Raw genomic sequence first — 56,883 nt, 5'->3', positions numbered from 1 at the left:
CCCGTCCATCCGGTTCCTGACGACCCTGCCGGCAAAGACCGATCCGTGGGAAATCGTGGGGATCGTGACGCTTGCCCTGGTCCTCAGCTTCCTCGCGACGCTCTATCCCGCGCTCAAGGCGTCCTCGACCGATCCCGTGCAGGTGCTGCGCTATGAATAAGCCTTTCCAGCGAACCGGCCCGGTGGTCGAATTGCGGGGCCTGACCCGCAGTTTCGAACAGGGCGGCGTCAGGATCGATGTCCTGCGCGGCGTCGAAATGGCCATCCGTCCGGGCGAGATCGTGGCGCTGCTGGGCCCCTCGGGCTCCGGCAAATCGACGCTGTTGCAGGCAGTCGGCTTGCTCGAAGGCGGCTTTGGCGGCGAAATCATGATTGCTGGCCAGGCGGCGGAGAAATCGGACAGCGCGGCGCGCACCGAACTGCGGCGCAATCATCTGGGCTTCGTCTACCAGTTCCACCACCTGCTGCCCGATTTCAACGCGCTGGAAAACGTGGTGTTGCCGCAGCTGGTGGCGGGCGTCGACAAGCCGGTCGCACAGGCGCGGGCCGAGGAATTGCTGACCGCTCTCGGCCTTGCGGAGCGTCTGGACCACCGGCCCAGCCAGCTTTCCGGCGGGGAGCAGCAGCGTGTTGCCGTGGCACGCGGTCTGGCGAACCGGCCCGAACTGGTGCTGGCGGACGAGCCGACGGGCAATCTGGACGAACACACCTCGGACAGGGTGCTCGACCAGTTCCTGTCGCTGGTCCGGGGCGAGGGCAGCGCAGCCCTGATTGCGACGCATAACGAACGGCTGGCGGCCAAGATGGACCGGGTGGTGCGGCTGCACGAGGGCTTGCTCGAATAAACGGGGCTGCGTCCGGAAACCCCGGCGGCTAACCTGCGTTGCACGACCAAAGGAGATTTCAAGAATGAGCGACCATCCCAGTACGTATGAAGGCTTTCCGACCGGTACCGGTTCGATCAACTGGGAAGATCGCGCCGCCCTGCATCGCAAGAACGACGGCGACGGCCTTCTCGACGGCTCGAAATCGCTACGCAATGGGACGTTTGCCGACATGATCCGTCACATGATGCTCCTTCCCGAAGAGGAACGGCGCGACTACGTGATCGAGAAATCCGGCGACCGCGAATTCACCGCCGAAGAGGCAACGGCTCTCGCCCGGCATCCGGATTTTCCGCGCGCAGACTGACGCCCGTGAGCGGACCGGAAAGTCCGTGCCGGTTCCCCGGATCTCGGGCAGTTTCGCTGCCCGCAAAATTGGACCAGATATGAAGACGATCGCAGATTTTACCGTTCGCACGAACAAGGGCGAAGAACTCGATCTCGCCTCCAGGAAAGGCAAGGTCCTGCTGTTCGTGAACACCGCCAGCAAATGCGGATTCACGCCGCAATATGAAGGGCTCGAGAAGCTCCAGGAAACCTTTGGCGACCAGGGGTTCGAGGTGCTTGCCTTCCCTTGCAACCAGTTCGGCGCACAGGAACCGGGCGATGCCGAGGAAATCGCCAATTTCTGCCAGTTGAATTACGACACCAGCTTCCCGCTGATGGCGAAGGTCGATGTCAACGGGCCCGATGCCTCTCCGCTGTTCGACTGGATGAAGGGGGAGGCGAAGGGCCTGATGGGTTCGACCGCGGTCAAATGGAACTTCACGAAGTTCCTCGTCGACCGTGGTGGCAATGTCGTGCGCCGTTTCGCGCCGCAGGATGCACCCAAATCGCTCGCCAGCCATATCGAGAAACTGCTGTAACCGCAGCAGCGCCGGCGGCGAAAGGGCAGGCATCATGCTTGAAACGATCAATCAGTGGTTCCTGTCGCTCGGCGCGGAATACGGGGTGAACCCCTACATCTTCGGCGCCATCTATGTCGGCGCGATACCGTTTTTCCTGCTCAGCATCGGCTGGCTCGTCCGGCGCGCAAAGGCTGGCCGGTCGACGGTCCTGCCCACACTCAGCGCGGGGTTCTTCTTCGTCTCCGCCTATCTTTACCTCGCCATTGCCGGGCGCAATATCCCGGTGTGGGTGTGGATCTTCCTCGCCGCGCTGATCGTCTACGGCGCGTGGTCGAGCATCCGCGACACGCGCAAGAAGATCGCCGCGGCGAAGGCGCAGGGCGACGGGCCAGCGCCCTCGTAAATTTTCGCTTCGCCGCGAAGCTGTCGACAGGTCTGGTGACAGGCGAGCAAGTTCGCTTGCGGGCAGCGCGCGAAGGCCTACCTTGGCACCATGGCCTATGCCCCCTTCGTCCCCTTGCGCGTCCTGTCCAGCTATTCGATGCTGGAGGGGGCGATCGATCCCAAGCGTATCGCGCAACTGGCGAAAGAGCGCGGTTTTCCGGGCATCGCCATATGTGATCGCAACGGACTTTACGGCAGCGTCGCCTTTGCAAAGGCCTGTTTCGACGAAGGCATCCAGCCCATTGTCGGCACGCTACTGGGCGTTGCGCGGGGCGAGGCGTTCGGGCCGGACCATGCCATCGACCACCTGCCGCTCTATGCGCAGGATGAAACGGGGTGGGGCAATCTGTGCCACCTCGTCAGCCGGGCCCATCTGGAACGGCCGCTTGAGCTGGAGCCACATGTCTCGATTGCGGACCTTGAAGGCCATACGGGCGGCCTGATCGCACTGACCGGGGCGAGCGAAGGCGGGCTGACGCGGCTATTGGCCGCAGGGCAGGACGCCCATGGGGAAGCCTATGCCCGCAAGCTGGAGGAGCTCTTTCCGCAGCGCCTCTATGTCGAGATTGCGCGGCGGAACAACGCGATCGAAACGGCAGCGGAGGAGGCGTTGATTGCGCTCGCATACGAGCGGGACCTGCCGCTGGTCGCGAGCAATCCGGCCAATTTCGCCGACCCCGATTTCCACCAGGCGCACGATGCGATGCTGTGCATCGCCAGCAGCCACAAGATGTTCGAGGAAGAACGCCCGCGCACCGACCGGCAGGCCTTCGTCAAGTCGGCGCCGATGATGCACGAGAATTTCGAGGACCTGCCCGAAGCGCTGGACAACACCCTGACCATCGCGCGCAGATGCGCCTTTGCGCCGCCCAGCCGAGCGCCAATCCTGCCCAGCCTCGCCGGCGATCTGGAAGGCGAGGAGCGGATGCTGGCCGAGGAATCGCGCAAGGGTCTGGATGCGCGGCTGGCGTCCTATGGCGAGATGTCGGCGGACGAGCGGCGCATCTATGACGACCGGCTCGATTACGAGATCGGCATCATCAACAGGATGGGCTTTCCCGGCTACTTCCTGATCGTTGCCGATTTCATCCAGTGGGCAAAGGACAACGGCATCCCTGTCGGGCCGGGGCGCGGTTCGGGTGCCGGCAGCATCGTCGCCTGGGCGCTGACCATTACCGATCTCGATCCCATCCGGCTCGGCCTGCTGTTCGAGCGTTTCCTGAACCCGGAACGCGTGTCGATGCCCGACTTCGACATCGATTTCTGCGAAACGCGGCGCGGCGAGGTCATCCGCTACGTGCAGGCGAAATATGGCAGCGACCGCGTCGCGCAGATCATCACTTTCGGAAAGATGAAGGCGCGCGCCGTGCTGCGCGATGTCGGGCGTATCCTCGACTTCGGCTACGGCCGTACCGACCGCCTTTGCAAGATGGTGCCCAACCATCCGACCGATCCGTGGACGCTTGAGCGCGCTATCAACGGCAGTTCGGAGTTTCGTGCCGAGTACCATAACGACAACGATACCAAGGCGCTGATCGATCTCGCCCGGCAGCTGGAAGGCCTGCCGCGCAACAGTTCGACCCACGCCGCCGGTGTCGTCATCGGGGACCGCCCGCTGGACCAGCTGGTGCCGCTCTACCGCGATCCGCGGTCGGACATGCCGGTCACGCAGTTCGACATGAAGCACGTGGAATCGAGCGGACTGGTCAAGTTCGACTTCCTCGGCCTCAAGACCCTGTCCGTGCTGCAGAAGGCTGTCGACCTGCTGGCGAAGCGCGGGATCGATGTCGATCTGGGCGCGCTGAAATGGGACGACCCGGCCGTCTTCCAGCTGCTGAAACAGGGCAACACCGTCGGCGTGTTCCAGCTGGAATCGGAAGGGATGCGCCGCACGCTGACGGCGGTAAAGCCGACCAAGTTCGAAGACATCATCGCGCTCGTCTCGCTCTACCGCCCGGGCCCGATGGACAACATTCCGCTGTTCGGAAAACGCAAGGCGGGCGAGGTGGAGATCGAGTATCCCCATGCAAAGCTGGAGGGTATTCTCGAGGAAACCTACGGCATCTTCGTCTATCAGGAACAGGTGATGCAGGCCGCGCAGATCCTTGCCGGATATTCGCTCGGCGATGCCGACCTGCTGCGCCGCGCGATGGGCAAGAAAGTTCAGGCCGAAATGGACGCGCAGCGCCAGCGCTTCGTCGATGGCTGCCGCGAGACATCCGGGATCGAGGCAGGCAAGGCGAACGAGCTGTTCGACTTGATCGACAAGTTCGCAGGCTACGGCTTCAACAAGTCGCACGCTGCCGCCTACGCATTGCTCGCCTACCAGACGGCGTGGCTGAAGGCGCATTATCCGGAGGAATTCTACGCCGCGTCGATGTGCTTCGACATGCACCAGTCGGAAAAGCTTGCGCTCTTCGTCGACGATGCACGGCGCTACCCGGGCAAGGATGGCGGCGTCACGGTAGCCCCGCCGGACATCAACGCTTCTGAAGCGCAGTTCACGGTCGAGCGCACGGACGAAGGCTATGCCGTGCGCTATGCCCTCGCAGGCATACGCAATGTCGGCGAAAAGGCGATGAAGGCGATCGTGGCAGAGCGCGAGGCGAACGGTACGTTCGAAAGCCTGGCCGACCTGTTCGACCGCCTGCCGCAAGGTTCGATGAATTCGCGCCAGCTCGAAGGGCTAATCGCTGCGGGCGCGCTCGATACGCTAGAGCCGAACAGGGCGAAGCTGGCGGCCAATGCCGACCTGCTGCTGGCCACTGCCGATGCCGCAATGCGTGAACGCGACAGCGGGCAGGAAGCGCTGTTCGGCGGCGACATGGCGCAGACCGATACGCTGCGATTGAAGGACGCCGAGCCATGGTCCCGTGCCGACCAAATGGCGAAGGAACGCGAGAATTTCGGCTTCTATTTCGCCGAGCACCCCGTCAGCGCCTATCGCGAAGTAGCCAGCGCCAACGGCGCGCGGACCTACGCATCGCTGATGGAGGGCGGGGCGCCCGAAGGCGGCCGGGCCAAGGCGGTGATGGCCGCGATGGTGGAGGCGGTGAATGTCGGCAAGACCCGCCGCGGGGCCGATTTCATCCGGGCCGATTTCTCCGACACGACCGGCCAGTTCAGCGCGGCCTGTTTCGAGGAAGGGCTGGTCGAGAGCTTCCGCCAGTGGGCGAAGGACGGCACCTGCATCCTGCTGACCGTCGAACTCGACAGTCCGTCGCCCGACGAACCGCCCCGCGTGACCGTGCGCGGAGCGCGTCCGCTGGACGGCGTGGTCAATACACAGCGCATGCTGCTCACCCTGGAAGTCGCGACGGAGGCGGCCCTGGTGGAACTGGCTGCCTGTCTCGTCCCCGGGCAGCCGGGGCATGGCGAAGTGCAGGTGCGGCTGGAGGCGGGCAATGCCCGTCCGCTCCTAACCCTCGGCAACGATTTCAAGCTGGGCGGCGAACTGGCCGACCGGCTGGGGCAGGTAGAGGGTCTTTCCGCAATCAAGCTGGTGCCCAAATCAGGCCCCCGCCTGCACCGCGCCGCGTAACAAAAGCGCCGCTTTAGCCTGCAGGCGGCGATTTTTCCTTGCGACCGCGCGCCCCTTTGCGCACTCCTGTTGCAAACAGAAACCCTTGGAGAGGAGAGCCGCCGATGTTGGGAGCGATGCAGGACTGGACCATGCGCGTGACGCATGTGATCGACCATGCCGCAAGGGAGAGCGGGACGCGCGAGATCGTCACGCGCTGGGCTGATGGCAGCGAGACACGGACCGATTGGGCGGGCATCCGCACCGACGCGCTGAAGATGGCGCAGGCGCTGGAAGCCTTGGGCCTGAAGCCGGGTGACAAGGTCGCCAGCCTCGCCATGAACCACTCGCGCCATCTCGTCAGCTGGTACGGCGTTGCCGGGATGGGCGGGGTCCTGCACACCGTGAACCCGCGCCTGTTCGAGGACCAGCTGGAATACATCGTCAATCACGCCGAGGACAGGGTGATGCTCTACGATGCGGCCTTCCAGCCCATCGTCGACATGATGCGGGACAAATGGACGACCGTTGAGCATTACATCTGCTTCGACAGCGGCGACCACTCGCAGAGCTTCGAGGACTGGATCGGCGCGCAGGACGGCAATTATGAGTGGGCCGGGGGCGGTGAAACCGACCCTTGCATGATCTGCTACACCAGCGGGACGACCGGCAATCCCAAGGGCGTGCAATACGAACACCGCAGCACGGTGCTACACGCAATGGCCGGCCTGCAACCGGCGGCCTTCAATTTCAGCGCGTCCAGCGTGATGCTGCCCGTCGTGCCGATGTTCCACGCGGCAAGCTGGGGCCTGCCCTATGCCGGCGCGATGGCGGGCATCAAGTTCGTGTTCTCCGCCGTGAACGATCCGGCGGTGCTGGACGAATTGATGAAGCGCGAAGGCGTGACCGACAGTGCGGGCGTGCCGACGGTCTGGCTCGCGCACTTCCAGTATTGCGACAAGGAAGGCGTGGACCTGCCGAAACTGAAGGCGGCGACCATCGGCGGTTCGGCCGCGCCCAAGTTCATGATCGAGCGGCTGATGAAGAACGGCACCCGCGTCCAGCACGCCTGGGGTATGACGGAGACCAGCCCCATCGGCACGGTCGGCGGCCCGACGCATGACTGGGACCAGCTCAGTTTCGAACAGCAGGTGGAGAAAACCGCGATGCAGGGCCGCCCCGTCTTCGGCGTGGAACTACGCACCGTCGATCTCGACGATTTCACGAAGGTCCTGCCGCGCGACGGCGAGACCAGCGGCGCCCTGCAGATCCGCGGGCCGTGGGTGGTGAAGCGCTATTTCAAGGCGGACGAGGACGCGGTGACGGCAGATGGCTGGTTCGACACCGGCGATGTCGGCATCCTCCACCCCGACGGCACGCTGCAGCTGACCGACCGGACAAAGGACGTCATCAAGTCGGGCGGCGAATGGATCAGCTCGGTCGAACTGGAAAACGCAGCCGTGGGCCATCCCGCGGTGGCAGAGGCGGCCTGTATCGGCATGGCGCATCCCAAGTGGGACGAGCGCCCCGTGCTGTTCGTGGTCAGGAAGGAAGGCGAGGATTGCACGGCGGAAAGCGTCGTCAATTTCCTGTCCGACAAGATTGCCAAGTGGTGGCTGCCCGACGCGGTCGAATTCGTCGACGACATCCCCCACACCGCGACGGGCAAGATCAGCAAGAAGGACCTGCGCGACCGGTTCGCCGATTACACTTTGGAGGCGTGACCATGGCCGAGCGTTACATCGATCCCTCGCCGGCGAACTTCCAGGCGTTCAAGGACCTGCCGCGCGACGAGCCGATCCACATGCTCAACCTACTGCGGTATCGTGAGCACGCGGAATATCCGGAAGGGCACGAGAACCACGGCAATGGCTGGACGGGCCGCCGCGCCTACGAGGAATATGGCAAGACCAGCGGCACGATCTTCCGCCGCGTCGGCGGGACGATCGTGTGGCGCGGCGCGTTCCAGACGGTGGTGACCGGGCCGGACACGATGCACTGGCACGACGGCTTCGTGGCCGAGTATCCGAATGCGGGCGCGTTCTTCGAGATGATCAAGGATGCGGACTACCAGCTGGCGGTGGTGAACCGGACCGCGGCGCTGGAGGACAGCCGGTTAGTGCGGTTCAAGCCGGGTGAGGGCGGGGACGGGTTTTCGTGATTCGCCTCGGAATATTTGGATTAGTGTTGCTTGCCGCTTGCTCTTTTCAAAGTGACGAGGAACGTGCAGCAAGATCGACGAATGATCAGACGTTCGAGGGGATCGCGATACTGGGTGCCTTCGAAGGTCAAGAATTCTTAATCTGCGAGCGTGGCGTATATGAAGATTGCCACGAATCTGCCGAAACGCGGTGCGACTTGAGAACGACCGGCAAGGCGTCTTCGGTCTTTAGCGATTTTCTCGAAAAGCGTAATTTGCAAGCGGAAGGGAGGGCCTCAATCCGTATGCGAGGGAAAGGGACCTATCAGACTGGAGGCATTTTTGGTCATTTGGGGGTCAATAACTGCCGCGTCGATTTTTTTGAGATAACGGCGATCGAAATGACCCGTGACCCCTTTGGCCCTCCTCCGCCTCCCTAAAACAACCGCATCTGCCCACCGACCTCCGGCCGGCGAAACTGCGTGCAGTCCAGCTCGAACTTCGACTTGCCGATCCCGGTGCGCTTGCAGGCCAGGCGGAATCTCGCGCGGAAAAGGTCGGCCCATACGCCGGTGGGTTTGAGGCGGCTGAAGAAACTGGGGTCGTTGTCCTTTCCGTCCCGGATAGAGCGGACGATGCTCATCACCTTGTCGCCGCGTTCGGGGTAGTGGACGCTGAGCCATTCGCGGAACAGCGGGGCGACTTCGTGGGGCAGGCGCAGGGGTATCCAGCCGACGCTGTCGACGCCCAGCGCGGCGACTCTCGCGACGAATTCCTCCATGAACTCGTCGGTTATGGCGGGAATGACCGGGGCGACCGAGCAATGGGTCGGCACGCCTGCCTCGGCCAGTTTCCCCAGCGCCGCCAGTCGCTTGGCCGGCGAGGCTGCGCGCGGTTCGAGCTTGCCCGACAGCTTCGGATCGAGGCTCGTCACGGAAATCGCCACTGCCACCAGCCGCCGCTCTGCCATGGCGCGTAGCAGGTCGAGATCGTCCAGCACGCGGTCGGACTTGGTGGTGATCGTCACCGGGTGGCGCGCATCGAGGCACACCTCCAGCACGGCGCGGGTGATGCGGTAATCGCGCTCGATCGGCTGGTAGGGATCGGTGTTCGTCCCCATGGCGATCGGGCGCGGGCGGTATTTCGGGCGGCTGAGCGTTTCGCGCAGCAACTTCGCCGCATCCGGCTTGGCGAACAGCTGCGTCTCGAAATCCAAGCCGGGCGAGAGGTCGTGATAGGCATGGGTCGGCCTGGCAAAGCAATAGACGCAGCCATGCTCGCACCCGCGATAGGCGTTGATCGAGCGGTCGAAGAAGATGTCAGGCGACTGGTTGAACGACAGGATCGACTTGGGCCGCTCCTGTGTCACACGCGTGCGGATTTTCGGCGGCGTCCCGTCGAGCAGCCCGACATGGTCGCGCCAGTCGCCGTCCGCTTCGCGAGTCGCTAGCCCGAACCGCGTCGGAACCGCAGAAGACTGAGCTCCTCGGCCGTGACGGACTGGTTCCTTCCTTTGCTCCATAAGCGGAACATAGAAAGAACATCGCTTGTAGGAAAGGGCCTAGCGTTCTCGCAGGCGCGGCATCAGGTCGACGAAATTGCAGGGCCGGTTGCGACTGTCGAGCTGTTCGGCGAGGATCATGTCCCAGCCATCCTTCACCGCGCCGTTCGATCCCGGCAGCGCGAAGATGTAGGTTCCCCGCGCCACGACAGCGCAGGCGCGGCTCTGGATCGTGCTGGTGCCGATCTTTTCATAGCTGAGCCAGCGGAACAGTTCGCCGAAGCCCGGAATATCGCGTGTCTTCACCTGCGCGAGCGCTTCGGGCGTGACATCCCTTCCGGTGAGGCCGGTTCCGCCGGTGGTGATGACCGCATCGATCTGTTCGCTGTCGATCCAGCGGTGGAGATGGGCGGTAATTTCCTCCGCATTGTCCCGGCTGATCTCGCGCGTGACGAGTTCATGGCCCGCTGCCTCTATCCGGTCTGCCAGGATGTCTCCCGAACTGTCGTCGGCCGCCGTGCGCGTGTCGGACACGGTCAGCAGGGCGATCCTTACCGGTTTGAACTTCTGGGCCGGATCGATGGCCATCAGTTGCGCCGCTCGCTCGCCTCGCCGAGCGCGAAGCTTGTGGAGGTCGCCGGGAAGGCAGGCCACTGGCCCTGCGCCAGCGCCGTGCGGGTCGGCGAGCGCGTGCCGGCCTGTCGTTCGTACATCCAGTAATTTCGCATCACGATGGAGACGTATCCGCGCGTTTCCCAATAGGGAATCGATTCCATGTAGAGCAGGGGGTCGTCCTGGTCGCGAACTTCGCTGTTCCAGCGCCCGATGGGGGAAAGCCCGGCATTGTAGGCAGCCATGATCTTGGGCAGCTTGCCCTGCGTGGCGCCGCTGTCGCGCAGCATTTCCAAGTGGCTCTGCCCGAAGGCGAGGTTGATTTCCGGGTTCGACAAATCACGCGCATCGCCGCGTACGCCGATCTTCCCCGCATGGTCCCGTGCTGCCGCAGGCATGATCTGCATTAGCCCGCGCGCCCCGGCGGGGCTGACGACCGCCGCACGGAAGTTCGATTCCTGCAAGGTGTGGGCATAGGCGAGGGCCGGGTCGACCTTCCATCCGTCGACCGGCTGCCAGCGCGGCGTAGGGAATCGAAGGGCAGGTTCGCGCTGTGCTCCCGAGGGGGCGTTGTGCGCCATCCAGAGCTGCGTCGCTGGCAGTCCCATTTCCCGCGCGAGGCGCGACAGGGACTGATATTGCGCAGGATCGCCGATACGGGCCTGGTGGCGCAGTACCTCGTCGGCGAGGTCTTCGCGGCCGATTTCTGCCAGGGCAACCGCGGTCCGGACATTGGAGACGGAGCGCAGGGACTGCCAATCGTCGCTGCCAAGGTCCGGCGTCGATCCGGCATCGGGCAGGGCCTGTCCCAGCGCTTCGCGCGCAAGCATGCCGTAAAGCGTTTCGTCCATCAGCGCCGCGCCGCGCAGCTGCTCGGCAGCCGCTTCGGGCTGGCGGCAGCGGACGAGCGCGCGCGAGGCCCAGTAATGGGCGGCGGCGGCCAGTTCGACATTGACTGCGCCGGCAGCGGAGCTGCGGAACGCATTGGCCGCGCTCTGGCAATCGCCCAAGCGCCATGCGGCAAGCCCTTGCACCCAGTCACCTTCTGCGACCCATGCGCCCGTCCCCTCGGCGACGGTCCGGGCCATCGCCATGGCGGCGGGATCGTTGTTCTCGATATAGTAGCTCCACGCGACACGCTGGCGCCATTCTGCGCGCGCGGCAGTGGAAAGCGATGCGTCGATACCGTCCAGGATCTGGCGCGCACCGTCGGGATCGTCGTTCTTGATCCGGTCCAGGATTGCGGAGCGGACGCTGCCGGGCATGGAGCCGTCCTCGACCGAACGGGGGCGCAGACGCTTGGACGCGTAGGGCTGACTGACGAAACCCTGCTCGCGAGGGAGATAGGGCGCGGACATCATGCCGCGTTTCAGGCCGAGGGCGCCGATGCGTTCAGCGTGGGGCAGGTTGGTGCCCGTTGCCAGCCATGATTGCAGCGCGGGCAGTTCGATACGCGGGCTGTTCGCGTGAAGGTAATATTCGGCCCTTGCGACATCGTGCAGCGGGCCATCGCCGCGCTGGGCCAGCAGGTTTTCCACCTCGCCCCAGCTTTCGCGGTCGATCGCCTGGAAGACGGAGCGGTAATATTGCTGTTCCGCATCGCTCAGCAATTGGGGCAGGTTGTTCGACACGCTCTTGGCGCGGAAATATTCGGCGCTCGTATTGGCCGCGGCGGGCATCGCGGTCGTGGCAGCGCAGGCGGCTGCAAGGCCTAGGGCGAGGGAGTGGATTGGGTTGCGGCGAGCAGTCATCGATTGTCTGTCCATTCGAGCCATTGTTGCCAGAACCGCTTCCGCTGTCCGGCACTTCTCAGGAGGGAGCCGAGTTCGGGAGCAGCCATTAACGGCACGCTGGTCCCTTCATGGTTAAAAATACGTAAATCGGCAGGGTCTTGCGCCGATTCGTGCGCGATGAGCGGCAGGATGCGGCGACCGAAGACCAGGATGCGCTCCGGCGCGGCCAGTGCGAGGTGGTGGCGGGCGATCTCGCCATGGCCCGCGGCGCGCAGATCGTCCCAGTCCGGCTGGATGACAGGGGCGGGGAGGACGGAGGCGATGTAGCAATCGCGGTCCTCAAGGCCCATGGCCCGCAGGATGGCGGATAGCAGCACACCGCGCTGCCCCTGGAGCAGTGTATCCGTGTCGCCTTGCTCCGGCTGCGGCACCAGCACGCACAGCCTTGCTCCGGCATCGCCGCGCGGCATGACCGGGGCCAGCACCGCGCCGGACAAGGATTTCTTTTCCTGCCCCCACCATTCGCGGAAATCGGCAAGACCGGTCGGCAATCCGCCATCTGGCCGGGCAACCGGGGCAGCCTGTGCAACCGTGATCCGGTCCCCGCCGACGAGCTTCCGGGGCGGCGGCGGCTTTTTACGGACCACCCGCTTTTCCGTTACGTCAGGAGCGGGTTTTGCCATGTCCGCGTCGAGCCAGCCGCGGCTTTCGTCCAGCGTATCGACAGTGACGCCGGCCAGCTTCCACCAGTCCAGCACGGCCTGTGCCTGGGCAAGCGCGTCGAGGCGTTCCTTGGGGGTGGAGGATGTTACCATGGCCGTTCGCAGGTCTTGACCTCAAGCAGTCCGGCAATCAAGGGTTTGTGCCAGAAAGCGCGCATGGGGAACACGGCTGTGCAGCGCACGCAGAGAAGGAAGATTTGAGCGATGAGCGGCGAGACTATCGAACGGGAATCCATGCCTTGCGACGTCGTGATCGTCGGCGGGGGCGTTGCCGGCCTCGCAGCGGCGATCCGGCTGAAGCAGATCGATGAGGAACTGGAAGTCGTCGTCCTTGAAAAAGGGTCGGAAATCGGCGCGCACATCCTGTCGGGCGCGGTCGTCGATCCCAAGGCGCTGGACGAGCTGCTGCCGGAATGGCGCGACATGGATTGCCCCCTGGCCGAAACGCCGGTGACCGAGAACTTGCACTGGGTCCTGCGCAAGAACGGCAAGTGGGACATGCCGCACATGATGCTGCCGCCCTTCATGTCGAACGACGGCAATTACACCTGTTCGCTGGGCAACCTGTCGCGCTGGATGGGCGAGCAGGCAGAGGCGCTGGGCGTCATGGTCTTCCCCGGCTTCCCCGCCAGCGAACCGATCTATGACGAGAACGGCGCGGTCACCGGCGTCCTGACGCAGGACATGGGCATTGCCGAAGACGGATCGCACAAGGGCGATTTCCAGCCGGGCATGGAAATCCTCGCGAAATACACGCTTTTCGCAGAAGGCGTGCGCGGCAACCTGACCAAGAAGCTGAAAAAGAAGTACGATCTCGAAGCCGATTGCCAGCCGCAGGTCTACGGCCTCGGCATCAAGGAATTGTGGGACATCGACCCGGCCAAGCACGAGCCAGGCAAGGTCATCCACACGCAGGGCTGGCCGCTGACCGAAAGCGACAGCTGGGGCGGCGGGTTCCTGTACCACCAGGCGAACGGGCAGGTTGCGCTCGGCTTCGTGACGGCGCTCGATTATTCGAACCCCTACGTATCGCCCTACCAGGAATTCCAGCGCTGGAAGACGCATCCCGACATTCGCGCCTTCCTCGAAGGCGGCAAGCGCGTGGCCTACGGCGCGCGTGCCATCAACGAGGGCGGCTGGCAGAGCGTGCCCAAGCTGGCCTTCCCCGGCGGCGCGCTGATCGGCTGTGCGGCAGGCTTCGTCAACGTGCCCCGGATCAAGGGCAGCCACACCGCCATGAAGAGCGGTATGCTGGCGGCGGAAAGCATCGCAGCGGCGATTGCGGCCGGCCATGAGCATACCGAGCTGATGGAATACGACGCCGCGGTCCGCGAAAGCTGGATCGCCAAGGAACTGAAGCTGGTCCAGAACGCGCAGCCCGCCGTCAGCAAGTTCGGCGGCGACATCGGCACGGTCATTGCCGGGGCCGACATGTGGATGCGCTATCTCAAGATCGGCCTGCCGATCGCGATGAAGCACAAGCCCGATCACGAGCACCTGCACCGCGCCGACCTGCACCAGCCCATCATCTATCCCAAGCCCGATGGCGAGCTGACCTTCGACCGTCTCACCTCGGTCAGCTTCAGCTACACCAATCATGCGGAGGACCAGCCGGTCCACCTGAAGGTATGCGACCGCGAATTGCAGCGGGAAAGCGAGCTGGGCGTCTATGCCGGCCCTTCCACGCGCTATTGCCCGGCGGGAGTGTACGAGTGGCTGATCGAGGAGGGGCAGGAGCCCAAGTTCCAGATCAATTCGCAGAACTGCGTCCACTGCAAGACTTGCGATATCAAGGACCCGAACCAGAACATCGAATGGACGACGCCGGAAGGCGGGGGCGGTCCGAACTATCCCAACATGTGATCGGCTGCGAACCCGGGGGTCTTCGGTGTCCGTGACCGAGACAGCCTATGCCAAGATCAACCTGGCGCTGCATGTGCGGCGGCGGCGTGATGACGGCTATCACAAGCTGGAGACCCTGTTCGCCTTCGTCGATGCGGGCGACGTGCTGACCGCCCGTCCGGCAGGGCAGGACACGCTGACCCAGCACGGCGAATTCGGCGACGCGATGGGCGCGTCTTTCGGAAACCTGGCGATGAAGGCGCTGTCGTCGCTTCCGCGGCCTGGCGGGATCGCGATCGGGCTGGAGAAGAACCTGCCGGTCGCTGCCGGGCTGGGTGGGGGCAGCGCCGATGCTGGCGCGGTGTTTCGCATCGTGCGCGAGATGCACGGACTGCCCGGCGACTGGGAACAGAGAGCCGCGAAACTCGGCGCGGACGTGCCCGCCTGCGTTCTGAGTCGGACGTGCATCGGGCGCGGTACCGGCACCGATCTCGAACAGGTGGACAGCGACCTCACCGGATGCGCGGCGCTGCTCGTCAATCCGCGCATCGAACTGGCCACCGGTCCCGTCTTCGCCGCATGGGACGGAAAGGATCGCGGAGCCATGCCGGAAGGGTCCGTCAGGCAGATCGCACTTGCAGGGCGCAACGACCTCGAAGCTCCGGCGATAGATCTTTGCCCGGCCATTTCGGACGTGCTGTCTGCCTTGCAGAAAACCGATCCGATGCTTGCCAGGATGTCGGGTTCGGGTGCGACGTGTTTTGCGCTATACGGCTCGGCCGAAGCGCGCGACATGGCGCAAGAGGACATAGCCAATCGCCATCCCGGATGGTGGACACTGTCAGGAAATCTCAGATGATCGACGATCTTCCCTATCGCCAGGTCGGCGAACCGGTTCCCGGGCGCATCGTGTGCGTGGCCGACCATTCGTCGAACTTCGTCCCGGCCGACGTGCCGCTGGGCATCCCGGTGGAACTGCTGGACACGCATATTGCGGTCGATCTGGGCGTGGAAGGCGTAGCCGACCGGCTGGCGCGCCGCCATGCCATCCCAGCGCATATCGCCACGGTCAGCCGTCTCGTTTGCGACTTGCACCGGCGCGAGGACGAGGAAGCGGTGGTTCCCTTCAGCAGCGACGGGCACACCATTCCCGGCAATATCGGTGCCGATATAGAAAAGCGTCTGGAACGGTTTCACCGGCCCTATCACGATGCGATGGCGAAGTGGCTCGATGCGGCGCGCCCCGAACTGATCGTCGCACTGCACAGCTTCACTCCCGCGCTCGAAACCAGCGACGAGGAGCGGCCATGGGAAGTGGCCTTGCTCTACAACCAGGACGATACCGCGGCCCTTCAGGCCATCCGCCTGTTCGAGGAGGAAGGGCTGGCGGTAGGCAACAACCAGCCCTATTCCGGCAAGCAGCTGAACGCCACGATGGACCGCCATGCAGAGGCGCATGGCAGGCCCTATCTTACCATCGAGATCCGGCAGGACCTTCTCGCAACAGAGGCGGGGCAGGCACGCTGGGCGGCGCTGGTCGCGGATATCGCCAACCGGACGGCGCTGGCGCTGAAGGGCGGGTAGGGTCGCGTTTGCTTTGCCCCAAGCTTTCCTGCGCTTGACCGCCTGCGCCAGCCGCGCAAGGACGGGCGCGACACAAGGAAAGCGCGATGACTGCCAAATTCGATAAAGCCAACCTGCCCAGCCGCCATGTCTCCGTGGGGCCGGAGCGTGCGCCCCACCGGTCCTATTACTACGCCATGGGCCTCACCGAGGAAGAGATCGCGCGTCCCTTCGTGGGCGTGGCGAGTGCGGGGAACGACAGCGCGCCGTGCAACACGACGCTGGATGCGCAGGCCGATGTCTGCCGCACCGGCGTGGAACAGGGCGGCGGGATGCCTCGGCGTTTCAACACGATCACCGTGACGGACGGTATCGCGATGGGTCACCAGGGCATGAAAAGCTCGCTGGTCAGCCGCGAGGTCATCGCCGACTCGGTCGAGCTTTCGGTGCGCGGACATTGCTACGATGCGCTGGTCGGCTTTGCCGGATGCGACAAGAGCCTGCCCGGCATGATGATGTCCATGCTGCGCCTGAACGTGCCCAGCATCTTCGTCTATGGCGGTTCGATCCTGCCCGGAACCTATCGCGGGGAAGACGTGACGGTGGTGGACGTGTTCGAAGCGGTCGGCCAGCACGCCGCGGGCAATTGTCCGCTCAAGGACCTGACGGCGCTGGAGAAAGTCGCCTGCCCCGGCCACGGTGCCTGCGGCGGCCAGTTCACGGCCAACACCATGGCCTGCGTGGGCGAGGCGATCGGCCTGTCGCTCCCGAACAGCAACATGGCCCCGGCGCCCAACCGCTCGCGCGAAGAGGTCGCCATCGCGGCGGGACGTCAGGTCATGACCCTGCTGGAGAAAAACCTGCGCCCGCGTGACATCTGCACCCGTGCTGCATTCGAAAATGCCGCCCGCGTCGTGGCGGCCACGGGCGGATCGACCAATGCCGCGCTCCACCTGCCGGCCATGGCGAACGAGGCAGGGATCGATTTCGACCTGTTCGACGTCGCGGAAATGTTCAAGTCGACGCCCTATATCGCCGACCTGAAGCCGGGCGGGAAATACGTCGCCAAGGACATGCACGAGGCGGGCGGTGTCTACATGGCGATGAAGACCCTGCTCGATGGCGGCTTCCTCGATCCCGAACCGATGACGGTGACGGGCAAGACGCTGGGCGAGAATATCGACGAGATCACGTGGAACCCCGATCAGAAGGTGTTCTACGACGTAAAGAACCCGATTACGCCCACGGGCGGCGTCGTCGGCCTCAAGGGTTCGCTCGCCCCCGAAGGCGCCATCGTGAAAGTGGCGGGTATGGAACGGCTGGAGTTTACCGGCCCCGCACAGGTTTTCGAATGCGAGGAAGACGCGTTCGCTGCGGTCGAGGCGCGCCAGATCAACGAAGGCAGCGTGGTCGTCATCCGCAATGAGGGGCCTAAGGGCGGTCCGGGAATGCGCGAAATGCTGTCTACCACCGCCGCGCTGTACGGACAAGGCATGGGCGAGAAGGTCGCGCTCATCACCGATGGCCGTTTCTCGGGCGCGACCCGTGGTTTCTGTATCGGTCATGTCGGTCCCGAAGCGGCCGAGGGCGGCCCTATCGGGCTGGTCCGCGACGGCGACATGATAGCCATCGATGCGGTGAAAGGCACGATCGATCTGCTGGTCGACGATGCGGACCTTGCCGACCGGCGCAAGGACTGGAAGCCGCATGGCAATGATTACGGGTCCGGCGCACTCTGGCGGTTCGCACAGAATGTCGGCCCCGCCTACAAGGGCGCGGTGACCCATCCGGGCGGAGCGGCCGAAAGCCACGTTTATGCGGACATCTAGCGCGGCGGCACCTCTTTCCTTTGCTGCCCTGCTGGCGGCATGCGGAGGTGATGCGCCTGCGCCTGCGCCGGCGCCCGATCCGGCCGCGCGGGAAGATGCAGAGGTCGTGCCATGCGCAATTGGCGCGGGCAGTGAATTCGCCGCCGATTGCCCGGTCGAGCGGATTGCGATCGATGGCGAGGATGTCCTCGTCGTCCACCACCCGGGCGGAGGATTTCGCCGCTTCGCACTGGCATCCGACGGGAGCGGAATGACAGCTTACGACGGTGCCGACGAAGCGCGCCGCTCGCTCGACGGCGATTATCTCCTCGTCGAGATCGGCTTGGAAAAATACCGCTTCCCGGCGCGTCCCCTTGGCGGGGTGCAGGAAAATGCCGATGGCGGCTCCTGACCGAATCCTGAGCATTTCTGCCGTGAAAGCGGCGGAGCAAGCGCTCTTCGAAGCAGGGCTTCCCGAATACGAGTTGATGGTCCGGGCGGGAGAGGCCGCCGCGCAGTGGGTCTGGCGGGTTTCTGCCGGTGGCCGTGTCACGATCCTGTGCGGACCCGGAAACAATGGCGGCGACGGTTATGTCATCGCGCGCTGGCTGCATGCACGCGGGGCGGACGTGGCGGTCGTCGCCGCGATGGAGCCGAAGACGGCGAGTGCCCGCGAGGCACGTGCGGATTACAAGGGCGAAGTCCTGCCGACGGACACCGGAAGGGCGGGTGGCACCTTCGTCGATTGCCTGTTCGGTTACGGCCAGGATCGTCCCTTGTCCGGCGATCTTTTCGCGGTCTTGGAAGGACTGCGTGAACGCCATGACCGGTCGATCGCGGTAGACCTTCCCTCCGGCGTGTCCAGCGACCGTGCCAAGCTGTTGAATGACATAAGGCCCCATGACGTCACACTGGCGCTCGGCGCGTGGAAATGGGCGCACTGGGCGATGCCGGCCTCTGCGGTGATGGGGCAGCGCAGGCTCGTCGATATCGGCCTTTCCGCAGGCGACAATACAGCGACGCTGATCACGAAGCCCGTTCTCGGCCCGCCGCCGCCCGATGCACACAAATATTCACGCGGCCTCGTCGCCGTCGTCGCAGGCGAAATGCCGGGCGCCTGCGCGCTGACTGCCAGAGCGGCCCAGCATGGCGGGGCGGGCTATGTGAAAGTCTTGAGCGAGAAGCCCATGCCGCCTCTGCCCGACAACATCGTGATCGATGCAAGCCCGCTGGCCGAAGCTCTGGCGGACGAGAGGATCGACGCCGTCGTGGTCGGCCCCGGTTTCGGGCGAAGCCGGGACGCGGCGGAGCGGCTGGGCACGGTCTTGAACGCTCGCTCTGATGCCGCGCTGGTGATCGATGCCGATGCGCTGCACCTGCTGTCCCCGGAACCCTCGGATTTCGGAGATCGCCCGGTAGTCCTGACGCCCCACGAGGGGGAATTGTCTGCGCTGGAGAAGGCTTTTGGAGAGGCTCAAGAGCAAGGCCCGGCACCCGCGAAGTTGGACAAGGCACGGAACATCGCGGCGAAAACAGGTGCGATCGTCGCCGCGAAGGGAGCGGACACGATCGTTGCAGGCACCGATAGCGCGATGATTGCCCCGCCAGCGCCCAGCTGGCTTTCCACCGCCGGGACGGGCGACGTGCTGGCGGGCCTCGTCGGCAGCCGCCTTGCGACCGGGCGCGCGCCGATGGACGCGGCTGCCGAAGCGATCTGGCTTCATTCGGAGGCGGCGAGACGGGCGGGACCGGTATTCTCCGCAGACGGGCTGGTCGAATGCCTGCCGGACGCCTACGCGAGCGCGCGATGAACGAAGAGAACCCGATAATCCGGATCGCCGCACGCGGCGACGGCGTGACTGCGGACGGGAAGCACGTGCCCGGCGGCGTGACGGGCGACAGCCTTGCAGCCGACGGCTCGCTGGTGAAGGGGCCCTATCATGTGGAGCCGCCATGCCGCCACTTCCCGAAATGCGGTGCGTGCCAGTTGCAGCACGTGGGCGAAGACGCGCTGGCCGCCTTCGTGCGCGACCGCGTCGTGCTGGCGGCAGAGGGGCAGGGCCTGACGCCCAAAACCATCGCGCCGACGCATCTTTCTCTTCCGCGCACCCGCAGGCGCGCCACGCTGCATTTCCAGCGCGTGGGGAAGCGGATCGTCATCGGCTTCCGCGAGGAACGCTCGCACCGCATCGTCGACATGACCGAATGCCACGTCCTGCTGCCGGAACTTTTCGCCCAGGTCTCGGCAGCGCGGAAACTGCTTGCCAGCTGGCCTCAGGCGAAGGCCGGGGAACTCGGCCTGACGCAGGTCGACCAAGGCGTCGACATGAGCATCGGCGGGGCGGCGCCCGAAGGGCTGGAACAGACCGAAGGCCTGCTCGACTTCGCGCGGGCCCAGGGTCTAGCCCGGCTCAGTGTCGATCACGGCTTCGGCGCGGAACCGGTCTGGGAACCGGAGCCGGTGACCGTCCGCCTCGGCGGCGTTCCAGTGCCGTACCCCGCCGGCGCGTTCCTGCAGGCGACGCAGGACGGGGAGGCGGCGCTCGTCGCGGCAGCGCGGGAATGGACCGAAGGCTGTGACCGGGTTGCGGACCTGTTTGCCGGGCTGGGAACGTTCGGCTTTGCTCTGGCCGGACGCAGCCACGTGACGGCGGTCGAGGCCGCGCGGTCCGCGATCCTCGCCGCGACCGGACCTGCAAGGCGTGTCTCCGGCTCGCTGGACTTTTCGCACCGTGACCTGTTCCGCAATCCACTGGATGCTCGCGAATGCGGAGCCTTCGATGCCATCCTCTTGGACCCGCCGCGCGCCGGTGCGAAGGAGCAGATGGCGCGCATCGCCGAAAGCGTGGCCACGCGTGTGGTCTATGTCAGCTGCAATCCTGCCAGCTGGGCGAAGGACGCACGCTCTCTGGTAGAAGCGGGTTTCGCCTTGCAGGAAGTGCGCCCGGTCGGCCAGTTCCGGTGGAGCACCCATGTCGAACTGGCTAGCCTGTTCGTGCGCCAGGCCAGGGCAGGGCGCTCAAGCAGCGCGCAAGGCCTCCAGCACCTGTGCGCGGTACCATTCGCTTGCATCTGCCCCGGCAAAGGCGTGGGAGGCACTTTCGCAAGTGTGGATGCGCTGGTCGTCCTGCGGCCAGGTGGCGGCGAATATTTGCGCCGTGCGGTCGGTGCCTGCCAGCAGGAAACGAACCTGCCCGTCATAGCCTTCGATGCCAGCCCGCATCCGCTCGGCAAGCCCGGTCGGCGCAGGTGCCTTGCCCATCGATTTGCGGAGTCCGCCAACCAGCTTGCGCAGGTTCACGCCGCCACTGACCAGCCGCACGACTTCTCGCGGGTTCTTCAGCTTCGCGATGTAGCGCGCGCGGATCGCATCGGGCGGCGGCGCTGCGGCGTCCTGCCCGTCGCCATCCTCTATCGTCCAGGGGTTGGACAGGACCAGTCCGTCGCACCCGGCACCGCCTGCCAGCATCAGCGCGCTCGCAGCATCGCAATTGCCGAGGCCCACCACCTTTTCCATGGTCGGGACGATGGCGCGAAAGGCTTCGAGGGCAGCGCTAATGTCCTTTGCGCTTTTCTCGAACCCGCGATTTTTCCCTTCGCTGTCCCCGATGCCGCGACGGTCGAAACGGAACACTGGGAAACCGGCCGCAGAAATATCTGCAGCAAGCCCGGCCTGGCCCGAAAATGCACCGGAGCGGATCTCGTTACCGCCGCTCACCAGAAGAAGCCCGGTCTTGGCCGGCGCCGTGTCCAGCGTCGCGCCGAGCCGGGATTTGCCGCAGGCAAAGGTCAGGTGAAGCCGGTTCACGCCGTTCGCCCTGCAATGCCGAGCGATGTCGATAGTTGGCCTGCCAGCGCGTCCGCCTGTTCGGCATCCCTGTCCGGCTCGGCTCTAAGCCAGAGCGGCGTCCCGCCAAGGGCGGCATGTTCGATTAGGGACAGGGTTTCTGGCGCCGGTTTCTGGGATTCCTCGAGGTCTCGGACCATCTGCGGCCCCAGCGACCAGCCTGCCAGTTCGAGGCCTTGGGTACGCCCGGTGCCGAGAAGCGCTTCGCTGCTTTCTTCGCGTCCTTGCTCGCGTGCTGCAATCATGCGGGCCCGGATCATGGAGCGGAGCAATTGCTTGCCTGCGACCGCGCCATAAAGCCATCCGGGATAACCGCCGGGGGCAAGCAGGCCGCCTCCGCGCACCGCCAGCACGTGGGTCGCGCGCCAGTGCTTCGCCGCCGCCTCGATGGCCGTGCGCCAGCTACCCAGCGACTGGTCCTGCAGGGGTTCGAGGCTTTCATTGCCGCCGGGCAAGTCGGGCAGGATGCTGTCGAGACCGGCCTGATCGAGCCTCTGCATCACCTCGACCAGCTGATGGCGCATCTTGTTATGTTCATCGAACAGCGGCGCCAGCACGAGGATGCGCCGCTTCCGGTCCTGATCGAAAACGCGAGCATTTTCCTGCGCCGTCTTGCCGCCCGGCAGCGGGCAGGGCCATGACGCGAACATGGCGTAGACCTAGCTTTCGGCCACTTTTGCTTCGGTGAATGCGAGCAGCCCGCCATAGGTTTCGAGCATCTCACCATCGACGTCGTCATCCTCGATTACGATGTCCAGCCGGTCTTCCATTTCGGTGAGAAGACCTGCGACCGCCATGGAATCCAATTCGGGAAGGTGTCCGAACAGGCCGGTATCGGCGTCGAAATCGTCGACTTCGTCCGTGTCGAGGCCGAGCACGTCGCACAGGATCTGTCGCAGATCGCGGTCGATGGATGCACGGCTGCGCAACGAATTGTCGGTCGCGGGGACCCCCTGTCCGGTCATGATAGGTGCTTCATCCACTGCTGAAAGTGCCGCGCTCCCTAGCTTTCCGCGGGCCTCGGTGCAAGCCGCCGGGCCGCGGAGCGCAGGTGACGTTTCCCGATCGGGCCCCACGCGCGTGGCTGGCGCGGGTCGAGACAATCGATGCGGTAACGGGGGCGCACCTCTTCCATCCAGTCCGCCTTGTAGCCATCATTGCCGGTTCCGAAATCGACCAGCGCGACGCCGTCGACGTCGATTACGTGCCTGAACAAGGCTGCGCTGAGCGTGGTGCCGGCACTCAGATGCCGGTGCGATTCCAGGTGCGCCAGCTTGTGTATGTAGGCCGTGCCCCGCTCGACCGTCCAGAACTGCGCTGCGACGGCCAGGCCGTCTGCATGGGCAACAGCCATCCTGATGCGCCCTGCGTCGCCCTCTTCCTCGGCGAAGCGGCGGAGGAGGGCGGGCGTCTCTTCGGCAGGCTTCCAGCTGGCGGCGTAAATGGCCTCGTAGGCGTCCCACGCCGCCTCGTCGAAACTTGTGTGCAGAACGACGTCGACCTTCTTGGCCTTGCGCTTGAGCGTGGTCCTCATGCGGCCCGGGCGAAAGGCCCAGTACTGGTCGAATGTGCGGCCAGCGACAGGCAGGACGTGATTGGAGTCGCACTCCTCGCGCTGCACCAGCCAGCCTGCGCTCCGGAATGCGGTTTCCAGCCGCGTGGCCGACCCGTCTTCGTCGGGCACCGGCCACAGGGTCACGCGGGGGGCGCGCGATCGCAAGCCGGCAGCGATGGATTCTAGCAGCCGGTCGCCGTCGGTCCCGCCCGATGCCAATTGCCTCCAGGTGAAGCTGTACCAGTTGCGCAGCGGCTCTATTCGTCCGCCGGTTTGCGTAAGAGCGAGCGCAGCCAGGTTCTCGCCCTCGCTGGCGAAGGCGACCAGGGGCGGCGTGTCGCGCGCCAGCAAGGCGAACCATTCCGGCCTGTCGAAAGGAGAGCAAGCAAGGTCACGCGTCTCTTGCAAGACGTTAACCCTGTCGTGATAGCTGGCCGCAATCGCATTCACGAGGACAATTCTCCGTTTCCATGCAGCCCCGGCCCGACACGACCCGCGAAGACCAGCCCGGCGAGACGCCGAAACCGCTCGATCACCTGGTCCTGCGCGGTGCGGACGATGCGCCCGCGCTGGTGCTGCGCGAACGCACCCTTAGTTACGAGGACTTAAGAAGCCGTGTCGCCCTGCTGGCGTCATGGCTGAAGGACGTCGTGCCGGAAGAAGGTGCGCGGGTCGCGAGCTGGGCTGCGAAGGGCGAGATGACCTGCCTGCTTCCGCTTGCCTGCGCGAGAGCCGGTCTAGTCCACGTGCCGGTAAACCCCCTCCTGAAGCGGGCGCAGGCGTCGCATATCCTGTCCGACTGCACGCCGAAGCTGCTGATCGGCACGGCCTCTCGGTTGAAAGCGCTGGCAGACGAGCAATTGCCGGACGGGCTGCGCCTGGTCGAAGAGGGCGAGGCATGGACGCTGGCGGAGGACCATGGCAGGACGCTTGGCCCGTCCGATGCCGATCCCGGTGCACTGGCAGCCATCCTCTACACCAGCGGATCGACCGGCAGGCCCAAGGGCGTGATGCTGAGCCATGCCAATATGTGGCTGGGCGCGGCCAGCGTTGCCGACTATCTGAGAATGGAAGCAGACGATGTCGTGCTCGGCGTCCTGCCGCTCAGCTTCGATTATGGCCAGAACCAGCTGCTCAATGCCTGGTATGCCGGTGCCAGCGTGGTGCCCTTCGATTACCTCTTCGCTCGCGACGTTGTGAAAGCATGCGCGAAGCACCGTGTCACGACGCTGGCTGCGGTTCCGCCACTCTGGGTGCAGTTGACCGAGGTGGAGTGGAGCGAGGAGGCCTCTGCATCAATGCGCCGCCTGACCAATTCGGGCGGGGCGCTGACGGTCCAGCTGGTGGAAGATTTGCGCGCCATCTTCCCGGATGCGTGGCTGTTCCCGATGTATGGCCTGACAGAGGCTTTTCGCTCGACCTATCTCGAGCCCGACCTTGTTACGCGGCACCCGACATCGATGGGCACGGCCATCCCCTTTGCCGAGATCTTGGTGATCGACGATGCAGGCAGCGTCGCCGGGCCGGGCGAGGAGGGCGAACTGGTGCACTGCGGACCGCTGGTCGCGCGAGGCTACTGGCAGGATAGCGAGCGCACTGCCCAGCGGTTTAAACCTGCGCCCGCCCAGTCGCGATATGGCGGCACCGCGGTATGGTCCGGGGACAGGGTCGTGCGGGACGAAGAGGGACTTCTCCATTTCGTCGGCCGCCGCGATGCCATGATCAAGAGCTCCGGCAACCGCATCAGCCCGCAGGAGATCGAGGAAGCGGCGCTGGCGACCGGACTGGTGGCCGAAGCCGTGGCTCTCGGCGTCAGGGACGAGCGTCTGGGACAGGCCGTGCACCTCGTCGCGCGGGCAGAGCCGGAAGCTGCGGATGCCCAAGAGAAGCTACCCAAAATGCTGGCGAAAGAATTACCGAACTTCATGCAACCGCACGTAATTCACTGGCGCGAGACGATGCCGCTCAACCCTAATGGAAAGCTAGACAGGACGGCGCTGGCACGGGAATTCGGCGCATGAGTATCAAACCCAAGCCCCTCGGGCCGATCCCCGCCGGGTACGAGGCCGTCGATGGCGAACTGGCGATCGGCGGCAGGAAAGCGTCCGATCTGGTTGCAGAGTCGGGCGGCACGCCCCTGTTCGTGTATTCCCGCGACAGGCTGGCCGCGCGGATGGACGCGCTTCGTGCCTCCATGCCCTACAGGCTGGGTATCAATTACGCGATCAAGGCCAATCCTTTCGAACCCTTGCTCGAATATATGCAACCCCTCGTCGACGGGTTCGACATTGCTTCGGGCGGCGAACTTGCGATCCTGCGCGAAATCGGTGCCGACATGGGCCGCGTCAGCTTTGCCGGGCCGGGCAAGAGGGACGAGGAGCTGCGTGCCGCGATCGAGGCCGGCGTCACGCTGAATACGGAATCCGAGGCCGAGGCACACCGCGCCCTGCGGATCGGTGATGAGCTGGGACAGACACCCCGTCTGGCCATTCGCGTTAACCCTGATTTCGACATGAAGGGCTCCGGCATGAAGATGGGCGGCGGGGCCAAGCCGTTCGGTGTCGATGCCGAGCGCGTGCCTGCACTGGGCCGCGAAATCATCGCAGCCGGAGCCGACTGGCGCGGCCTTCACATCTATACCGGTTCGCAGGCGCTGGATGCCGACGCCATCATCGAGACACAGGCGAATGTTCTCCAGCTTGCCGACCGGATCGCGCGCGATATCGGACAGCCCCTGCCGAAACTGAACATGGGGGGCGGATTCGGAATCCCGTATTTCTTCGGCGACGAGGAACTGGATATTTCCCGCATCGGCGATGCGCTGACGCAAAAATTCGATACCCTGCCGGAAACGCTGGAAAGCGCGCATCTTTGTATCGAGCTCGGCCGCTATCTCGTGGGGCTCGCCGGGGTTTACCTGACACGCATCGTCGACCGGAAGGTCAGTCATGGGGAGACCTTCCTTGTGACCGATGGCGGCCTGCATCACCAGCTAGCCGCGTCGGGCAATTTCGGGACGGTCATCAGGCGCAATTATCCCGTTGCGATTGCCAGCCATTTTGACGCTCCCGCCGATGATCTGGCCAGCGTGGTCGGATGCCTTTGCACACCGCTCGACCGCTTGGCGGACCGGGCGGAACTGCCCCGGGCAGAGGTTGGCGACCTCGTGGCGGTATTTTGTGCCGGGGCTTACGGCGCGACCGCATCACCTTCGGCGTTCCTAGGCCAGGGTCCGGCAAGGCAAATGCTCGCTTAACCTTTACGCGTCCGTTGTCCCGAAACGGGATCACCCCCCGGAAACTGCCAAAAACTAACGAGATGTTCACCCTTTTTGGCGAGGAAAGCCCCAAATCGCGGGGACCAGTGTGTCCGGACAAGCCGGAGCGCTGCGAACCCCAAGGTCTGGCCAGGGAAGCATCTCGATGCCCAAAGAAGGTATTACCAAGATTCTCGCGACGTCCGTCATCTCCACGCTCGCGCTCGCCGGGTGTGCGGGAGCAGGGGGCGGTCCCGAACTGCCGCCGGCGGCCTTCGTTGCCAACCAGGAAGGGCCGAGCCAGGAATATGTGATCGGGCCGCTCGACCAGCTGTCGATCCACGTCTGGCGCAACCCGGAACTGGGTGCGGAAAAAATCCAGGTGCGCCCCGATGGCCGCATCACCATACCCCTGGTCGCCGACATGCCGGCCGTGGGCAAGACACCGGCGATGCTGCAGGAAGATATCCGGCTGCAATTGTCCCAGTTCATCGAACAGCCGATCGTGTCGGTGATCGTGACCGAGTTTGCCGGGACGTTCAGCCAGCAGGTTCGCATCATCGGTGCGACCGCGCAGCCGGCCTCCATCCCCTACCGCGCCAACATGACTGTCCTCGACGCCATGATCGCGGTCGGCGGCCTGAGTGAATTTGCCGCAGGCAACCGCTCCAAACTGATCCGTTTCGATCCCCAGGCAGGCAGGCAGAGCGAATACGGCCTGCGCCTGTCCGATCTTTTGAAGCGCGGCGACAGCAAGGCGAATGTCATGCTGAAGCCCGGGGACGTGATCATCATCCCCGAGAGCAACTTCTAAGGGCGGCCGCGAGAGATGAACGAAGTTTTCGACGAGCTGCGCTCCGCGCTCTATTCCGCCTGGGCACGCAAGTGGCTCGTGCTCGGCGTGGCGTGGGGCGTCTGCCTGCTCGGCTGGCTGGTGGTCGCGATGATCCCCAATTCCTACGAGGCGAAATCGCGCATCTTCATCCAGCTGGACGACGTGCTCGCCCAGCAGATCGGCATTGCAGGCAGCGACAAGACCGACATTGCGCGCGTCAAGCAGACGCTGGTCGGTTCCGAGAACCTCGAAAAGGTCATCCGTTCGACCAAGCTGGGGCAGGGCGTTTCCACCCCGCGCGAAATGGAACGCGAGATTGCCGAATTGTCGGAAGATGTTGCCGTACGCAGCGAAGAGGACAATCTGTTCGAGATCAGCGCGACGATCGGCAAGTCGGAACTGTCGGATGCGGAGAACGCTGCTCTCGCTCAAGATGTCGTGCAGAAGTTGCTCGATATTTTTCGTGAAGAGAACATCGCCGGCAGCCGCGGCGAAGTCGCGGAAACGGTCGTGTTCCTCGACCAGCAGCTGGAAGAACGCGCCCGCGAACTGGAGGCGGCCGAACTGCGCCGTACCGCGTTCGAGGCGGAGCATCCCGAACTGATCGGCGGTGCGGCAGCGATTTCGAACAAGCTGCAGAATGCCCGCACAGAAATGCGCGGCGTGGAAGCGGACCTTGCTGCTGCGCAGAGCGCGCTCGCCGCGATCCAGGGGCAGCTTGCCGGAACACCGGCGACATTGCCCGGCGCGACCATCCAGTCGCCTCAGGGATCGGCCTCTGCTGCGCTTTCGCAGGCCCAGTCGCAGCTGGCCGGGCTTCGGGCACGGGGCCTCACCAGCAATCATCCGGACGTGATCGCCGCCCAGCGGCAGGTCCAGCTGCTGCGGCAGCAGGCTGCGGCCGAGGGGCCGCAGACCAGCCGCACCAGCAGCACGCCCAATCCGGCCTACAGCTCACTCGTGTCGATCCGGGCGGAGCGGCAGGCGAATGTGCAGGCGCTGATGGCGCGCAAGGCCTCGCTGCAGGCTGACATCTCATCCATGATCGCAGACCAGGCCAGCGAGCCTGCCCTTGCTGCCGAGGCGCAGCGCATCAGCCGGGATTACGAGGTCCTGAAGACCAAGTATGACGACTTGCTGCAGGACCGCGAGGAAATGAAACTGCGCGGTCAGGTCGAAAGCGAGCGCAGCTCTTTCAAGTTCGACGTAATCTCACCGCCCGCCCTGCCGCTGAAGCCGGCGGCGCCCAACCGCCCCCTGCTATTGATCGGCGTCCTGATTGCCGGCCTCGGCGCAGGGGTCGGCGCGGCATTCGCGATTGGCCAGATCAAATCGACCTTCAGCACGACCGCTTCGCTGGAGCGGGCAATGGAAGTCCCCGTGATCGGGGCAATTTCGCGCACGTTTACAGACGCGCAGCGCGCCGCCGAGGCTCGCCGGATGAAGATGTTCTACGCCGCGACCGCCGCGCTGGGAGGATTGTTCGTGATCCTTCTCGGCATCGAATTCGTCCAGGTCGGCACGGTTGCGTGAGGGGGATCAGGTAATGACCGAACACAAGAAGATCCCGCTTCCCGAGGACGGCGATGAGAGCAAGACTGGCAAGGCTGGCGAAAGCTCGCTGTTCGAACGGGCGAGCGGCGCATTCGGCCTCGACAGTTTCGGATCCGCGCCAATGCCCGGAAAGCTTGCCGACGCCCCGATGAAACGCGCGCGTCCGGTCCGGCGGAAGCCCGCCACCGAACAGGCCGGCCCTGCCGTCACCGACCGCGAGCCGGACCATGGCGCTTCGGCAGCGCGCGCGAATGATCAAGCGGCGCCGGAAGAGACTGGTTCCGCAGACACCGAAACTCCGGCCGAGGAGCGGGCGTCCAGCGTCCCTGCCGTCCAGAAGACCCACGCCCCGGCAACGATCGAGGCACGCGGATACGGAACACCGTTCACCGGCAAGCCGGTTTCCATCGACCGGGACATTCTTGCGAAAAACGGCCTGATCAATCCCAAGGACGGCAACAGCGCGCTGTTGGAAGAATTCCGCATCGTGAAGCGGCACGTGCTGGAAGCAGCGCGCGATCGCGGAACCTCGGCCTCCCGCCGGATCCTGATTTCCTCGCCCCATCCGGACGAGGGGAAGACCTATTGCGCGATCAATCTCGCCATCGCGCTCGCAGCCGAGCGTGACCTCGAGATATTGCTGGTCGACGCCGATTTCGCGAAGCCCAGCCTGCCGGACATGCTGGGTATTCCCGCATCGACGGGGTTCATGGACGCCCTCAGCAACGACGATTGCGACGTCGAGGACCATGTCATCGGAACCGATATCGGCAATCTCTGGGTCCTGCCCAGCGGCAATCAGACCAATGCCGATTCCGAATATCTCGCCAGCAACCGGACGCAGCACGTGCTCGACCGGCTGACCATGGGTCATCCGGACCGGCTGGTCATTTTCGACACGCCGCCCGCGCTCGCCGCATCGACCGCGGCCGAGTTGGCCAAGCATGTTGGGCAGGCGATCCTTGTCGCCCGCGCAGAACAGACCGGAAGGACCGCGCTGGAAGATTCCTACCGCCTCCTGTCCGCCTGCGACGACATCAAGATGCTGCTCAACGCCACCAATTTCAGTCCGAGCGGTCGCCGCTTCGGCAGCTATTACAAGTGAGGGCACCGGTCATGCGCGTCCATTACAAGACAACCGTAGCTCTTGCAGCGCTTGCCCTGCCGGTTTGTGCGCAGGCGCAATATTACGGGAATGACGAAGTTACGGGGGGGAGCAGTCGCCAGCAGGCCGGCGGCCCTGTCAGCAGCGCCGAACCGCTGCAGACCCGGGAGAGGCCCCGCGTCAAACCCTACCTGGAAGTGAACCAGGTGGTCCTGCAGGAACTTTCGCCGGGCAGCGATACCGTGACCTATACCCAGCTGGCTGCCGGGGCCGATGCATCGGTCCAGGGCCGCAACAACGGTGCTTCCGTATCGATCCGTTACGAACGCAATATCGGCTATGGCGATGCCGCCGTGGACAGCGATACGGTGACCGGCATTGCGCGAGGCTATACCTCCGTCGTCCCGCAGGTGCTGACGGTCGAGGCAGGCGCGCTCGCGGCACGTACCCGCGTGGGTGAGAGTGGGTCATCCACCTTCAATTCCGTCGAGGGTGTCAGCCAGGATGTCGAAGGCGAGATCTACTCGGTCTATGCCGGTCCGACCCTGTCGACCAATGTGGGCGCGGCGCAGGTCGCTGCAAATTACCGCTTCGGTTACAACCGCGTGGAAGGCCCCGATATCGTTCCGGTCGACGGCATCGGCGATCCCGTCGATGTCTTCGACGACAGCACCGTACATTCGGCCAGCGTGAATGCCGGATTGCGTCCGGGCGACGTGCTGCCGGTGGGCGTGGGTGTCGGCGGCGGCTTCTACCAGGAAGACATCTCCAACCTCGATCAGCGTGTCCGCGACGTCTATGCGCGGGCCGACGTCACCGTGCCGGTCTCGCCTTCCGTCGCTCTTGTCGGCGGGGTCGGGTACGAAGACGTGCAGGTCAGCAGCCGCGACGTCGTGCGCGACGCGGCCGGCGATCCTGTCGTGGATGCGAGCGGCCGGTTCGTGACCGACACATCCGCACCGCGCCAGATCGCCTTCGAAACCGACGGGCTGATCTGGGATGTCGGCGTCGTCTGGCGGCCGTCCTCGCGCACCGCTTTCGAGGCGCATTATGGCCGCCGCTACGACAGCGACACCTATTACGGCAGTTTCGCCTACGCGCCGAACGCGCGAAGCTCCCTCAACGTATCGGTCTACGATGCGGTGTCGGGCTTTGGCGGTCAGCTGAACAATGCGCTTGCCAATGTGTCGACCGACTTCACTGCCGGGCGCAATCCGTTGACCGGGGACTTCAACGGCTGCACAGCCGGTGCGGATGGCGGGGCGTGCCTTGGCGGTGCGTTGTCGTCCGTTCGCAGTGCCGCCTATCGCAGCCGCGGTATCTCGGCCAGCTATTCGCGCCAACTGGGACGGATCAATACCGGCATCGGCCTCGGTTATGACCGGCGCACCTTCATCGCCGCGCAGAACACCATCCTTGGCAATGTCGATGGCCTGACGGACGAGAACTACTACGCGACCGTCTATGTCAGCGGCGATATCGGCCGGGATGCCGGCTTCAACGCCAATGCCTATATCAACTACATCGACAACGGCGCACCCACGGCGGGCGATGCGACCGTGCTTGGCGCATCGGCCGGGTACAACCAGTACATCTGGCAGGGCCTGTCGGCCCGCGCAGCCATCGCCATCGACCATCTCGACAGCGAATTGTCGGTGGAGGACCTGACAACGGCCTCCGCCCTGTTCGGCCTGCGCTACGACTTCTGATCCGGGGACACAGCATGTTTGACGATTTCTATGGCCTGACCGGGCGACCGTTCCAGCTGACGCCGGATCCGGATTTCTATTTCGAGAGCATCACGCACCGCAAGGCGCTGAGCTATCTCGGCTATGGCATGGCGCAAGGCGAAGGCTTCATCGTGATCACCGGCGAGGTGGGCGCGGGCAAGTCGACGCTGGTCGCCCATCTGATGAAGAAGATCGACCCGGAACGCCTGACGGTGGGCCGGATCGTGACCAGCAATCTCGACGGGGAAGAACTGGTCCATATCGTCGCCCAAAGCTTCGGCCTGGATATCGAGGGCCATGACAAGGCCAGCGCGCTGGGTGCGATCGAGGACTTCCTACACGAGGAAGCGCGGGCCGGGCGCCGGTGCCTGCTGGTGGTCGATGAATCCCAGAACCTTTCGGTCGAAGCGCTGGAAGAGTTGCGGATGCTTTCGAACTTCCAGCTCGGCAGCCACCCGCTTCTCCAGCTACTATTGCTGGGCCAGCCGGAGTTTCGCGCCACGCTCGCCAATCACGAAGAGCTAGAGCAACTGCGCCAGCGCGTGATCGCCGCGCACCATCTCGACGCGATGGAGCCGGGCGAATTGCAGCCCTATATCGAACACCGCCTGCAATGCGTGGGCTGGGACGGCAATCCGGCTTTCGACCAGCGCGTGTTCGCCGAGCTGTATCAGGCGACCGCCGGCATTCCGCGCCGCGTGAACCAGATCGTGACTCGTCTCCTGCTGCTGGGTGCTGTCGAACAGCGCACGCGGATCGATGCGTCGATGCTGGCATCGGTGATGGACGAAATGGCGAACGACAACACCTTCCCCGAAGCGGCGCCAAAGCCGATGGCGAAGGCGGAAAAGGAGGTCACCTCCCCCGCGCCGCTCAATCACGCGCCGCGGGTCGACATGGAACAAGTCGAGGCGCTGCTGGCAGAGCGTGACGCCCAGATTGCCGAGTTGCAGCAGGCCGTCGTCGAACTGTCCGATACGACGCCGGTTTCCGCCGATATTTCCCACCGCCTGAGCGCGCTGGAAGCGCGGGTCGACGAACAGGAACAGTCTGTCCGTCACGTGCTCACGATCCTGATCGAATGGATCGAGCGCGACGAACGACGCGCGGCCTGACTACGAAAAAAGCGATCCCTCCCATGCAGGTAACAGCCTCAGCCAAGCCGCGTGTCGTAAACGGCCTGTCCGTCGACGTGGAAGACTGGTTCCAGGTCGGCGCGTTCGAAACCGTGATCGAGCGCGACGACTGGGACAGCCTGGCCAGCCGGGTGGAAGACAACGTCCTGCGCATCCTCGACCTGTTCGACGAAGCGGACGTGAAGGCGACGTTCTTCACGCTGGGCTGGGTGGCGAAGCGCAATGCGCCGCTGATGCGCCGCATCGTCGAACGCGGGCACGAACTTGCCAGCCATGGCTATGACCACGCGCGCGTTTTTACTTTCGACCGCAAGCAGTTTGCCGGCGACCTGAAGCTGGCGCGCATGATCCTGGAGGATGCTTCCGGCCAGCGCGTGACCGGCTACCGTGCGCCCAGCTTCTCGATTGACCACCGCACGCCGTGGGCTTACATGGAACTGGCGGAGCAGGGATATGTCTATTCCTCCAGCGTGGCGCCGGTCACCCATGATCATTACGGCTGGCGGGAAGCGCCGCGTTTCGCATTCCGCCCGCTTCCGTGGTCGGACCTTGTGGAAATCCCGGTGACCACGGCCATCCTCGGCGGCAAGCGTGTCGCGGCAGGCGGTGGCGGCTTCTTCCGCGTCCTGCCCTACGCCTTCAGCCGGTGGGCCATAAGGCAGGTCAACCGGCGCGACGAGCGTCCGGCCGTGTTCTATTTCCACCCCTGGGAAATCGACCCGAAGCAGCCGCGGGTCGAGAATGCGCCGGTGAAATCGCGCCTTCGTCACTACACCAATCTCGACAAGATGGCCGGCAAGCTGGGTGAACTGGTCCACGAATTCGAATGGGGCCGGATGGATGCACTCGCCCACCGCGAGACGCCGCATGCGACGGAGCTTGCTGCGTGAATGCGCCTTTCGGCCTGTGTGACGAGGTCCTGACGCTGGCGGCCCTGTCCGATCCCGGCGAAGCCGCGCGGATCGAGCAATTTGTTTTCGCGAACGCCGGGTCCCCGTTCCACCTGCCACGCTGGCTGAAGGCGGTGGAGCAGGGCACAGGCCAGACAGCCCTCGGCCTGCTGGCGGAACGGGGCGGCGCCATCATCGGCTGGCTGCCCCTGACCGAGGTGCATTCCCTCGTATTTCCACGCGCCCTCGTTTCGAGCGGCTTCGGGGTCGAGGGAGGCATTCTGGCAAGCGATCCGCGCACCGCGCGGCGCCTTGCCCGGGCTGCGTGCGAACTGGCGGAGCGCCGGGCCTGTGCATCGGTAGAGCTTCGCGGCGGGGACCCCCTCGAAGGCTGGACCATACAGTCTGACAGCCATTGCGGTTTTCGCGCAGGACTTGCCGAAGACGACGAGGCGCAATTGCTCGCCATCCCGCGCAAGGCCCGCGCCGAGGTCCGCAAGGGACTGAAGAACGACTTTCGCATAAGCACGGGCAACGGGGAGACCGACCGGGCGGCGCATTATGCCTGTTACTCCGAGAGTGTCCGCAATCTGGGCACGCCGGTCTTCCCGCGAAGCCTGTTCGGCGCAATGCTGGACGCGTTTGGCGACGATGCCGATATCCTGACGGTGTGGGACGGCGACCGTCCCGTCGCCAGCGTCCTGTCGCTTTACCACCGTGGCGACGTCATGCCCTATTGGGGCGGGGGCGTATGGGACGCACGGACCCTGCGCGCGAACGAAGTCATGTATTACGAGCTGATGTGCCATGCCCGGCGCAAAGGCTGTGTCGCATTCGATTTCGGACGCAGCAAGACCGGCAGCGGTCCCTTCGCGTTCAAGAAGAACTGGGGCTTCGAACCGAAGCCGCTGACCTATTCGAGCTGGTCCGCCAATCCGTCGCAGGCGCGCAATGTCGACCCGACGAGCGAGGCCTACAGCCGCAAGATCGAGCTGTGGAAGAAGCTGCCGCTCGGCGTGGCGAACATGGTCGGTCCGCCCATTGCCCGTGGACTGGCGTGATGGGGGAAATCCTGTTCCTGTCCCACCGTATCCCGTTCCCGCCGGATCGCGGTGACAAGATACGGTCGCACCACCTGCTGCGGGCCCTCGCGAAAGAGCACCGGGTCCACGCCGCGACCTTCGGGGAAACGGATGCGGACATGGCAGCCGAGGCCGATCTTGCGGCTATATGCGAAAGCCATTGCCTGGTCCGCCGGACGAAGCCGCTTGCCCTTGCCGGGGTGGAGGCAGTGCTCGCCGGCAAACCGGTCAGTCTCACGGCATTCGACCATCGCCGCATCCGCGCCTTTATCGACGACACGATCGCGCGCAGTCCAATCGACGCCATCTTCGTCTTCTCGGGCCAGATGGGGCAGTATATTCCCGACAGTTTCGGCGGGCGGGTCGTGATCGATTTGTGCGATGTCGATTCGGCGAAGTTCGAGGCTTACGGCAAAAAGAACTCCGCACGCGCCATCATCGACCGGCGGGAAGGTCGCATCCTTGCACGGGAGGAAGAACGGCTGGCGCACCGGGCGGACACGGTCATCCTGATCAGCGACAACGAGGCGGGCCTGCTCGCCTCGCGCATGGAGTACCCCGCCGGTGCAAACATTCGCGCAATCCGGAACGGGATCGATACGGTGACTTTCGACCCGCAGCAGACGGCAACCCACCCAGCGCTAAAGAAGGCAATCGGCCCCAATCTCGTTTTCACCGGGCAGATGGATTATCCGCCCAATGTGGATGCGGCGCTGCGGATGATCGACGATATCCTGCCCCGCATTCGCAAGCAGCATCCGCACGCGGTGTTCCACTGTGTCGGCCGCGCGCCGGTCCCTTCACTGAAGAGCCGCGATGGAGAGCCGGGTGTTCGCATCTGGGGCGAAGTTCCTGACGTGAAGCCATTTCTTCGATCGGCCGACATGGTGGTTGCGCCACTCACCATCGCACGGGGTATCCAGAACAAGGTGCTGGGGGCCATGGCCATGGCACGCCCGGTCATCCTATCCCCCGAAGCGGCAACGGGCATAGACGCCGCCGACGGCACGCATTTCGTCATTGCATGCGGTGATGCCGATTTCGCGGAGGCCGTGGACAGGCTTCACGGCGATGCCGACCTTGCATCACGTATCGCGCAGTCCGCTCGCGATTTCGTAGTGCGGGAGCAGGGGTGGGAGGCCATGCTGGCTCCGCTCCATGACATCATGACGGGCGAGCTACGCTATGCCGCCTGACATCGCCCTGCAAGGCATCAGGTCCGGAAGGTGGCGCTCGCGCCTGCCGATGACCTGGCGCAGGCCGCTAGCCCATCTCGCGCTGAGCTGGATCGCCCTGATGGTCCTGACGGCAAGTGCCTGGGCCGAAATGGCGGTACAGTGGTGGAACATCTCCACCTACAACCACATCCTGTTCATCCCGCCCATCGTCGCATGGCTTGTCTGGCTGCGACGGACAGAGCTTGCCAAGCTGCAGCCGCTCGGCTGGTGGCCTGGCTTCGTGCTCGTCGCCGGTGCGCTGTTCGTCTGGCTGCTGGGAGAACTGGCGGGCGTGAACATCGTGGCTCAGGCCGGAGCGGTGGGCGCGCTGCAGATGAGTGTTCTCGCGATACTCGGGCCGCGGGTAACGGCTGGCCTGCTGTTCCCGCTGGCTTACATGGTCTTCCTCGTGCCGTTCGGTGACGAACTGGTACCGGCCCTGCAGATGATTACCGCGGACGTGGTCATCTGGCTCACCCGCATCAGCGGCATCCCGGCGGTCATCGACGGCGTGTTCATCGATACGCCTGCCGGTCTTTTCGAAGTGGCCGAGGCGTGTTCCGGCGTGAAGTTCCTGATCGCGATGATAGCCCTGGGCGTGCTGGTCGCCCAGACATGCTTCGAGAGGTGGGGCCGCAGGCTGGCCTTCATGGCGACCTGCATCGCCGTGCCGATCATCGCCAACGGGGTCCGCGCGTGGGGGACGATCTATATCGCCCAGTCGCAGGGTATCGAGTTCGCTGCGGGCTTCGATCACATTTTCTATGGCTGGATATTCTTCGCCATCGTAGTTGCCGTGATTTTGGGGGCGGCGTGGCGCTTCTTCGACCGCGATCCGGAGGAGCCGGGAATCGACGGGCAAGCATTGGCAGAAAGCAGGTTTTTCTCGAAGCTGGAGGCTTTCACGGCGCAGGGGCGGAACAACCTTCTTGCGATTGCAGCAATCATCCTGATTTTCGCTGCGTGGAACACCCTTGCATCGCGGCTCGAAGCAGATCTCCCGGACCGGCTTGTGGCCCCGGAGGTGGACGGCTGGATGCAGGAAACCCCATCGATGCAACTGGACTGGGAGCCGCGCGCTAGCGGAGCCGATCTGCGATTGCTCACGTCCTATGTCGATGGGGAAGGGCGCCGCGTAGATCTGTTTGCAGCCGCCTATGCCACGCAGGGACCGGGACGCGATCCGGCGGCGTATGGGGAAGGGGCGCTGGTGCCCGACACGGACTGGCGCTGGCTTCGCTCCGGCGAAAGCAGGCCCGATGCGACCTCGGATTATCTCTTTGCGTTGGGATCGGTGAAGCGGCTGGCGCAGACCAGCTGGCGCATCGGGGACGTGACCACGGCCAGCGCGGCACGCCTGACGCTTGAGGCGATGCGCGACAAGCTGCTGCTGACGCCGCGTCCGGCCCTGACGGTCATCGTCTCGGCCGAAGACAGGCCGGGTATACTGGCAGACGAAGCCATTGCCGCATTCCGCCGGTCCACAGGTCCGCAGGACGTCTGGATGGACGGCCTTCTGGATACGCCCTAGCGCCTCGGCCATGTGCGGGATCGCAGGCCTTTTCCATGTCGGGACGCCGAAGCCGGTGGACCCGGCCCGCGTGCGCCAGATGACCGACACGCTGGCTCACCGCGGCCCGGACGGTTCCGGAGTATGGACCGCGCAGGGTGTTGGTCTCGGCCACAGGCGCTTGTCGATCATCGATCTCGAAGGGTCGCCGCAGCCGATGCATTCCTCCGATGGCCGGGCGACCATCGTCTTCAATGGCGAGATCTACAATTTTGCCGAGCTGCGGCGCGAACTCGCCGGTCTCGGCGCGGTTTTCCGGACCGATGGCGATACCGAAGTCATCCTCGCCGCCTGGCAGAAATGGGGCCCGGACTGCCTGCGCCGCTTGAACGGAATGTTCGCCTTCGCACTTTACGACCATGGCGACCGGACCCTGTTCCTGGCGCGCGACCGGCTGGGGGTGAAGCCGCTGTTCACGGCGCAGCTCAGTGACGGCAGCTTCGCTTTCGCCAGCGAGCTGAAAGGCCTTCTCGCGCATCCGCTGCTCCGCCGCGATATCGATCCCAGGGCGGTGGAGGACTATCTCGCCTGGGGATATGTCCCCGACCACCGTTCGATCCTGAAAGGGGTCGAGAAACTGGGTGCCGGCCACTACCGGCTTCTGCGACACGATGCGGAACCGGCGCGCCCCGTCCAGTGGTGGGATGTCGACTTCAGCAAGCGCCATAGCGGATCGGAAGCCGACCTCTCGGCGCAATTGCTGCATCATCTTCGCGAAGGGGTGACTTCGCGCATGGTGTCCGACGTCCCGCTGGGGGCGTTCCTGTCGGGCGGCGTGGATTCGTCCAGCGTCGTTGCGCTGATGGCGGAGAACAGCGGCGCGCCGGTCAATACCTGTTCGATCGGGTTCGATGTGGCGGCTCTCGACGAGACGTCGCACGCGCAAAGGGTGGCCGCCCTGTTCTCGACCGATCACCGCGAACGGATCGTCGATCCGGACGATTTCGGCGCCGTGGACTCTCTTGCCGCGATGTTCGACGAACCCTTCGCCGACGCATCCGCCCTGCCGACTTTGCGCGTGTGCGAACTGGCACGCGAGAACGTGACCGTGGCGCTATCCGGAGACGGCGCGGACGAGGCGTTTGCCGGTTACAGGAGGCAGGTGTTCCACGCTCGGGAGGAACAGGTGAGGGGCCTGCTGCCGCAAGGCCTGCGTGGGCCTGTTTTCGGCACGCTTGGGAAGGTCTGGCCGAAAGCGGACTGGGCACCGCGTTTCCTGCGCGCCAAATCGACCTTCCAGTCGCTCGCCAGCGATGGGGACGAGGGTTATGCCCGCGGTCTCTCCGCTCTCGCACCCGAACAGCGCGGCTTGCTCTACACAGGCGAGATGCGCCGCGCCCTTGGCGAATATACGGCCGAGCAACCCTTCCTCGAACTGATGCGAGATGCTCCTGCACGAAGCGGTCTCGACCGGGCGCAATATGCGGACCTGAAATTCTGGCTGCCCGGAGACATCCTGACAAAGGTCGACCGGACCAGCATGGCCGTAAGCCTGGAAGCGCGCGAGCCGCTTCTCGATCACCGCCTGATCGAATTCGCCGCGGGCCTGCCGCACCGTTCGCGCATCAGGGGCAGGCAGGGGAAATACCTGCTGAAGCACACGATGGAGCGCTACCTGCCGGACGATATCCTGTATCGGCCGAAGATGGGGTTCGTCACCCCTGTGGCGCAGTGGTTTCGCGGCCCGCTGGCCGGCGAAGCGCGGCAAGTGGCGAAAAGCGGCGCGCTGGCAGCGTCGGGTTGGCTCGATTCGTCCCGCATGGCGACACTGGCGGAAGACCACATCTCGGGCCGGTCCGATAACAGCCGGGTGCTGTGGCAATTGATGATGCTGGAGCGATCGCTGGGCCGACTTTCCGCGCGGGTCTAAAGTCCAGCGCGGGCGTCCAGTTCCTACTTTTCTTCTCCGGACGCCCCGTGCCCCAGCGCCATGTAATCGGCGCTGCGCATTTCCATCAGGCGGCTGGCCGTGCGTTCGAATTCGAAGCTGCCGTCGCCCGCCGTATAGAGATCGTCAGGTTCCGCATCTGCGGTCGCAAACAACTTGACGCGGTATTCGTACAGGGCATCGATCAGGGTGACGAAGCGCGCGGCCTCGTTACGCATATCGGGGCCCATTTGCGGGATGCCGACGATGATGACGGTGTGAAATTCCTGCGCAATGGCGAGGTAGTCGGGCGCGCCCCGCGCTTCCCCGCACAGCCGCTTGAAACTGAAGACACCCACGCCTTTCAGCGCCTTGGGTACATGGAGGGATCGCTTGTCGCCGACCGGCAGCTCCATCGATGGCACTTCGCCATCCTCCGGCTCGTAATCGGTCAGCCTGAAGAAAGCCTCGCGAACCTGCGCCGTAGCCTCGTCCCCCAGCGGGGTATGCCAGTTTTCGAGGTCGCCGAGCCGGTCGAGGCGATAGTCGGTCGGCCCGTTCAGTGGCAGGACGTCCAGACGGTCCTCGATCAAGGCGATGAAGGGCAGGAAATGCTCGCGGTTCAGTCCGTCCTTGTAGAGATCCGAAGGCGGCCTGTTCGATGTGGCAATGATGGATACGCCTTCATCGACGATCAGCGCGCGGAACAGCCGGCTCATGATCATCGCATCGGCGCTGTTGTTCACCACCATCTCGTCGAAGGCGAGGCATTGCAGATCCGCACCGATATCCGCCGCCACGGGCGGGATGGGATCGCCCGTCTCGCTCTTGCGGGCCTCGCGCAGGCGGCGATGGACGTCCTGCATGAAGGCGTGGAAATGAGCGCGGCGCTTGCCCTCAATCTCCAGCGTAGCGTGGAACAGGTCCATCAGCATGGATTTTCCGCGCCCGACGCCGCCCCACATGTAGACGCCTTCAGGCTGCTGCGGTGTCTTGCCGAAAAGCTTCCCGAAAAAGCCGGTTTCCTCGCTTTTTTCCAAGGCCGCCTGCAATGTTTCCAGCCTGGCAGCGACGGCCGCTTGCTCGTCGTCCGGGCGTAGTTCGCCGGACGCGACCAGCCCGTCATAACGCGCCAGTATGCCGCTCACGACCGCTCTTTCGGAGCCGATGCCTTGCGCACGATCCCGCTGAAGGCTGCGACAAGGTGGCTGTCGTCCGGGCCCTGTACGACTTCGCCCCTGAGGAACATCAGGCGCCCTGTTTCGCGCATCACCTCGACCACGGCGTCCAATGGCCGGTCGACCTTTCCGGCCCCGGTGAACTGGGTCGACAGTTCCAGCGTGACGGCCATTCCGGCATCGCTTTCGCGGAGCATGTGCATCCCTGCAAACAAGGCGATGTCGATCAGCGACAGCGTAATTGCGCCGTGGATCATGTCCTGCAGATTGGTATGCCTCTGCTGCGGCATCATGCGCAGACGCGCCCGCTCGCCTTCCTGCCGCACGCGCAAGGGCCCCATGACGACGGCATTGAAGCGGGTGTCGTCCTTCAGGTCCCAGCTATACCAGCCGGGTTCGCCATCGACCGGCTCGCAGTCGAAGAAGCTGGGCGGGTTCTTCACGCGCGATCAGATCGTGCGTTCGGCCATCATCTTCTTGGTTTCGGCGATGGCTTTCGCCGGGCTGAGGCCCTTGGGACAGACATTGGCGCAGTTCATGATGGTGTGACAGCGATAGAGGCGGAAGGGATCTTCCAGCTCGTTCAGACGCTCGCCCGTCATCTCGTCCCGGCTGTCCGCCAACCAGCGATAGGCCTGCAGAAGGATGGCGGGGCCAAGGAACTTGTCGCTGTTCCACCAATAGGACGGACACGCGGTCGAACAGCAGGCGCACAGGATGCACTCGTAAAGCCCGTCCAGCTGTTCACGCTGTTCCGGCGATTGCAGGCGTTCCTTGCCGCTGGGGGTCGGGGTCACGGTCTGCAGCCAGGGGCGGATGCTGGCATATTGGGCGTAGAAATGCGTGAAGTCGGGAACCAGGTCCTTGATCACTTCCATGTGGGGCAGGGGCGTGATGCGGATTTCGCCCTTCATGTCCTCGATGGCGGAAGTACAGGCCAGCCCGTTCTTCCCGTTCATGTTCATCGCGCAGGAACCGCAGATACCTTCGCGGCAGGAACGGCGGAAGGTCAGCGTCGGATCGATCTCGTTCTTGATCTTGAACAGCGCGTCGAGGACCATCGGTCCGCAATCGTCCAGATCGACTTCGAACGTGTCGTAACGTGGGTTTTCCCCTGCGTCGGGGTCGTAACGATAGACCTTGAATTTCTTCACCCGGCCACCGCTTTCGGCGCGGTGCGTCTCACCGTTCTCGCGAATCTTGGAATTCTTTGGGAGGGTAAAAGTGGCCATTGGTCTATCGAGATCCTGCTGTTTCTGGCCCTCTATCTAACGATTACGCCGCGCGACACAAGCTGGCCGAACGGCCTATCTTCCAACAAGCCTTTCTGTTGCGGAAACGGAACATTGTGACACCGCCGATCGTCCTGATCGCATGGCAGACGGACAATACCCCCCCTTTACCCGCGCGGCTGTTTTCGGCGCGAGCGGCGGGATCGGCAATGCGCTGGTACGGATCCTGCAAACGCGCGGGGTTGAAACCATCTATGCCGGCTCGCGCAGCGGGGACGTGCCCGCAGAAGACAGCATCCTTCCCTTCCGCTTCGACTATGACGACCCTGCTTCGCTGGATGCGGTCGGCAAGCTGATAGCCGATGCGCCCCCGCAACTGGTGATCGTTGCAACCGGCGTCCTGACCCTGCCGGACGGAAAAGGCCCCGAGCGGAGCGTAAGGCAGATCGATGCCGATACGATGGAGCGGGTAATGCGGGCGAATGCGATCGGGCCGGCCCTCATTGCGAAAGTCCTGCTACCCTTGTTCGACCGGAAAGAGCGGAGCGTCTTCGCAGCCCTGTCGGCACGGGTCGGTTCGATCGGCGATAACCGTATCGGGGGCTGGCACAGCTACCGCGCATCCAAGGCGGCGCTCAACATGCTGGTGCGGAATTTCGCCATTGAGCTGTCACGCACGCACAAGCAGGCGCTTGCCGTCTCGCTTCACCCGGGGACGGTCGATACGGACCTGTCCCTGCCATTCCAGTCGAACCTGCCGGAAGGGCAACTGACCGGGGCCGACGAGGCTGCAGGCAATCTGCTGTCCGTGATCGACGGCCTGGGGCCGGAAGACAGCGGCTATCAGTTCGATTGGAAGGGTGAGCGCGTACAAGACTAGGCTTCGTGCCTTCGGGCTTCCCGCTTCATACCTTCGCCGGACGGCCTGGCAGCAGTTCCTCGCATACGGCATAGGTCCGCTCGTTATCGACATCGATTGCCAGCGCGCCGTCTTCGAATTCGACAGCCTTTACCGTGGCGCCCAGCCGGTCGCTCAACACCTCCATTGCAGGATGCAGTTTCATCAGGCCGGCGCGCAGCAGGACGATGTTCAGCAGTCCGAATGCGCGGATCATCCGGCCGGGATTGGACATGAATTGCCCGCCCTCGCGGAAAACCTCTGCCGCCTTGAATGCCTTCCGGCTCGACAGTCCGTAGAGATTGCAGTTGGCGATCCCGCCATCAGAAAAGCCGTAGTAATTGCGCTGGCCTTCGGGGTGCGCGGCCTTCACGTTCTTCTCGCGCGCGATGCCGATGACGGCATCGGCTTCCCGCATGGCATCGACGACCTGTGCCACGGCGTCGCGGGTCAGCAGGACATTGTCGGCGGTCGTCACCACGAAGGGCCCTTCGCTCTCCCCGGCGGCCTTCACCACGCTTTCCACGATATTCTCGTCGCTGGCGACAAGGGTGATGGGCAATTCGGGCGAGGCATAGTCGGCCAGAACGACTTCGAGTTCCGCATGGACCTTGGGTTCTACGGAAACCCGGATCGCCTCCACATTCGGCACCGTAACCAGCGTTTCCATGACGTGGCGGATCAGTGCCTTGCCGCGAATGGGGGCGAGGCATTTGTGACTGACGCTGGCACGGGTCGCGAGCGGATTGATCACTCCGGTCCGCTGGGCGGCAAGGACGATGACAGTAATGGCGGTTGCAGACATCGGTGTTTCTCCGTCAGGTGCCCGGCGCCGGAATCAGGCCGTTGCGGCGCCATGCTTCGGCAAGCAGTGTTTCCAGCAGGTCGGCATGGCTGAACCCGGCCTGCGCTGCAGCCTTGGCCATGACCTTTTCCGACCAGAGGTTGCAGTTGAGATTGATCTCGATGAAATTGATGTCGCCGGTCTTGAGGTCGACACGAAATTCGATCCGCCCGTAATCGAACGGGACGAATTCCTGCGCAACCCGCTTGGCGTAATCCTCGACCTTGGCGGCAAGGTCTGCGTGTTCGAACCGCTTGAGCGCCGCTTTCTCGGTATTCTGGACCAGGTCGCGTTTCTCGTAATAGGTCCACAGCTTCTGCGTGTCTTCCCGCTCGTACCAGAGCATGGGAAGGGCCGTCGGCCGGTCGTTGATCGTGATGAAGGCGCACTGCACGTCGTACCCGTCGAGATACGGCTCGACGATGGCGTCGTGACCCTGCCCGTGGATATTGGCGATCGCATTCGTGACACCCTGCCAGTCATGCGCGTCCGAGATGCCCCAACTGGCCGAGGAGGCGTTGGGCTTGATGACCCAGCGGCCGTCCGGGGATGGCGGCAGGTCCTTCTCCAGCACCGGCGCCCCGCGGCGATATCCGAACCACGGGGCAGTCGGCACGCCCGCATGGTCGCACACCAGTTTCGACACGCTCTTGTCGTCGCCCAGCCCGCGCAGGAACGGCATCGCGCCCAGATACGGGATGCGGTGCATGTTGCTGAGCACCGGGATCAGCATCTCGGAGTTCACGAAGCCGCCGCGATTGAGGAGCGGGAAGATGAAATCGACCTGCGGGGGTTCGAACAGAACGTCGTAGCTGTTGGCGAATTCCAGGTTCAGCCCGAGGCTTTCGAGCGTCGTACGGACCTCGTGATGATAGATTGCATGGTTGCCATCCTCCGGGTGCATCCCGCCTCCCCAGAGGGCATGCTTGGCCATGAACAGCGTCTTGATGCGTTCCTTGGCTTCTTCGGGGATGGAAAGGGGGGCGATTCCCGTCATGCAAAATTCTCGCGCTGTTTCCCGCGCGCTTAGGCGCAATGCGAGTGCGGGGGAAGTCCCGCCTCGTCGCAAAGCGTATCAGGCGCCCGCCGTTTTCGTCGGGCGATGTATCGAGGAGCATTCTCCTGTTCCGGGAAAAAATGTGCCATACTTCTTTACGCGAAGGACTGGAGGTTCGGCATGGGACTTGCTCAGTGGTGGGAACGGCACGGCGTACCGCGTGTCATAAGGCTGGCCTGCGGAACGCCGGCAATCATGAAATTTCGATCGAAAATCGTGCCGCTCGCAAGCGGCGATGTCTTCGAGATCGGTTGTGGCGGCGGTATCAACCAGCGTTTCTACGAACAAAGCTCCGTCACCAGCTATGCCGGGATAGACCCGGGGGAAAAGCTTCTCGACTATGCCCGCGCAGAGGCCGAACGGAAGGGCTGGGCTGCGGATATTCGGCAAGGGGTAGGGGAGGCCATCCCGTTCGCCGATGCAAGTTTCGACACGGTCGTCTGCACCTACACGCTGTGTTCCGTGAACGACCAGTCGCAGGTCCTGAGCGAGCTGCGCCGTATCCTGAAGCCGGGAGGAAGGCTGCTTTACCTCGAGCATGGCCGCGCGCCGGAACGAAGGGTTATCAAGTGGCAGCGGCGGATTGAACCGTACTGGAAACCGCTGGCCGGGGGCTGTCACCTGACCCGGCCCGTCAGCGGTGCAGTAGCGAAGGGCGGCTTCGATGTGGAGCGCCTCGGTGCGCGTTATGCGCCGGGAACGCCCAAAACCGTCGGCTGGATGGAATGGGGAATCGGCGTGAAACGGGGCGCCTGACAACGAGATTTGGTCGCCGCAGGACTTTTGATGCTTGGGTAAGAAAAGGCCCGCACATTCCCGAAAGAATGTGCGGGCCGATCTTTTCCTGGCGACGGAGTTTTATTCGCCGAAGGTGCGCTGCCACCAGCCGCCGCGCTTGGGCTTGGCAGGCTTTTCCTCTTCCTCGGCCATCGCCTCAGCCGCTTGCGGAGCGTCGTCGGGGCCGGAAACCACCGCGGCGTCTTCCTTCACCTGTTCGGCAACTTCCTCGGCAGCAACCTCGGCTTTCTTGCGAGGGGCGCGTTTGCGCTTAGGCTTCTCCTCAGTTGCTTCGGAGGCGTCTTCGCCACCGGCAGGTTTCTCGTCGGCGTCTGCCTTCTTGCGGGGAGCTCGCTTGCGTTTCGGTTTCTCTTCCTTGTCGGTCGCTTCGACCTCGGCAGAGGCGCTGTCCGGCGTGATGTCCGCTTTCTTGCGCGGGGCGCGCTTGCGCTTGGGCTTCTCCGCCGGCTGGTCGTCTTCAGCCATAGCTTCCGCAGCTTCCGGCGCATCGTCCGGACCGGCGACAACCGCCATGTCGTCCTTCACATGCTCCGACACTTCCTCCAGCTGTTCGGCGCCGTTTGCGGCATCGCCTTCGTTCGCTTCGGAGTTGTCCGAGCCGTTCTCGCCGCCATTATTGCCGCCGCGACCACGTCCGCCACGCCTGCGGCCACCGCGCCGACGACGCTTCTTGGGGCGGTCCCCGTTTTCGTCGTCGCCGTCGCCAGTACCCGATGCATCGGACGAAGTGTCGTCGGCGTTCTCGTCCGAGTTATCGTCGGCGGAATTGTCGCCGTCCTGATTGCGGTTCTTGTTGCGACCACGGCCACCCCGGCGGCGGCGTTTCTTGCGCGGACGATCGTCATCACGGTCGTCATCACGGTCGTCGCCGTCCTCGTCGTCATCTGCCGCGATATCGTCATCCGCGTCGTCGTCTTCATCGACGATAGGCTCGAACTTCGGGGCTTCGGTAGGTTTGGGACCCGAACTGCCAATGGTCATCTTCGCGCCTTCGTCCTCGCCTTCGGGCACGACTTCGACGCTGACATTGTAGCGATCTTCGATTTCCTGGAGTTCCGAACGCTTGCTGTTCAGCAGGTACACGGCAGCCTCGGTGCTGGCGGACAGGGTAATCGTGGTTCCCTTGCCCTTGGCAGCCTCGTCCTCGATCAGGCGCAGGGCCGAAAGACCGGCGCTGGACGCGGTGCGGACCAGTCCCGTGCCGTCACAATGCGGACATTCGCGGGTCGATGCCTCCAGCACGCCCGTGCGCAGGCGCTGGCGGCTCATTTCCATCAGGCCGAAGCCGGAAATCCGGCCGACCTGGATGCGCGCGCGGTCGTTCTTCAGCGCATCCTTCATGCACCGCTCGACCTTCCGGATATTGCCCATCCGCTCCATGTCGATGAAGTCGATGACGACCAGGCCCGCCATGTCGCGCAGGCGCAGCTGGCGAGCGATTTCTTTCGCCGCTTCCAGGTTCGTCGCGAGCGCGGTCTGCTCGATGCCATGCTCCTTGGTGGAGCGGCCGGAGTTGATGTCGATCGAGACGAGCGCTTCGGTCGGGTTGATGACGAGGTAGCCACCCGATTTGAGCTGGACCACCGGGTCGTACATGGCGCGAAGCTGGTCTTCGGCGCCATAGCGCTGGAACAGCGGAACGGGATCGGAATAGGCCTTCACCCGGCGTGCGTGGCTGGGCATCAGCAGTTTCATGTACTGTTTCGCCGCCTTGTAGCCATCCTCGCCCTCGACAACGACTTCCTCGATCTCGCGGTTGTAAATGTCGCGGATGGCGCGCTTGATCAGGTCGCTGTCGGAATGAATCAGGCTGGGCGCACTGCTCGACAGCGTCGTTTCGCGGATCCCGTCCCACAGCCGGGCGAGATAGTCGAAATCGCGCTTGATCTCGGTCTTCGTGCGCGAGATGCCTGCCGTGCGAACGATCAGGCCCATGGTCTTGGGCAGGTTGAGGTCGCCCACGATCTGCTTCAGCCGCTTGCGGTCGCTGGCCGAGTTGATCTTGCGCGAAATACCGCCGCCATGGCTGCTGTTCGGCATGAGGACGGTATAGCGGCCCGCAAGGCTGAGATAGGTGGTGAGGGCGGCGCCCTTGTTGCCGCGCTCTTCCTTCACGACCTGTACGAGCAGGACCTGGCGGCGCTGGATAACGTCCTGAATCTTGTAACGGCGGCGAAGCGCCTGGCGACGTGCGCGCACGTCGTCGACTTCCTTGGCGCGGCTGCGGCCCTTGCCCTTACCCTTGCCCTGGCGGCGTCCACGACCACGGCGACCGCGCTTGCCAGATTCCTCCGAACTTTCGTCGTCGTCGTCGTCCTCGTCGTCGGAATCGTCATCGTCGCCATCGACGTGACCTTCCTCGATCGTGGCGACCTTTTCCTTGTCGGAGGTATCGATTTCCTCGACACCGTCTTCGGCGAGGTCCTCGGCAAGAGCTTCGCCGCTTTCCTCGTCTTCAGCATCGTATTCGTCACCGGGCATTTCGCCGCGGTCTTCTTCCTCTGCGCGAAGACGAGCTTCTTCCTCTGCCGCTTCTGCTTCTTCAGCAAGCAGTGCCTCGCGGTCGGACTGCGGAATCTGGTAATAATCGGGATGGATTTCGCTGAAGGCGAGGAAGCCGTGGCGATTGCCGCCGAAATCTACGAACGCGGCCTGCAACGAGGGTTCAACCCGCGTGACCTTGGCCAGATAGATATTTCCCTTGATCTGCTTGTGATCGGCAGATTCAAAGTCGAACTCCTCAATCCGGTTTCCCTTGAGGACCGCCACCCGGGTTTCTTCCGTGTGGCGCGCATCGATAAGCATGCGCGTTGCCATGTAGTATTCTCCATGCGCCATGCCCCCGCCAGACAGCCCCTATGGGGATGCGAGAGACAGGGGAGGGGCGCAGATATGTGTGAAGACCGCGCGCATCGAAAGCGCGTGCGGTCGGTATGAAAGGGGCTGGACGCTCTGCCGTCCGGCCTCGGAAATGCGTGTCTGCAGGCAATGCAAGGCGGTGAGTGTCCGCAATCGCCTGGCCATGACACACGGCGCGGCCCGCAGGCTGCGTCGTGGTGTTGGCGGGGCGGATTTGCATTGTCGCTTCAACCTGTTGTCGTACCCGGCAGCACACGTAGGGCTGCATGGGTTGCCGAACCGTTGCCATCTTGGAAAAGCCGGTTCGGCTTGGGACAATCGTGCTAGCACCCTGTCGCCGAAGCGGCAACCATATTGCGCTTCGCCCCCGCCACGCCCTAAGCATCGCGCCGTATGTCGCTCAGAACGCAGATCTGGCTTATCTTTCTCGCGCCGCTAATCCTGGTGGGCGCCCTTTATGCGTTCGGCCTTACGATCCCGGTGCCGCATCTGGGCCGGGACTATGTGTTGAGGCTGGCGCTGCCCGAGGCTGGCGATCCGGTCGACCTTCCAGAAATCTCCGGCCCGCAAGACCGGTCCCGCCCGCTGGTCGTCATCGATGCCGGCCATGGCGGGAAGGATCCGGGAGCCGTTCAGGACGGCGTGCGCGAGAAGGATATCGTGCTGGGCCTGGCAAAGGCCCTCAAAAGCGAATTGTTGCAGGCGGGCGGTATCAGGGTCGCCATGACGCGCGAGGACGATACTTTTTTGGTGCTGCAGGAACGGCCCGAGATCGCCCGCAGGCTGGGTGCCGACCTGTTCGTGTCCATCCATGCCGACAGTGCGGGGGATGTCAGCGGCGTAAGCGGAGCGAGCATCTACACCCTGTCGCGCGAGGCATCGAGCGAAGCCGCAGCCCGCTTCGCCGAGCGGGAGAACGACGCGGACCGGCTGAACGGCGTGTCGGTAGAAGGGCAGAGCGAGGCGATCAGTTCGATCCTGGTGCAATTGTCGCAGCGACGGGTGCAGCAGAATTCGTCCGAGTTCTCGCAACTGGTCGTGCGTGAAGGGGACGGAACGCTCAGCTTTCATCCGCAGACCCGCCGCTCGGCAGAACTGGCAGTCCTGCGCGCTCCCGATGTGCCGGCAATCCTCTACGAGGCGGGATATATCACCAATCCGGAGGAGGCGAGAGCGCTCGCATCGGAGGAGGGGCGCGAGAATTTCGCCCGCATCATGACCCGGGCCATCCGCATCTATTTCGCGCGCCAGAGTGGCGCCTGACGGCGGGAAATGGCCTTTGCGGTGGGCAAAATGGGCGCAGGGGCTTTTCGTTATGGCACGGGACAGGATCGCCGTGCTAGGCGCCCTCTTCGATCATGACTGACGGCCAATCACAAGAATCGTTCCGTTACCGCATTCGTCGCGAAGCGTCGGGCGCGCTGGCATTCGTGAAGCGACACTGGACGGAAAAGCGCTGGCTGCGCTGGGTGTCCTACGCGGCGGGCGCAGCGCTGCTTGCCTTGCTTGCATTGTGGATGGTCCTGGCGCGCGACCTGCCCGATGCGGAATCGCTGGTCGGTTACGAGACACCGCTGCCCTCCGTCGTGCGCGGGATCGATGGCGAGATCGTCCATTCCTATGCGCGCGAACGCAGGGTCCAGTTGCAGTACGAAGATTATCCGCCACAGCTGATCGAGGCGTTTCTTGCGGCCGAAGACAAGACCTTCTTCAGCCATGGCGGGGTCGACTTCACCGGCACGCTGAACGCCGTTTTCGATTACGCGACCAAGTTCGGGTCCGGGCAACGCGCGGTCGGCGGTTCGACCATTACCCAGCAGGTGGCGAAGAATCTGCTGCTAGGCGACGAATATTCGGTCACGCGCAAGCTGAAGGAAATGGTTCTCGCCCGCCGTATCGAGGCGGTGCTGACCAAGGAAGAAATCCTTACCCTCTACCTCAACGAAATCCCGCTCGGGCGGCGCAGCTTCGGCGTGCAGGCCGCAGCGCGGGCCTATTTCGACAAGGATGTTGCCGATCTCGACCTGAACGAGATGGCGTTCCTTGCGATCCTTCCCAAGGCTCCGGAACGTTATGGCCGCGAGGCTAATGAACAGGCCGCTCTCGACCGCCGCAATTTCGTGCTGTCGCAGATGGTGGCGAACGATTTCGTATCCGCTGGTGCGGCGCAGGCCGCGCGCTCCACTCCGCTCGGGCTGGTGAACCAGCGCAGCCAGCGTTCGGCCGATGCCGGGTATTTCCTCGAGGAAGTCCGCCGCCAATTGATGGCGCGGTTCGGCGAGACGGCAGAAGACGGCGAAAACAGCGTCTATGCCGGCGGCCTCTGGGTGCGGACCTCGCTCGACATGGAAATGCAGGATGCTGCCCGCGATGCTCTGCGCACGGGGCTGCTTCGTTATCATGCTGGACGCGGCTGGGGCGGACCCATAGCGACAGTCAATCCGGACGATGGCGACATGGTGCGCCAACTCGCGAGTTCGACCCTCAGCATCAATTACGAAAACTGGCGCGTGGGCGTCGTGACCGAGCGGTCCGGCTCGCAGGCAACCATCGCATTCGCGGACGGTGAGAGCGGCCCGCTGGTCGGAATGCCCAATGCGGTCGCCGTAGGCGACGTTATCGTTGTCGCGCCCTCGGGCAGCAACTGGGCTGTGCGAACCGTGCCAGAAGCACAAGGCGGCATCGTGGTGCAGGACGCGCAGATGGGACGCGTCTATGCAATGCAGGGCGGGTTCGACAGCCGGCTCGGCAGTTTCAACCGCGCCACACAGGCAAAGCGGCAGCCCGGCTCCACGATCAAGCCCTTCGTCTATGCGACCGGCCTCGACAACGGCATGACTCCGGCGACGCAGATCGATAACGGCCGCTATTGTTACTACCAAGGCAGCCGCTACGGCGAGAAATGCTTCCGCGGCGGTCGCAGCGGGCAATATCCGCTCCGCTACGGGCTGGAGCAGTCCCAGAACGTCATGACCGTCCAGGTCGCGATGACGGCCGGAATGCCCAATGTCGTGAAGCAGATCGATGCTCTGGGCATCGGCCAGTACGACCCCTATCCGGCCTTCGCGCTCGGCGCAGGCGAGACTACCGTTATGAAGATGGTCGCAGCCTATGGCGCGCTCGCCAATCATGGGCGGTTCAACCAGCCGACGGTCATCGATTATGTCCAGGACCGGCGCGGCAAGGTCATCTGGCGGGCCGACAATCGCGATTGCGAGGGCTGCAACATGGCCGAATGGGACGGGCAGCCGATGCCCCGTCTTGGGCTGAAAGGCGAACAGGTCATGGATGCGCGCACCGCGTTCCAGACCATGCACATGCTGCGAGGGGTGGTGCAGCGCGGCACGGCTACCACGCTCAATTCGATCGACCTGCCGCTGTTCGGCAAGACCGGCACCACTACGGGTCCCAAGGACGTGTGGTTCGTCGGCGGGACGCAGGACATCGTGGCCGGGGCCTATGTCGGTTTCGACCAGCCGCGCAATATGGGCGGTTACGCACAGGGCGGGACAATCGCGGCACCGATCATCAAGGACCTGATCCGCGGATCGCGAGACCTGTGGAGCGACAGGGCGGCCGTTGCTCCCGCCGGGGTCCGCATGGTCCGGATCGATCGCCGCACGGGCAAACGGGTGTTCGATGCCTGGCCAAGCGGCGACGACAAGGCTGCGGTTATCTGGGAAACTTTCAAACCCGATACCGAACCGCCCCGGGCTACCGCTGCCGACGAGATCGCGTCCAAGCGCGCCGAAATTCTCGAACTGATCCGCAAGGCCCGCGCCTCGACCGCCGCTTCGCGCAGGACAGCGACGACCTCCGCGCCCGCCAGGGCCGAGGAACCGGCAGAGAGCTTTGCCGAGGAACAGGGCGGCATCTACTGAGGGGCACAGCGGATGCTACGCCGCCTCTGGTCAGTCCGACGCACGATACCGCGCGGTTGCTAATCGCGCGGCAATCGCTACTTGCCTGTGACATGATCTCGACCACACGAACTTACGGAAAAACCGTCTGATGCGCGCCGAAGGACAAGGCCATATCGACCGTATCGAAGCTGCTCTGGCGCTGGTGCGGCAGTCGCTGGACTGGGAGCGTGCCCTTCGCCGCCTGGACGAGCTGAATGCCCGCGTCCAGGACCCCGACCTGTGGAACGACCCCAAGGAAGCGCAGGCCGTTAACCGCGAGCAGAAGCTGCTCGAAACCGCGGTCGATACGGTGAACGAAATCTCCGCGGAAATGGCGGATGCCATCGAATTCGTCGAGATGGGCGAGGCCGAAGGCGACGAGGACGTGGTCAATGACGGCCTCGCCAGCCTCGCGAAACTGGCCGACCGCGCGGATGCGGACAAGGTGCAGGCACTGCTTTCGGGCGAGGCGGACGGAAACGACACCTATCTCGAAATCCATGCCGGCGCGGGCGGAACGGAAAGCAATGACTGGGCCGAAATGCTGTTCCGCATGTATGGCCGATGGGCGGAACGCCGCGGTTTCAAGGTCGAGACGGTCGAATATCAGGCCGGCGATCAGGCCGGTATCAAGAGCGCGACCCTGCTGATCAAGGGCGACAACGCCTACGGCTATGCAAAGACGGAAAGCGGCGTCCATCGCCTCGTTCGCATCAGTCCCTATGACAGTTCCGCCCGGCGCCATACGAGCTTTTCCAGCGTATGGGTCTATCCCGTGATCGACGACGATTTCGAAGTCGAGATCAACGAGAGCGACCTGAAGATCGACACCTACCGCGCGTCGGGTGCAGGCGGTCAGCACGTCAACACGACCGACAGCGCGGTGCGGATCACCCACCAGCCGACCGGCATCGTGGTGGCGAGTCAGAACGACCGCAGCCAGCACAAGAACCGTGCGACCGCGATGAACATGCTGAAGGCGCGCCTTTACGAGCGCGAGATGGCGGAACGCGAGGCGGCTGCCGGATCGGAATACGAAGCGAAAACCGATATCGGCTGGGGCCACCAGATCCGGTCCTATGTCCTGCAACCGTACCAGATGGTGAAGGACCTTCGCACCGGCGTGACGTCGTCATCGCCCGATGCGGTCTTGGACGGGGCGATCGACGAGTATATCTCCGCGGCCCTTGCCCAGCGGGTCACCGGGGAGACGGTGGAGGTGGAGGACGTGGAGTGAGGCGTGCAGCCTCTTTTGCCCTTTGCGCCAGCTTCGCAGGCGTGCTGGCTTCGTGCGAGCCGGTTCCGCCCGAAGGCGACCGGCCTGAAAGTTCGCGCGAATTCCCGCTTCCCGACCGCCCGGTTTCAGATCTCGGGAGCAACCAGTTCAGCACTGAAACCGCGCGCGACAGCCGCGGCGAAGCCCAGACGGTGATGGATTTCGCCGAGATCGAACCCGGCATGACCGTTGCCGATATCGGTGCGGGCGAGGGCTATTACACGGTCCGCCTGGCAGAGCGCGTGGGGGCGGAAGGCCGCGTTCTGGCGCAGGACATCGACGACGATGCCATCGTGCGCCTCGGGCGCCGGGTTGAGCGGGAGCGTTTCGACAATGTTTCGATCAAGTTAGGCGCGCCGGACGATCCGCGCCTGCCGGACGACAGTTTCGACCGGGTTTTCCTGGTCCACATGTATCACGAGGTGGAAGAACCCTACGCTTTCCTGTGGCGGATGTGGCCTGCCTTGAAGGAAGGCGGAATGGTCATCGTGGTCGATGTCGACCGCCCGACCGACAGGCACGGGATCAACCCGTTCCTTCTGGCCTGCGAATTCGAGCAGGTCGGTTTCACGCTCGACACCTTCCGCAACGCGCCGGAACTTGCCGGGTACTATGCACAGTTCCGCAGAGCCGCTACGAGGCCCGAACCCAGCACGATCGAAACGTGCAGCGGGTCGGCAGCGCAGGCTGCGAACGGAGCCGCCGGGGGCGGTTCGAACTAATTTGATCTGAGAACGGATTTTTCATGGCATTCAAGGGTTTACAGCCGGTTTCCTATGGCGGACGCGAGGTGTGGCCTCTGGTAGAAGGCGGCAAGGGTGTCTCTGCCACCAATCACATGAGCTCCGGCGCTTGGGCCGCGGCGGGCGGCATCGGCACGGTCAGTGCCGTGAACGCCGACAGCTATGACGAGGTCGGCAACCCGATCCCCCAGGTCTACGACGCGGCGACCCGAAAGGAACGCCATCAGCAATTGATCCAGTATGCCATCGACGGCGCGACCGAGCAGGTGAAGCGCGCCTATGAAATGTCCGAAGGCAGGGGCGCGATCAACATCAATGTCCTGTGGGAAATGGGCGGCGCGCAGGAAGTGCTGGAAGGCGTCCTGTCGAACACCCCGGGCATGATCACCGGCGTCACTTGCGGCGCGGGCATGCCTTACAAGCTTGCGGAAATCGCGGCCCGCCACAATGTGCACTACCTGCCGATCGTGTCGTCGGCCCGCGCGTTCCGCGCACTTTGGAAGCGCAGCTATTCCAAGGTTCCGGACCTGATGGCGGCAGTCGTTTACGAGGACCCGTGGCTCGCGGGCGGTCACAACGGGCTGTCCAATGCAGAGGACCCGCGGCAGCCGCAGGATCCCTATCCCCGTGTCCGCGACCTTCGCGAAACCATGCGCAAGGAAGGCGTCAGTGAAGACGTGGCCATCGTGATGGCGGGCGGGGTCTGGCAGCTGAAGGAATGGAACGACTGGATCGACAATCCGGAGATCGGCAAGATCATGTTCCAGTTCGGCACGCGCCCGCTCCTGACGAAGGAAAGCCCCATTCCGCAGGTCTGGAAGGACATGTTGCGCACGCTCGACGAAGGCGACGTCCTGCTGCACAAATTCTCCCCGACGGGCTTTTATTCGAGCGCGGTAAAAACCCCGTTCCTCTACGATCTGCTGCATCGCAGCGAGCGGCAGATTGCCTTTGCCAAGGAAGAGACCGAGGTGCATTCGCGGCAGCTCGATTTCGGCGTGAAGGGCAAGAAGATGTACGTCTCTGCCGAGGATTACGACCGGGCGAAAGTGTGGTTCGGCGAAGGCCATACGGAGGCGCTGAAGACCCCGGAGGATACGCTCGTGTGGGTAACGCCGGACAAGCGCGACGAAATCCGCAAGGACCAGCAGGACTGCATGGGCTGTCTGTCGCATTGCCAGTTCTCGAGCTGGAAGGACCACGACGATTACACCACGGGCCGCCTTGCCGATCCGCGCAGCTTCTGCATCCAGAAAACGCTGCAGGACATCGCCCATGGCGGCGATCCCGACGACAACCTCGCCTTTGCGGGTCACGCAGCTTACCGGTTCAAGACCGATCCGTTCTACTCGAACAACTTCACTCCGACGGTGAAGGAGCTGGTGGACCGGATTTTGACGGGCGAGTGAGGACGGCTCTCAGTCGACGATCCAGTCACGCTCTCCGTGGCTGGATATGTCGAGGCCGTCGCGCTCCTCTTCCTCGCTGACCCGCATCGGGAAGACGACGCTGCACATCAGGGCGAGGATGACGGTCGCCACCGCGCTCCACAAGGCCACGGCGCCGACACCGATCAGCTGGGCGACGAGCTGGCTGGTGAAGTCGTAGCCTTCTGCGTAGCCCAGGCCGCCGAGGGCTGGCATCAGGAAGAGCGGGAGCAGGATCGATCCGACGATCCCTCCCACGCCGTGAACCGCGAAAACGTCCAGCGAGTCGTCGATGCCCAGCCGGAACTTCACCAGCTGGAGACAGCCGTAACAGGCAAGGCAGCCTGCGAGCCCCAGCAGGATGGCCGCGCCGGGGCCGATGAAACCGGCCGCGGGCGTTATCGTGGCGAGCCCGGCGATGGCGCCGGTGGCCCAGCCCACGCTGGTCGCCTTCCCCAGCTTGACCTTCTCGAGCAGGATCCACGTCAGCGAGGCTGTCGCGGCGGCCACATGGGTATTGATGATGGCAGCGGATGCGTCATCCGTGGCCGTCAGCGCGCTGCCTCCGTTGAAGCCGAACCAGCCGACCCACAGCAGCGCTGCGCCTGCCATCGTCAGTCCCGGTGAGTGGGGCAGCATTGCGGTCTTCAGGAACCCCTCGCGCTTGCCCAGCAACAGGGCGATGACCAGCGCGGAGATGCCCGCTGTGGTATGGACGACGATACCGCCTGCGAAATCCAGCGTCCCCAGTCCGGCGAGCCAGCCGCCGCCCCAGACCCAGTGGACCGCCGGGGCATAAACCACGAGGCCCCACAAGGCGCAGAACGCGACCACCCAGCCGAAGCGCGCCCGGTCGACCCACGCCCCGACCATCAGCGCCGGGGTAATCACGGCGAAGGTCATCTGGAACAGGGCAAAGGTGCTTTCGGGAATGGTCGTGCCTTCGCGCACCTGGCCGAGATTTCCGAACATCCAGAAAATGCCGTTGCCGATCCATCCTCCCGCCGATGCGCCGAAGGCCAGCGTGTAGCCGGTGACTACCCACAGGACAGAGGCGACGCTGGCGATCGCAGCCACCTGCAGCAGGACCGACAGGACATTCTTGGCCCTGACCAGACCGGCGTAGAACAGGCCAAGCCCGGGCAGGGTCATGAGCAGGACGAGAGCGGATGCCGTGAGGATCCAGGCCGTATCGCCGCTGTCGGCGACCAGTACACCGGCCGGATCCTGCGCCGAAGCTGCAGCGGGAAGGGCGGCAAGCGCCATTGCAAGTAGAGTGCGGCCCATGGTCACGGTGTATCCCCCCGGTATCTTGTCGGCGGGAAACTGGCCGAGCCGTCCCCGGGAGGCAAGATTGCAAAGACTTGCGGCAGGCCAAGCCGCTCTTTCGCGCGGGGGGGGGGGGGGG

General features: G+C 64.2%; 50 protein-coding genes and 1 pseudogene (1 of these 51 only partly in view). 35 read left to right on the top strand and 16 right to left on the bottom strand.

Annotated elements, in window-relative coordinates:
* The 9 genes from ACGHJ7_RS11320 to ACGHJ7_RS11280 form a co-directional block, all read left to right on the top strand.
* Positions 1-160, top strand: the 3' portion of a protein-coding gene (locus ACGHJ7_RS11320; protein WP_390477597.1) for a lipoprotein-releasing ABC transporter permease subunit. It extends 1,082 nt beyond the left edge of the window; the window shows 160 of its 1,242 coding nt (coding positions 1,083-1,242); its start codon lies off the left edge, out of view; its stop codon occupies positions 158-160.
* Positions 153-845: an ABC transporter ATP-binding protein gene (locus ACGHJ7_RS11315; RefSeq protein ID WP_390477594.1), complete on the top strand. Its 693-nt coding sequence runs from the start codon at positions 153-155 to the stop codon at positions 843-845. Before ACGHJ7_RS11320 ends, ACGHJ7_RS11315 begins: the two co-directional genes overlap by 8 nt.
* Before the next feature lie 64 nt (positions 846-909).
* A complete protein-coding gene (locus ACGHJ7_RS11310) occupies positions 910-1,191 on the top strand; it encodes a hypothetical protein (RefSeq protein WP_390477591.1) in 282 nt (93 codons plus the stop codon).
* Between the two features lie 79 nt (positions 1,192-1,270).
* Positions 1,271-1,750 (top strand): glutathione peroxidase, encoded by a 480-nt coding sequence (locus ACGHJ7_RS11305; RefSeq protein WP_390477588.1) that lies wholly within the window; start codon positions 1,271-1,273, stop codon positions 1,748-1,750.
* A 34-nt stretch (positions 1,751-1,784) separates the two neighbouring features.
* Complete coding sequence (locus ACGHJ7_RS11300; protein WP_390477586.1) at positions 1,785-2,135, top strand: hypothetical protein; 351 nt, start codon at positions 1,785-1,787, stop codon at positions 2,133-2,135.
* A gap of 90 nt (positions 2,136-2,225) precedes the next feature.
* Positions 2,226-5,717, top strand: coding sequence for a DNA polymerase III subunit alpha (gene dnaE / locus ACGHJ7_RS11295; protein ID WP_390477584.1), 3,492 nt, complete (start codon positions 2,226-2,228; stop codon positions 5,715-5,717).
* Between the two features lie 104 nt (positions 5,718-5,821).
* A complete protein-coding gene (locus ACGHJ7_RS11290; protein ID WP_390477581.1) occupies positions 5,822-7,420 on the top strand; it encodes a long-chain fatty acid--CoA ligase in 1,599 nt (532 codons plus the stop codon).
* A 2-nt stretch (positions 7,421-7,422) separates the two neighbouring features.
* Positions 7,423-7,857: a DUF1330 domain-containing protein gene (locus ACGHJ7_RS11285; RefSeq protein ID WP_390477578.1), complete on the top strand. Its 435-nt coding sequence runs from the start codon at positions 7,423-7,425 to the stop codon at positions 7,855-7,857.
* Entirely contained in the window at positions 7,854-8,276 is a 423-nt protein-coding gene (locus ACGHJ7_RS11280) for a hypothetical protein (protein WP_390477576.1), read from the top strand. The genes ACGHJ7_RS11285 and ACGHJ7_RS11280 overlap by 4 nt, the downstream gene beginning before the upstream one ends.
* Here ACGHJ7_RS11280 and ACGHJ7_RS11275 read toward each other — a convergent pair.
* From ACGHJ7_RS11275 to ACGHJ7_RS11260, 4 genes are read right to left on the bottom strand one after another with little or no spacing between them, the layout of a single operon-like run.
* Positions 8,273-9,358, bottom strand: coding sequence for a PA0069 family radical SAM protein (locus ACGHJ7_RS11275; protein ID WP_390477574.1), 1,086 nt, complete (start codon positions 9,356-9,358; stop codon positions 8,273-8,275). The two genes, ACGHJ7_RS11280 and ACGHJ7_RS11275, sit on opposite strands and share 4 nt — an antisense overlap.
* Positions 9,359-9,397: 39 nt before the next feature.
* The gene (gene moaB, locus ACGHJ7_RS11270; protein WP_390477571.1) at positions 9,398-9,925 is read right to left on the bottom strand and encodes a molybdenum cofactor biosynthesis protein B; all 528 of its coding nucleotides are present in this window, start codon (positions 9,923-9,925) and stop codon (positions 9,398-9,400) included.
* A complete protein-coding gene (locus tag ACGHJ7_RS11265; protein ID WP_390477568.1) occupies positions 9,925-11,700 on the bottom strand; it encodes a lytic transglycosylase domain-containing protein in 1,776 nt (591 codons plus the stop codon). Before ACGHJ7_RS11265 ends, moaB begins: the two co-directional genes overlap by 1 nt.
* Positions 11,697-12,497, bottom strand: a complete 801-nt coding sequence (locus ACGHJ7_RS11260; protein ID WP_390477565.1) for a hypothetical protein — start codon at positions 12,495-12,497, stop codon at positions 11,697-11,699. Before ACGHJ7_RS11260 ends, ACGHJ7_RS11265 begins: the two co-directional genes overlap by 4 nt.
* A gap of 111 nt (positions 12,498-12,608) precedes the next feature.
* Here ACGHJ7_RS11260 and ACGHJ7_RS11255 point away from each other — a divergent pair, with 111 nt between their 5' ends.
* The 6 genes from ACGHJ7_RS11255 (at position 12,609) to ACGHJ7_RS11230 (ending at position 19,428) form a co-directional block, all read left to right on the top strand.
* Entirely contained in the window at positions 12,609-14,267 is a 1,659-nt protein-coding gene (locus ACGHJ7_RS11255; RefSeq protein ID WP_390477562.1) for an electron transfer flavoprotein-ubiquinone oxidoreductase, read from the top strand.
* A gap of 25 nt (positions 14,268-14,292) precedes the next feature.
* The gene (locus ACGHJ7_RS11250) at positions 14,293-15,105 is read left to right on the top strand and encodes a 4-(cytidine 5'-diphospho)-2-C-methyl-D-erythritol kinase (protein ID WP_390477559.1); all 813 of its coding nucleotides are present in this window, start codon (positions 14,293-14,295) and stop codon (positions 15,103-15,105) included.
* Positions 15,102-15,830, top strand: a complete 729-nt coding sequence (locus ACGHJ7_RS11245) for an N-formylglutamate amidohydrolase (protein WP_390477556.1) — start codon at positions 15,102-15,104, stop codon at positions 15,828-15,830. Before ACGHJ7_RS11250 ends, ACGHJ7_RS11245 begins: the two co-directional genes overlap by 4 nt.
* Before the next feature lie 86 nt (positions 15,831-15,916).
* Positions 15,917-17,638, top strand: a complete 1,722-nt coding sequence (gene ilvD / locus ACGHJ7_RS11240) for a dihydroxy-acid dehydratase (protein ID WP_390477553.1) — start codon at positions 15,917-15,919, stop codon at positions 17,636-17,638.
* A complete protein-coding gene (locus ACGHJ7_RS11235; protein ID WP_390477551.1) occupies positions 17,625-18,029 on the top strand; it encodes a hypothetical protein in 405 nt (134 codons plus the stop codon). Before ilvD ends, ACGHJ7_RS11235 begins: the two co-directional genes overlap by 14 nt.
* Positions 18,016-19,428: an NAD(P)H-hydrate epimerase gene (locus ACGHJ7_RS11230; RefSeq protein WP_390477549.1), complete on the top strand. Its 1,413-nt coding sequence runs from the start codon at positions 18,016-18,018 to the stop codon at positions 19,426-19,428. The genes ACGHJ7_RS11235 and ACGHJ7_RS11230 overlap by 14 nt, the downstream gene beginning before the upstream one ends.
* Here ACGHJ7_RS11230 and ACGHJ7_RS11225 read toward each other — a convergent pair.
* Positions 19,410-19,934: a hypothetical protein gene (locus tag ACGHJ7_RS11225; RefSeq protein WP_390477546.1), complete on the bottom strand. Its 525-nt coding sequence runs from the start codon at positions 19,932-19,934 to the stop codon at positions 19,410-19,412. The genes ACGHJ7_RS11230 and ACGHJ7_RS11225 overlap by 19 nt on opposite strands.
* Here ACGHJ7_RS11225 and ACGHJ7_RS11220 point away from each other — a divergent pair.
* Positions 19,815-20,549: pseudogene (locus ACGHJ7_RS11220) on the top strand (class I SAM-dependent RNA methyltransferase); the annotation flags it as partial. The gene ACGHJ7_RS11225 and the pseudogene ACGHJ7_RS11220 overlap by 120 nt on opposite strands.
* Before the next feature lie 87 nt (positions 20,550-20,636).
* Here the strand turns inward: ACGHJ7_RS11220 and ACGHJ7_RS11215 are convergent.
* The 4 genes from ACGHJ7_RS11215 to ACGHJ7_RS11200 are packed head-to-tail and all read right to left on the bottom strand — an operon-like array spanning position 20,637 to position 23,469.
* Positions 20,637-21,425, bottom strand: a complete 789-nt coding sequence (locus tag ACGHJ7_RS11215) for a hydrolase 1, exosortase A system-associated (RefSeq protein WP_390477543.1) — start codon at positions 21,423-21,425, stop codon at positions 20,637-20,639.
* The gene (locus ACGHJ7_RS11210; protein WP_390477542.1) at positions 21,422-22,114 is read right to left on the bottom strand and encodes a hypothetical protein; all 693 of its coding nucleotides are present in this window, start codon (positions 22,112-22,114) and stop codon (positions 21,422-21,424) included. The genes ACGHJ7_RS11215 and ACGHJ7_RS11210 overlap by 4 nt, the downstream gene beginning before the upstream one ends.
* A 9-nt stretch (positions 22,115-22,123) precedes the next feature.
* Positions 22,124-22,429 carry a phosphopantetheine-binding protein gene (locus ACGHJ7_RS11205; protein ID WP_390477539.1) on the bottom strand — a complete coding sequence of 102 codons (306 nt, stop codon included), beginning with the start codon at positions 22,427-22,429 and terminating at the stop codon, positions 22,124-22,126.
* Between the two features lie 38 nt (positions 22,430-22,467).
* Entirely contained in the window at positions 22,468-23,469 is a 1,002-nt protein-coding gene (locus ACGHJ7_RS11200; RefSeq protein ID WP_390477536.1) for a GNAT family N-acetyltransferase, read from the bottom strand.
* Positions 23,470-23,489: 20 nt separating this feature from the next.
* Here ACGHJ7_RS11200 and ACGHJ7_RS11195 point away from each other — a divergent pair, with 20 nt between their 5' ends.
* The 12 genes from ACGHJ7_RS11195 to ACGHJ7_RS11140 all read left to right on the top strand — a co-directional run bounded on the left by ACGHJ7_RS11195 (position 23,490) and on the right by ACGHJ7_RS11140 (position 39,264).
* Entirely contained in the window at positions 23,490-25,040 is a 1,551-nt protein-coding gene (locus ACGHJ7_RS11195) for an acyl-CoA ligase (AMP-forming), exosortase A system-associated (RefSeq protein WP_390477533.1), read from the top strand.
* Complete coding sequence (locus tag ACGHJ7_RS11190) at positions 25,037-26,275, top strand: pyridoxal-dependent decarboxylase, exosortase A system-associated (protein WP_390477530.1); 1,239 nt, start codon at positions 25,037-25,039, stop codon at positions 26,273-26,275. Before ACGHJ7_RS11195 ends, ACGHJ7_RS11190 begins: the two co-directional genes overlap by 4 nt.
* Positions 26,276-26,441: 166 nt before the next feature.
* On the top strand, positions 26,442-27,089 hold the full coding sequence (locus ACGHJ7_RS11185) for an XrtA/PEP-CTERM system exopolysaccharide export protein (protein WP_390477527.1): 648 nt from the start codon (positions 26,442-26,444) through the stop codon (positions 27,087-27,089).
* A 15-nt stretch (positions 27,090-27,104) separates the two neighbouring features.
* Positions 27,105-28,643: an XrtA system polysaccharide chain length determinant gene (locus tag ACGHJ7_RS11180; RefSeq protein WP_390477525.1), complete on the top strand. Its 1,539-nt coding sequence runs from the start codon at positions 27,105-27,107 to the stop codon at positions 28,641-28,643.
* Between the two features lie 13 nt (positions 28,644-28,656).
* Entirely contained in the window at positions 28,657-29,769 is a 1,113-nt protein-coding gene (locus ACGHJ7_RS11175; protein ID WP_390477523.1) for an AAA family ATPase, read from the top strand.
* Between the two features lie 11 nt (positions 29,770-29,780).
* Positions 29,781-31,478 carry a preprotein translocase subunit YajC gene (locus ACGHJ7_RS11170; protein WP_390477520.1) on the top strand — a complete coding sequence of 566 codons (1,698 nt, stop codon included), beginning with the start codon at positions 29,781-29,783 and terminating at the stop codon, positions 31,476-31,478.
* Positions 31,479-31,492: 14 nt separating this feature from the next.
* Positions 31,493-32,614 carry an XrtA/PEP-CTERM system-associated ATPase gene (locus ACGHJ7_RS11165; protein WP_390477517.1) on the top strand — a complete coding sequence of 374 codons (1,122 nt, stop codon included), beginning with the start codon at positions 31,493-31,495 and terminating at the stop codon, positions 32,612-32,614.
* A 23-nt stretch (positions 32,615-32,637) separates the two neighbouring features.
* Positions 32,638-33,525, top strand: a complete 888-nt coding sequence (locus tag ACGHJ7_RS11160; protein WP_390477514.1) for an XrtA system polysaccharide deacetylase — start codon at positions 32,638-32,640, stop codon at positions 33,523-33,525.
* Complete coding sequence (locus ACGHJ7_RS11155; RefSeq protein ID WP_390477512.1) at positions 33,522-34,586, top strand: FemAB family XrtA/PEP-CTERM system-associated protein; 1,065 nt, start codon at positions 33,522-33,524, stop codon at positions 34,584-34,586. Before ACGHJ7_RS11160 ends, ACGHJ7_RS11155 begins: the two co-directional genes overlap by 4 nt.
* The gene (locus tag ACGHJ7_RS11150) at positions 34,586-35,803 is read left to right on the top strand and encodes a TIGR03087 family PEP-CTERM/XrtA system glycosyltransferase (protein WP_390477708.1); all 1,218 of its coding nucleotides are present in this window, start codon (positions 34,586-34,588) and stop codon (positions 35,801-35,803) included. Before ACGHJ7_RS11155 ends, ACGHJ7_RS11150 begins: the two co-directional genes overlap by 1 nt.
* 49 nt (positions 35,804-35,852) lie before the next feature.
* On the top strand, positions 35,853-37,355 hold the full coding sequence (gene xrtA / locus ACGHJ7_RS11145) for an exosortase A (protein WP_390477509.1): 1,503 nt from the start codon (positions 35,853-35,855) through the stop codon (positions 37,353-37,355).
* Between the two features lie 10 nt (positions 37,356-37,365).
* Positions 37,366-39,264 (top strand): XrtA/PEP-CTERM system amidotransferase, encoded by a 1,899-nt coding sequence (locus ACGHJ7_RS11140; RefSeq protein WP_390477506.1) that lies wholly within the window; start codon positions 37,366-37,368, stop codon positions 39,262-39,264.
* Positions 39,265-39,287: 23 nt separating this feature from the next.
* On the opposite strand, the gene zapE is transcribed toward ACGHJ7_RS11140, so the two are convergent.
* From zapE to ACGHJ7_RS11125, 3 genes are read right to left on the bottom strand one after another with little or no spacing between them, the layout of a single operon-like run.
* Complete coding sequence (zapE, locus tag ACGHJ7_RS11135; RefSeq protein WP_390477503.1) at positions 39,288-40,409, bottom strand: cell division protein ZapE; 1,122 nt, start codon at positions 40,407-40,409, stop codon at positions 39,288-39,290.
* Positions 40,406-40,882: a PaaI family thioesterase gene (locus tag ACGHJ7_RS11130; RefSeq protein WP_390477500.1), complete on the bottom strand. Its 477-nt coding sequence runs from the start codon at positions 40,880-40,882 to the stop codon at positions 40,406-40,408. The genes zapE and ACGHJ7_RS11130 overlap by 4 nt, the downstream gene beginning before the upstream one ends.
* Positions 40,883-40,888: 6 nt before the next feature.
* Complete coding sequence (locus ACGHJ7_RS11125) at positions 40,889-41,671, bottom strand: succinate dehydrogenase iron-sulfur subunit (RefSeq protein ID WP_390477497.1); 783 nt, start codon at positions 41,669-41,671, stop codon at positions 40,889-40,891.
* Positions 41,672-41,813: 142 nt separating this feature from the next.
* Here ACGHJ7_RS11125 and ACGHJ7_RS11120 point away from each other — a divergent pair, with 142 nt between their 5' ends.
* Positions 41,814-42,551 (top strand): SDR family NAD(P)-dependent oxidoreductase, encoded by a 738-nt coding sequence (locus ACGHJ7_RS11120; RefSeq protein WP_390477495.1) that lies wholly within the window; start codon positions 41,814-41,816, stop codon positions 42,549-42,551.
* Positions 42,552-42,576: 25 nt separating this feature from the next.
* Here ACGHJ7_RS11120 and ACGHJ7_RS11115 read toward each other — a convergent pair whose 3' ends face one another.
* Entirely contained in the window at positions 42,577-43,374 is a 798-nt protein-coding gene (locus ACGHJ7_RS11115; RefSeq protein WP_390477492.1) for an NTP transferase domain-containing protein, read from the bottom strand.
* A 13-nt stretch (positions 43,375-43,387) separates the two neighbouring features.
* Positions 43,388-44,410 (bottom strand): phosphoribosylglycinamide synthetase, encoded by a 1,023-nt coding sequence (locus ACGHJ7_RS11110; protein ID WP_390477489.1) that lies wholly within the window; start codon positions 44,408-44,410, stop codon positions 43,388-43,390.
* Positions 44,411-44,590: 180 nt separating this feature from the next.
* Between ACGHJ7_RS11110 and ACGHJ7_RS11105 the strand changes: the two genes are divergently transcribed.
* Entirely contained in the window at positions 44,591-45,226 is a 636-nt protein-coding gene (locus tag ACGHJ7_RS11105; RefSeq protein WP_390477487.1) for a class I SAM-dependent methyltransferase, read from the top strand.
* A 102-nt stretch (positions 45,227-45,328) separates the two neighbouring features.
* Here the strand turns inward: ACGHJ7_RS11105 and ACGHJ7_RS11100 are convergent, their stop codons facing one another.
* Positions 45,329-48,085 (bottom strand): Rne/Rng family ribonuclease, encoded by a 2,757-nt coding sequence (locus ACGHJ7_RS11100; protein ID WP_390477484.1) that lies wholly within the window; start codon positions 48,083-48,085, stop codon positions 45,329-45,331.
* Between the two features lie 435 nt (positions 48,086-48,520).
* Between ACGHJ7_RS11100 and ACGHJ7_RS11095 the strand changes: the two genes are divergently transcribed.
* The 5 genes from ACGHJ7_RS11095 (at position 48,521) to ACGHJ7_RS11075 (ending at position 55,457) form a co-directional block, all read left to right on the top strand.
* Positions 48,521-49,390, top strand: a complete 870-nt coding sequence (locus ACGHJ7_RS11095; RefSeq protein WP_390477482.1) for an N-acetylmuramoyl-L-alanine amidase — start codon at positions 48,521-48,523, stop codon at positions 49,388-49,390.
* Between the two features lie 95 nt (positions 49,391-49,485).
* Positions 49,486-52,008, top strand: coding sequence for a penicillin-binding protein 1A (locus ACGHJ7_RS11090; RefSeq protein ID WP_390477480.1), 2,523 nt, complete (start codon positions 49,486-49,488; stop codon positions 52,006-52,008).
* Between the two features lie 130 nt (positions 52,009-52,138).
* The gene (gene prfB, locus ACGHJ7_RS11085; protein WP_390477477.1) at positions 52,139-53,266 is read left to right on the top strand and encodes a peptide chain release factor 2; all 1,128 of its coding nucleotides are present in this window, start codon (positions 52,139-52,141) and stop codon (positions 53,264-53,266) included.
* Positions 53,263-54,027, top strand: coding sequence for a class I SAM-dependent methyltransferase (locus ACGHJ7_RS11080; protein ID WP_390477475.1), 765 nt, complete (start codon positions 53,263-53,265; stop codon positions 54,025-54,027). Before prfB ends, ACGHJ7_RS11080 begins: the two co-directional genes overlap by 4 nt.
* Before the next feature lie 23 nt (positions 54,028-54,050).
* Positions 54,051-55,457: an NAD(P)H-dependent flavin oxidoreductase gene (locus tag ACGHJ7_RS11075; protein WP_390477472.1), complete on the top strand. Its 1,407-nt coding sequence runs from the start codon at positions 54,051-54,053 to the stop codon at positions 55,455-55,457.
* Between the two features lie 9 nt (positions 55,458-55,466).
* On the opposite strand, the gene ACGHJ7_RS11070 is transcribed toward ACGHJ7_RS11075, so the two are convergent.
* The gene (locus ACGHJ7_RS11070) at positions 55,467-56,762 is read right to left on the bottom strand and encodes an ammonium transporter (protein ID WP_390477470.1); all 1,296 of its coding nucleotides are present in this window, start codon (positions 56,760-56,762) and stop codon (positions 55,467-55,469) included.
* Between the last annotated feature and the right edge of the window lie 121 nt (positions 56,763-56,883).

This window comes from Altererythrobacter sp. MTPC7, assembly GCF_042851395.1.
Classification (GTDB): domain Bacteria; phylum Pseudomonadota; class Alphaproteobacteria; order Sphingomonadales; family Sphingomonadaceae; genus CAJXSN01.
The sequence above is the reverse complement of the archived record's forward strand: the minus strand, read 5'-3'. Positions and strand labels throughout refer to the sequence as shown.

What these genes read in the sequence shown, in the direction of transcription:
- ACGHJ7_RS11140 (WP_390477506.1), top strand. Translation starts at nt 37,366, where the DNA reads ATGTGCGGGATCGCAGGCCTTTTCCATGTCGGGACGCCGAAGCCGGTG.
- ACGHJ7_RS11275 (WP_390477574.1), bottom strand. Translation starts at nt 9,358, where the DNA reads ATGGAGCAAAGGAAGGAACCAGTCCGTCACGGCCGAGGAGCTCAGTCT.
- ACGHJ7_RS11195 (WP_390477533.1), top strand. Translation starts at nt 23,490, where the DNA reads ATGCAGCCCCGGCCCGACACGACCCGCGAAGACCAGCCCGGCGAGACG.
- ACGHJ7_RS11245 (WP_390477556.1), top strand. Translation starts at nt 15,102, where the DNA reads ATGATCGACGATCTTCCCTATCGCCAGGTCGGCGAACCGGTTCCCGGG.
- ACGHJ7_RS11230 (WP_390477549.1), top strand. Translation starts at nt 18,016, where the DNA reads ATGGCGGCTCCTGACCGAATCCTGAGCATTTCTGCCGTGAAAGCGGCG.
- ACGHJ7_RS11150 (WP_390477708.1), top strand. Translation starts at nt 34,586, where the DNA reads ATGGGGGAAATCCTGTTCCTGTCCCACCGTATCCCGTTCCCGCCGGAT.
- ACGHJ7_RS11175 (WP_390477523.1), top strand. Translation starts at nt 28,657, where the DNA reads ATGACCGAACACAAGAAGATCCCGCTTCCCGAGGACGGCGATGAGAGC.
- ACGHJ7_RS11235 (WP_390477551.1), top strand. Translation starts at nt 17,625, where the DNA reads ATGCGGACATCTAGCGCGGCGGCACCTCTTTCCTTTGCTGCCCTGCTG.
- ACGHJ7_RS11170 (WP_390477520.1), top strand. Translation starts at nt 29,781, where the DNA reads ATGCGCGTCCATTACAAGACAACCGTAGCTCTTGCAGCGCTTGCCCTG.
- ACGHJ7_RS11105 (WP_390477487.1), top strand. Translation starts at nt 44,591, where the DNA reads ATGGGACTTGCTCAGTGGTGGGAACGGCACGGCGTACCGCGTGTCATA.
- ACGHJ7_RS11290 (WP_390477581.1), top strand. Translation starts at nt 5,822, where the DNA reads ATGTTGGGAGCGATGCAGGACTGGACCATGCGCGTGACGCATGTGATC.
- ACGHJ7_RS11095 (WP_390477482.1), top strand. Translation starts at nt 48,521, where the DNA reads ATGTCGCTCAGAACGCAGATCTGGCTTATCTTTCTCGCGCCGCTAATC.
- ACGHJ7_RS11075 (WP_390477472.1), top strand. Translation starts at nt 54,051, where the DNA reads ATGGCATTCAAGGGTTTACAGCCGGTTTCCTATGGCGGACGCGAGGTG.
- ACGHJ7_RS11310 (WP_390477591.1), top strand. Translation starts at nt 910, where the DNA reads ATGAGCGACCATCCCAGTACGTATGAAGGCTTTCCGACCGGTACCGGT.
- ACGHJ7_RS11125 (WP_390477497.1), bottom strand. Translation starts at nt 41,671, where the DNA reads ATGGCCACTTTTACCCTCCCAAAGAATTCCAAGATTCGCGAGAACGGT.
- ACGHJ7_RS11190 (WP_390477530.1), top strand. Translation starts at nt 25,037, where the DNA reads ATGAGTATCAAACCCAAGCCCCTCGGGCCGATCCCCGCCGGGTACGAG.
- moaB (WP_390477571.1), bottom strand. Translation starts at nt 9,925, where the DNA reads ATGGCCATCGATCCGGCCCAGAAGTTCAAACCGGTAAGGATCGCCCTG.
- ACGHJ7_RS11285 (WP_390477578.1), top strand. Translation starts at nt 7,423, where the DNA reads ATGGCCGAGCGTTACATCGATCCCTCGCCGGCGAACTTCCAGGCGTTC.
- ACGHJ7_RS11185 (WP_390477527.1), top strand. Translation starts at nt 26,442, where the DNA reads ATGCCCAAAGAAGGTATTACCAAGATTCTCGCGACGTCCGTCATCTCC.
- ACGHJ7_RS11165 (WP_390477517.1), top strand. Translation starts at nt 31,493, where the DNA reads ATGTTTGACGATTTCTATGGCCTGACCGGGCGACCGTTCCAGCTGACG.
- ACGHJ7_RS11255 (WP_390477562.1), top strand. Translation starts at nt 12,609, where the DNA reads ATGAGCGGCGAGACTATCGAACGGGAATCCATGCCTTGCGACGTCGTG.
- ACGHJ7_RS11120 (WP_390477495.1), top strand. Translation starts at nt 41,814, where the DNA reads ATGGCAGACGGACAATACCCCCCCTTTACCCGCGCGGCTGTTTTCGGC.
- prfB (WP_390477477.1), top strand. Translation starts at nt 52,139, where the DNA reads ATGCGCGCCGAAGGACAAGGCCATATCGACCGTATCGAAGCTGCTCTG.
- ACGHJ7_RS11180 (WP_390477525.1), top strand. Translation starts at nt 27,105, where the DNA reads ATGAACGAAGTTTTCGACGAGCTGCGCTCCGCGCTCTATTCCGCCTGG.
- ACGHJ7_RS11115 (WP_390477492.1), bottom strand. Translation starts at nt 43,374, where the DNA reads ATGTCTGCAACCGCCATTACTGTCATCGTCCTTGCCGCCCAGCGGACC.
- ACGHJ7_RS11210 (WP_390477542.1), bottom strand. Translation starts at nt 22,114, where the DNA reads ATGTTCGCGTCATGGCCCTGCCCGCTGCCGGGCGGCAAGACGGCGCAG.
- ACGHJ7_RS11260 (WP_390477565.1), bottom strand. Translation starts at nt 12,497, where the DNA reads ATGGTAACATCCTCCACCCCCAAGGAACGCCTCGACGCGCTTGCCCAG.
- ACGHJ7_RS11205 (WP_390477539.1), bottom strand. Translation starts at nt 22,429, where the DNA reads ATGACCGGACAGGGGGTCCCCGCGACCGACAATTCGTTGCGCAGCCGT.
- ilvD (WP_390477553.1), top strand. Translation starts at nt 15,917, where the DNA reads ATGACTGCCAAATTCGATAAAGCCAACCTGCCCAGCCGCCATGTCTCC.
- ACGHJ7_RS11265 (WP_390477568.1), bottom strand. Translation starts at nt 11,700, where the DNA reads ATGACTGCTCGCCGCAACCCAATCCACTCCCTCGCCCTAGGCCTTGCA.
- ACGHJ7_RS11300 (WP_390477586.1), top strand. Translation starts at nt 1,785, where the DNA reads ATGCTTGAAACGATCAATCAGTGGTTCCTGTCGCTCGGCGCGGAATAC.
- ACGHJ7_RS11305 (WP_390477588.1), top strand. Translation starts at nt 1,271, where the DNA reads ATGAAGACGATCGCAGATTTTACCGTTCGCACGAACAAGGGCGAAGAA.
- ACGHJ7_RS11315 (WP_390477594.1), top strand. Translation starts at nt 153, where the DNA reads ATGAATAAGCCTTTCCAGCGAACCGGCCCGGTGGTCGAATTGCGGGGC.
- xrtA (WP_390477509.1), top strand. Translation starts at nt 35,853, where the DNA reads ATGACCTGGCGCAGGCCGCTAGCCCATCTCGCGCTGAGCTGGATCGCC.
- ACGHJ7_RS11070 (WP_390477470.1), bottom strand. Translation starts at nt 56,762, where the DNA reads ATGGGCCGCACTCTACTTGCAATGGCGCTTGCCGCCCTTCCCGCTGCA.
- ACGHJ7_RS11110 (WP_390477489.1), bottom strand. Translation starts at nt 44,410, where the DNA reads ATGACGGGAATCGCCCCCCTTTCCATCCCCGAAGAAGCCAAGGAACGC.
- dnaE (WP_390477584.1), top strand. Translation starts at nt 2,226, where the DNA reads ATGGCCTATGCCCCCTTCGTCCCCTTGCGCGTCCTGTCCAGCTATTCG.
- ACGHJ7_RS11090 (WP_390477480.1), top strand. Translation starts at nt 49,486, where the DNA reads ATGACTGACGGCCAATCACAAGAATCGTTCCGTTACCGCATTCGTCGC.
- ACGHJ7_RS11160 (WP_390477514.1), top strand. Translation starts at nt 32,638, where the DNA reads ATGCAGGTAACAGCCTCAGCCAAGCCGCGTGTCGTAAACGGCCTGTCC.
- ACGHJ7_RS11100 (WP_390477484.1), bottom strand. Translation starts at nt 48,085, where the DNA reads ATGGCAACGCGCATGCTTATCGATGCGCGCCACACGGAAGAAACCCGG.